The 56072-nt window shown below is 63.5% G+C and carries 52 protein-coding genes, 2 tRNA genes, 1 other RNA gene and 2 pseudogenes; 31 read left to right on the top strand and 26 right to left on the bottom strand.

All coding sequences use genetic code 11. From position 1 onward, the window contains the following. Positions 1 to 273 precede the first annotated feature (273 nt). Positions 274 to 1467, bottom strand: coding sequence for a helix-turn-helix transcriptional regulator (locus GWG65_RS29900; RefSeq protein ID WP_275199089.1), 1194 nt, complete (start codon positions 1465 to 1467; stop codon positions 274 to 276). 369 nt (positions 1468 to 1836) lie between these two features. Here GWG65_RS29900 and GWG65_RS29895 point away from each other — a divergent pair, with 369 nt between their 5' ends. From GWG65_RS29895 to GWG65_RS29865, 7 genes are all read left to right on the top strand, one after another. Beyond that, positions 1837 to 2271: a carboxymuconolactone decarboxylase family protein gene (locus GWG65_RS29895; protein ID WP_275199088.1), complete on the top strand. Its 435-nt coding sequence runs from the start codon at positions 1837 to 1839 to the stop codon at positions 2269 to 2271. A 355-nt stretch (positions 2272 to 2626) separates the two neighbouring features. Further along, positions 2627 to 7453 (top strand): NAD-glutamate dehydrogenase, encoded by a 4827-nt coding sequence (locus GWG65_RS29890; protein WP_275199087.1) that lies wholly within the window; start codon positions 2627 to 2629, stop codon positions 7451 to 7453. A 70-nt stretch (positions 7454 to 7523) separates the two neighbouring features. Further along, positions 7524 to 7847, top strand: coding sequence for a hypothetical protein (locus GWG65_RS29885; RefSeq protein ID WP_275199086.1), 324 nt, complete (start codon positions 7524 to 7526; stop codon positions 7845 to 7847). 756 nt (positions 7848 to 8603) lie between these two features. Further along, on the top strand, positions 8604 to 9467 hold the full coding sequence (locus tag GWG65_RS29880) for a DUF6662 family protein (RefSeq protein WP_275199085.1): 864 nt from the start codon (positions 8604 to 8606) through the stop codon (positions 9465 to 9467). Positions 9468 to 9492: 25 nt separating this feature from the next. Beyond that, positions 9493 to 9948: an FMN-binding protein gene (locus GWG65_RS29875; RefSeq protein WP_275199084.1), complete on the top strand. Its 456-nt coding sequence runs from the start codon at positions 9493 to 9495 to the stop codon at positions 9946 to 9948. 2 nt (positions 9949 to 9950) lie between these two features. Beyond that, on the top strand, positions 9951 to 10766 hold the full coding sequence (locus GWG65_RS29870; RefSeq protein ID WP_275199083.1) for an FAD:protein FMN transferase: 816 nt from the start codon (positions 9951 to 9953) through the stop codon (positions 10764 to 10766). Positions 10767 to 10769: 3 nt separating this feature from the next. Continuing rightward, entirely contained in the window at positions 10770 to 11255 is a 486-nt protein-coding gene (locus GWG65_RS29865; protein WP_275199082.1) for a hypothetical protein, read from the top strand. A gap of 363 nt (positions 11256 to 11618) precedes the next feature. Here the strand turns inward: GWG65_RS29865 and GWG65_RS29860 are convergent. Beyond that, positions 11619 to 11714, bottom strand: a tRNA-Ser gene (locus GWG65_RS29860). Between the two features lie 510 nt (positions 11715 to 12224). Continuing rightward, complete coding sequence (locus GWG65_RS29855) at positions 12225 to 12959, bottom strand: class I SAM-dependent methyltransferase (protein ID WP_275199081.1); 735 nt, start codon at positions 12957 to 12959, stop codon at positions 12225 to 12227. Between the two features lie 265 nt (positions 12960 to 13224). Between GWG65_RS29855 and GWG65_RS29850 the strand changes: the two genes are divergently transcribed. Continuing rightward, on the top strand, positions 13225 to 13548 hold the full coding sequence (locus GWG65_RS29850) for a helix-turn-helix transcriptional regulator (RefSeq protein WP_275199080.1): 324 nt from the start codon (positions 13225 to 13227) through the stop codon (positions 13546 to 13548). Between the two features lie 194 nt (positions 13549 to 13742). Here the strand turns inward: GWG65_RS29850 and GWG65_RS29845 are convergent, their stop codons facing one another. From GWG65_RS29845 to GWG65_RS29815, 7 genes are read right to left on the bottom strand one after another with little or no spacing between them, the layout of a single operon-like run. Beyond that, positions 13743 to 14276, bottom strand: coding sequence for an NADH-quinone oxidoreductase subunit B family protein (locus GWG65_RS29845; protein ID WP_275199079.1), 534 nt, complete (start codon positions 14274 to 14276; stop codon positions 13743 to 13745). Between the two features lie 9 nt (positions 14277 to 14285). Further along, positions 14286 to 15791, bottom strand: a complete 1506-nt coding sequence (locus tag GWG65_RS29840) for an NADH-quinone oxidoreductase subunit C (protein WP_275199078.1) — start codon at positions 15789 to 15791, stop codon at positions 14286 to 14288. An 18-nt stretch (positions 15792 to 15809) separates the two neighbouring features. Next, complete coding sequence (locus GWG65_RS29835) at positions 15810 to 17261, bottom strand: hydrogenase 4 subunit F (RefSeq protein ID WP_275199077.1); 1452 nt, start codon at positions 17259 to 17261, stop codon at positions 15810 to 15812. Continuing rightward, positions 17258 to 17920 (bottom strand): hydrogenase-4 component E, encoded by a 663-nt coding sequence (locus GWG65_RS29830; protein WP_275199130.1) that lies wholly within the window; start codon positions 17918 to 17920, stop codon positions 17258 to 17260. Before GWG65_RS29830 ends, GWG65_RS29835 begins: the two co-directional genes overlap by 4 nt. Positions 17921 to 17925: 5 nt before the next feature. Beyond that, positions 17926 to 18882 carry an NADH-quinone oxidoreductase subunit H gene (locus GWG65_RS29825; protein ID WP_275199076.1) on the bottom strand — a complete coding sequence of 319 codons (957 nt, stop codon included), beginning with the start codon at positions 18880 to 18882 and terminating at the stop codon, positions 17926 to 17928. Continuing rightward, positions 18873 to 20888, bottom strand: a complete 2016-nt coding sequence (hyfB, locus tag GWG65_RS29820) for a hydrogenase 4 subunit B (protein ID WP_275199075.1) — start codon at positions 20886 to 20888, stop codon at positions 18873 to 18875. The genes GWG65_RS29825 and hyfB overlap by 10 nt, the downstream gene beginning before the upstream one ends. Further along, positions 20888 to 21208, bottom strand: a complete 321-nt coding sequence (locus GWG65_RS29815) for a helix-turn-helix domain-containing protein (protein ID WP_275199074.1) — start codon at positions 21206 to 21208, stop codon at positions 20888 to 20890. Before GWG65_RS29815 ends, hyfB begins: the two co-directional genes overlap by 1 nt. Positions 21209 to 21612: 404 nt before the next feature. Between GWG65_RS29815 and GWG65_RS29810 the strand changes: the two genes are divergently transcribed. Next, positions 21613 to 21930, top strand: a complete 318-nt coding sequence (locus GWG65_RS29810) for a hypothetical protein (RefSeq protein ID WP_275199073.1) — start codon at positions 21613 to 21615, stop codon at positions 21928 to 21930. A gap of 216 nt (positions 21931 to 22146) precedes the next feature. Here GWG65_RS29810 and GWG65_RS29805 read toward each other — a convergent pair. Together GWG65_RS29805 and GWG65_RS29800 are read right to left on the bottom strand one after the other, a co-directional pair. After that, positions 22147 to 22223, bottom strand: a tRNA-Arg gene (locus GWG65_RS29805). Between the two features lie 283 nt (positions 22224 to 22506). Beyond that, a complete protein-coding gene (locus GWG65_RS29800; RefSeq protein ID WP_275199129.1) occupies positions 22507 to 23952 on the bottom strand; it encodes a HAMP domain-containing sensor histidine kinase in 1446 nt (481 codons plus the stop codon). A gap of 458 nt (positions 23953 to 24410) precedes the next feature. On the opposite strand from GWG65_RS29800, the gene rpmH reads away from it, so the two are divergent. From rpmH to dapE, 10 genes are all read left to right on the top strand, one after another. Beyond that, on the top strand, positions 24411 to 24545 hold the full coding sequence (gene rpmH, locus GWG65_RS29795) for a 50S ribosomal protein L34 (protein WP_006609582.1): 135 nt from the start codon (positions 24411 to 24413) through the stop codon (positions 24543 to 24545). Positions 24546 to 24569: 24 nt separating this feature from the next. Then, positions 24570 to 24950 (top strand): ribonuclease P protein component, encoded by a 381-nt coding sequence (rnpA, locus tag GWG65_RS29790; protein WP_275199072.1) that lies wholly within the window; start codon positions 24570 to 24572, stop codon positions 24948 to 24950. A gap of 13 nt (positions 24951 to 24963) precedes the next feature. Further along, positions 24964 to 26811 (top strand): membrane protein insertase YidC, encoded by a 1848-nt coding sequence (gene yidC / locus GWG65_RS29785; RefSeq protein WP_275199071.1) that lies wholly within the window; start codon positions 24964 to 24966, stop codon positions 26809 to 26811. Between the two features lie 173 nt (positions 26812 to 26984). Beyond that, entirely contained in the window at positions 26985 to 27638 is a 654-nt protein-coding gene (yihA, locus tag GWG65_RS29780; RefSeq protein ID WP_275199070.1) for a ribosome biogenesis GTP-binding protein YihA/YsxC, read from the top strand. Beyond that, on the top strand, positions 27638 to 28003 hold the full coding sequence (locus GWG65_RS29775; protein WP_275199069.1) for a DUF423 domain-containing protein: 366 nt from the start codon (positions 27638 to 27640) through the stop codon (positions 28001 to 28003). The genes yihA and GWG65_RS29775 overlap by 1 nt, the downstream gene beginning before the upstream one ends. Positions 28004 to 28212: 209 nt before the next feature. Continuing rightward, positions 28213 to 29100 carry an acetylglutamate kinase gene (argB, locus tag GWG65_RS29770; RefSeq protein WP_148743229.1) on the top strand — a complete coding sequence of 296 codons (888 nt, stop codon included), beginning with the start codon at positions 28213 to 28215 and terminating at the stop codon, positions 29098 to 29100. A 164-nt stretch (positions 29101 to 29264) separates the two neighbouring features. Beyond that, the gene (locus GWG65_RS29765) at positions 29265 to 30251 is read left to right on the top strand and encodes a DUF1036 domain-containing protein (RefSeq protein WP_275199128.1); all 987 of its coding nucleotides are present in this window, start codon (positions 29265 to 29267) and stop codon (positions 30249 to 30251) included. Positions 30252 to 30265: 14 nt separating this feature from the next. Further along, a complete protein-coding gene (locus GWG65_RS29760) occupies positions 30266 to 30955 on the top strand; it encodes a pyrimidine 5'-nucleotidase (protein ID WP_275199068.1) in 690 nt (229 codons plus the stop codon). 245 nt (positions 30956 to 31200) lie between these two features. Next, positions 31201 to 32046: a 2,3,4,5-tetrahydropyridine-2,6-dicarboxylate N-succinyltransferase gene (gene dapD, locus GWG65_RS29755; RefSeq protein WP_148742523.1), complete on the top strand. Its 846-nt coding sequence runs from the start codon at positions 31201 to 31203 to the stop codon at positions 32044 to 32046. A gap of 10 nt (positions 32047 to 32056) precedes the next feature. Further along, on the top strand, positions 32057 to 33223 hold the full coding sequence (dapE, locus tag GWG65_RS29750; RefSeq protein ID WP_275199067.1) for a succinyl-diaminopimelate desuccinylase: 1167 nt from the start codon (positions 32057 to 32059) through the stop codon (positions 33221 to 33223). A 181-nt stretch (positions 33224 to 33404) separates the two neighbouring features. Here dapE and truA read toward each other — a convergent pair whose 3' ends face one another. The 3 genes from truA to def all read right to left on the bottom strand — a co-directional run bounded on the left by truA (position 33405) and on the right by def (position 35937). Then, positions 33405 to 34142 carry a tRNA pseudouridine(38-40) synthase TruA gene (truA, locus tag GWG65_RS29745; protein ID WP_275199066.1) on the bottom strand — a complete coding sequence of 246 codons (738 nt, stop codon included), beginning with the start codon at positions 34140 to 34142 and terminating at the stop codon, positions 33405 to 33407. A 120-nt stretch (positions 34143 to 34262) separates the two neighbouring features. Beyond that, positions 34263 to 35198 carry a methionyl-tRNA formyltransferase gene (fmt, locus tag GWG65_RS29740; RefSeq protein ID WP_275199065.1) on the bottom strand — a complete coding sequence of 312 codons (936 nt, stop codon included), beginning with the start codon at positions 35196 to 35198 and terminating at the stop codon, positions 34263 to 34265. Positions 35199 to 35412: 214 nt separating this feature from the next. Continuing rightward, the gene (gene def, locus GWG65_RS29735) at positions 35413 to 35937 is read right to left on the bottom strand and encodes a peptide deformylase (RefSeq protein WP_275199064.1); all 525 of its coding nucleotides are present in this window, start codon (positions 35935 to 35937) and stop codon (positions 35413 to 35415) included. Between the two features lie 170 nt (positions 35938 to 36107). On the opposite strand from def, the gene rmuC reads away from it, so the two are divergent. From rmuC to GWG65_RS29720, 3 genes are all read left to right on the top strand, one after another. Further along, positions 36108 to 37307, top strand: coding sequence for a DNA recombination protein RmuC (rmuC, locus tag GWG65_RS29730; protein ID WP_275199063.1), 1200 nt, complete (start codon positions 36108 to 36110; stop codon positions 37305 to 37307). Between the two features lie 147 nt (positions 37308 to 37454). Continuing rightward, positions 37455 to 37757 (top strand): GIY-YIG nuclease family protein, encoded by a 303-nt coding sequence (locus GWG65_RS29725; RefSeq protein ID WP_275199062.1) that lies wholly within the window; start codon positions 37455 to 37457, stop codon positions 37755 to 37757. Between the two features lie 246 nt (positions 37758 to 38003). After that, on the top strand, positions 38004 to 39368 hold the full coding sequence (locus GWG65_RS29720) for an MFS transporter (protein WP_275199061.1): 1365 nt from the start codon (positions 38004 to 38006) through the stop codon (positions 39366 to 39368). Between the two features lie 120 nt (positions 39369 to 39488). Here GWG65_RS29720 and GWG65_RS29715 read toward each other — a convergent pair whose 3' ends face one another. From GWG65_RS29715 to ffs, 5 genes are all read right to left on the bottom strand, one after another. Further along, positions 39489 to 39929 (bottom strand): hypothetical protein, encoded by a 441-nt coding sequence (locus tag GWG65_RS29715; protein ID WP_275199060.1) that lies wholly within the window; start codon positions 39927 to 39929, stop codon positions 39489 to 39491. A gap of 29 nt (positions 39930 to 39958) precedes the next feature. Then, entirely contained in the window at positions 39959 to 40564 is a 606-nt protein-coding gene (recR, locus tag GWG65_RS29710; RefSeq protein ID WP_275199127.1) for a recombination mediator RecR, read from the bottom strand. Continuing rightward, a complete protein-coding gene (locus tag GWG65_RS29705; RefSeq protein ID WP_275199059.1) occupies positions 40564 to 40884 on the bottom strand; it encodes a YbaB/EbfC family nucleoid-associated protein in 321 nt (106 codons plus the stop codon). The genes recR and GWG65_RS29705 overlap by 1 nt, the downstream gene beginning before the upstream one ends. A 23-nt stretch (positions 40885 to 40907) precedes the next feature. Beyond that, positions 40908 to 42746 (bottom strand): DNA polymerase III subunit gamma/tau, encoded by a 1839-nt coding sequence (locus tag GWG65_RS29700; protein ID WP_275199058.1) that lies wholly within the window; start codon positions 42744 to 42746, stop codon positions 40908 to 40910. Positions 42747 to 42841: 95 nt separating this feature from the next. Beyond that, positions 42842 to 42938, bottom strand: an RNA gene (ffs, locus tag GWG65_RS29695) — signal recognition particle sRNA small type. Positions 42939 to 43130: 192 nt separating this feature from the next. On the opposite strand from ffs, the gene GWG65_RS29690 reads away from it, so the two are divergent. From GWG65_RS29690 to GWG65_RS29650, 9 genes and pseudogenes are all read left to right on the top strand, one after another. Beyond that, a complete protein-coding gene (locus GWG65_RS29690) occupies positions 43131 to 43985 on the top strand; it encodes a transporter substrate-binding domain-containing protein (protein ID WP_275199057.1) in 855 nt (284 codons plus the stop codon). 221 nt (positions 43986 to 44206) lie between these two features. Further along, positions 44207 to 44869, top strand: coding sequence for an amino acid ABC transporter permease (locus GWG65_RS29685; RefSeq protein ID WP_275199056.1), 663 nt, complete (start codon positions 44207 to 44209; stop codon positions 44867 to 44869). Beyond that, a complete protein-coding gene (locus GWG65_RS29680) occupies positions 44866 to 45684 on the top strand; it encodes an amino acid ABC transporter ATP-binding protein (RefSeq protein WP_275199055.1) in 819 nt (272 codons plus the stop codon). The genes GWG65_RS29685 and GWG65_RS29680 overlap by 4 nt, the downstream gene beginning before the upstream one ends. Further along, positions 45684 to 46439, top strand: coding sequence for an SDR family oxidoreductase (locus GWG65_RS29675; protein ID WP_275199054.1), 756 nt, complete (start codon positions 45684 to 45686; stop codon positions 46437 to 46439). Before GWG65_RS29680 ends, GWG65_RS29675 begins: the two co-directional genes overlap by 1 nt. Further along, the gene (locus GWG65_RS29670; RefSeq protein WP_275199053.1) at positions 46436 to 47563 is read left to right on the top strand and encodes a muconate cycloisomerase family protein; all 1128 of its coding nucleotides are present in this window, start codon (positions 46436 to 46438) and stop codon (positions 47561 to 47563) included. The genes GWG65_RS29675 and GWG65_RS29670 overlap by 4 nt, the downstream gene beginning before the upstream one ends. Before the next feature lie 262 nt (positions 47564 to 47825). After that, positions 47826 to 48245 carry an HIT family protein gene (locus tag GWG65_RS29665; RefSeq protein ID WP_275199052.1) on the top strand — a complete coding sequence of 140 codons (420 nt, stop codon included), beginning with the start codon at positions 47826 to 47828 and terminating at the stop codon, positions 48243 to 48245. Between the two features lie 11 nt (positions 48246 to 48256). After that, positions 48257 to 49201 (top strand): NAD(+) diphosphatase, encoded by a 945-nt coding sequence (nudC, locus tag GWG65_RS29660; RefSeq protein ID WP_275199051.1) that lies wholly within the window; start codon positions 48257 to 48259, stop codon positions 49199 to 49201. Positions 49202 to 49214: 13 nt separating this feature from the next. Further along, positions 49215 to 49400: pseudogene (locus tag GWG65_RS29655) on the top strand (sugar kinase); the annotation flags it as partial. Positions 49401 to 49634: 234 nt separating this feature from the next. Then, complete coding sequence (locus GWG65_RS29650) at positions 49635 to 50144, top strand: Lrp/AsnC family transcriptional regulator (protein WP_275199050.1); 510 nt, start codon at positions 49635 to 49637, stop codon at positions 50142 to 50144. Between the two features lie 154 nt (positions 50145 to 50298). Here the strand turns inward: GWG65_RS29650 and GWG65_RS29645 are convergent, their stop codons facing one another. From GWG65_RS29645 to GWG65_RS29620, 6 genes and pseudogenes are all read right to left on the bottom strand, one after another. Further along, positions 50299 to 51798 (bottom strand): phosphomannomutase/phosphoglucomutase, encoded by a 1500-nt coding sequence (locus GWG65_RS29645; RefSeq protein WP_275199049.1) that lies wholly within the window; start codon positions 51796 to 51798, stop codon positions 50299 to 50301. A gap of 158 nt (positions 51799 to 51956) precedes the next feature. Next, complete coding sequence (locus GWG65_RS29640) at positions 51957 to 52265, bottom strand: HepT-like ribonuclease domain-containing protein (RefSeq protein ID WP_342760679.1); 309 nt, start codon at positions 52263 to 52265, stop codon at positions 51957 to 51959. 28 nt (positions 52266 to 52293) lie between these two features. After that, positions 52294 to 52590: a nucleotidyltransferase family protein gene (locus tag GWG65_RS29635; protein WP_275199047.1), complete on the bottom strand. Its 297-nt coding sequence runs from the start codon at positions 52588 to 52590 to the stop codon at positions 52294 to 52296. A 63-nt stretch (positions 52591 to 52653) separates the two neighbouring features. Beyond that, positions 52654 to 53166 (bottom strand): TIGR02281 family clan AA aspartic protease, encoded by a 513-nt coding sequence (locus GWG65_RS29630; protein WP_275199046.1) that lies wholly within the window; start codon positions 53164 to 53166, stop codon positions 52654 to 52656. A 128-nt stretch (positions 53167 to 53294) separates the two neighbouring features. Beyond that, positions 53295 to 55772 carry an ATP-dependent helicase HrpB gene (gene hrpB / locus GWG65_RS29625; RefSeq protein ID WP_275199045.1) on the bottom strand — a complete coding sequence of 826 codons (2478 nt, stop codon included), beginning with the start codon at positions 55770 to 55772 and terminating at the stop codon, positions 53295 to 53297. A 152-nt stretch (positions 55773 to 55924) separates the two neighbouring features. Then, positions 55925 to 56072, bottom strand: a pseudogene (locus GWG65_RS29620) (UDP-glucose 6-dehydrogenase); the annotation flags it as partial.

Genomic DNA, 56072 nt, shown 5'->3' with positions numbered 1-56072 from the left:
TTCATATAGCTCGACGCGGATGAATTCATTTTCTGTACGATCTAGTGAGAGGTCCGCGCACGCGGAAAGCAACCGATGTAGCCTAGCGGCATCCAGACGGCCGTCCACCTTCCAGGGAAGTTGCGCACCTGATTGATCGGATTTGCCAAAGCCATCCACTTGCCGAGCACGAAGAACTGCTCAGCGTGACCAACAAACGAAATCGGGCTGAACGGATACCCCCATTTGGGGGTAGTGTCTGCAATTCATCCCCCGCCAACCAGTTCAGCGCGTCTACCGCAGCACCAGTTTTGAGAGCAGCGCCACAAGCTCGCTCTGCCGGGATATGCCCACCTTTCCGAATACGCGCTTGAGGACGCTGCGGGCTGTTTCTTCCGCAATACCCAGCCGCTCGGCTGCCTCCCTTGGTGGCAGTCCTGAACCAACCAAAGCCGCGATGCGCGCCTCGCCCAGCGTCAGCCCCAGCACGTCCCGAACGACGGCGGGATCGGCCGGTTCACCGGATTTTTGTTCGATGGCGAGCACGATCGCACGCGCATTGGTGAGAAAGTGCTCTCCAGGTGTGGTCGGGACCGATATCGGCAGCAGGTAGATAACCACCCGTCGGCCCGATGCGATGGAGTGGACAAGAACCGGCCTTGGCTCGGCTGTCACATCAACTGGATTCCCGCAGAGCGCTCGCGTTATCGCATCGTCGAACGCACTCCGAGCAGCGCTGACAAGGACACGCAAATGACCATCGACGACATCCAGAGGATCCCCCACGAGCCTTTGCGCCGCCGGGTTGGAAAACACCACACGACCCATCGAATCGAGGGCGAATACGCCGATGCCAATCCGGGTCAAGGCTTCTCCAAGACCGAGATTGGCAAGCTCTGCATTGAGCAGCCTGATCGACAACCGCAGCGATTTCTCGACATGCCGCCCGATCAAGGCAAGCATTTCAAGCTCAGCATCGGAATACTGCGGCTTGGTCCGGAAATCCCGCTGTATGCTCAACCCTACGTGGATATGCGGGTCCGGCGATACGGTGACGGCACCAAACCAGCCGAGACCGTGCTTCGCCAAAAATTGAGTTGAAAATGGGCTATTTTGAATTTCAACTTCAGATCCGATATGACGGTCCGAGAATGGTTCACCACTGAAGAGGCATCCGCTCTGTTCGGAGCGCACAGCTTTGATATCTCTTCGCGACCATCCTTGCTCTACATAGTCTCGTTGCGCCTCCAGGAGACTATCCGACGCAATCGCGCCGAATGAATCATCATCCCTTCGCCATTGTATGATCGCGCCGACATCGTCGAAGCAGCCAGCAATTTCAGCTAGAGCTCGCGGCCATTGCGTTGGATCGGGCGCCGCATCGTAGATCGCCTCGACGGTCTGAAGTAGCCGGCTGGAGAAAGGGGGCATGACCTTGCAAATTCCAAAATCTTGGTCCGGGACAAGTTCAAGGCTTGCATAACCCATTGATTCTATTGCAGCAACTTTTAGTTATTGCCTGCGCGCAAATAGCCCCACTCCAGAGAGGCTGCTGGTCCGGCTGAATCAGTAGCCGACCGCACACGAGCCTCCGCCACAGTGCAGCGAACCACCGGCCATGTCTTCATCGCGACAAGTCTCGGCGGCTATATCGCCGGGCCGGATGGCGACCTCGGCTGGCTCGCCCCTATGCATCGAGCGGGGAGGATACGGGTTACGAGGCTTTCATCGCCTCAGTCGCTACAGAATCGAGGTCGACGATGGCGTCGTCTGCATTGTTGCGGACAAGAGTACGCTGGAACAAGCTGTTGCCGGCCGCGTCATGGCCGCAGGCTGTGTTCGCAGATATGTACCGAAATGGCGCGCCCGGAACGATTCGACCAGGCGAAGGGGGTTAATCCCAAAACACGCGAGATGATCATCCTGCAGATGATCATCCTGCGTGCGGCGAAGGTGTTAAATGCGCCTTACGAGGCGCAAGCCAACGTGCAAGTGGCTAAGAACGCGGGCCTGTCTGCCGCGGAGATCGACGCTGCAGCCGCCGATGGTCCGGTATCTGGTATCAATCCGGAGTACGTTCTCGTCTGCAAAGCGACCGATGAGTTGTCAAAGAGCGGAACATTGCGCGATGAGACCTTACGCGAGCTTCTAGACAAGTACGGTGAGACGATCTCTCGCAAGATCGCGCTTATGATCGGCTGGTTCAATATGCTCAGCCTGTTTTTGAATGGGTGCCGGGTGCCGCTCGAGACCACCGACAAGATAGGAACGAGGACCTCGCCACTCGGATGAATGCCACCAAACGCAATCAGGACGGAGACTTGACGTCGCGCATCGGGAAATCGGCGAGATTTAGCGTCAATTGCGTATACCGAAGTGGCGCGCCTTTCAGAACAAACCCACGAACTCCTACACCATTGAAATTCCTTGTGATTTTGCGAGCCGCCCGACGGTCGGCACCGGATTTCGGCCTTAGGCACGCCTCACAACTCTGCGCGCCTTGGAGGCTCCAGGGTGCTAGTATCGTCGGGGCCGCAAGATCGAAGATCTTCGCGTACGCAATTGAACCGCGGTCAAGATGATGGCGCTCGAGGAGATGCACTCCAAAAACAATGCCTGACTGTATTTGCGGTTCGTCAGCCGGGACATGGAGGACGCTATGGCGTGGCGTGACGACAAAGCCCGGGCAGCTCTGATCCGCGACGCGGCGGGAAGCGTTCAACCTGGCAAGAGCCCCCGAACTTTCGCCGAGCTTTTGTTCGGCTACACCAATATCGAGGACCTCGCCAATCACGATGCCTCCTCGCTTGCCTTCCTGGCGGAGCAAGCGTGGAAGCATGTGCAGCAGCGCACGGCGGGCAGGGCCGATATCCGCGTCGTCAATCCGATGATGCCGGACGGGCGCGAGATTTCCGTGCTCGAAATTCTCAACGACAACATGCCCTTCCTGTTTGATTCCACCATGGCGGAGCTCGTCGAGCAGGGCATCGAAGTCACCCTCGTTGCGCATCCGGTCATCGCGGTGGAGCGCGATGACAAAGGCCAGCTCCTGCGCTTCCACGGCGAAGCATTGCCGGAAGGGACAAAGGGCGCGAGGGAGAGCCTGATTCATCTCCACATCGCCCGCCTGGACGCCGATGCCGATCGCAAGAAGCTGATTGACGGCCTTACCACGACGTTGAACGACGTGCGCGCCTGCGTCACCGACTGGCGAGCCATGCGCGACCGGGTCGAGAAAGCGATCAAGACCTTCGCTTCCGATCCGCCGCCGCTGCCGATCGAAGAGGTCGCCGAAGCCAACCTGTTCCTGCAGTGGCTGTGCGCGGACAATTTCACGTTTCTGGGCCTGCGCGAATATCGGTTCTCGCCCGACAGCGATGCATCGGACGACATCACGACCGGGGAAGGCCTTGGCATCCTCCGCGATCCTAATGCGAAGGTCCTGCGCCGCGGCAGCGAAATGGTGGTGATGACGTCGGAAATTCGCGAGTTTATGCGGGAGCCGACCCTCCTCATTGTCATCAAGGCCAATGTCAGCAGCCGCGTTCATCGCCGCATCCGGATGGACTATGTGGGTATCAAACTCTACACGCCCGACGGCCGACTCGAGGGCGAGTTGCGCCTTGTCGGCCTGTTCACCTCGGGCGCTTATACTCGCTCGGCACGGCAGATCCCTTATGTCCGCCACAAGGTGGCGCAGGTGCTGCAGCGCGCCGGCTTCGACCCGAATAGCCATTCCGGCAAAGCGCTGATGCATATTCTCGAAGAATATCCGCGCGACGAACTGTTCCAGGTCGACGTCGAGACCCTCTACAACTTCGTCATGGAGATCCTGATCCTCTATGAGCGCCCCCGCGTCCGCGCGCTGGCACGGGTGGACAAGTTCGATCGCTTCGTCTCCGTCCTCGCTTTCATTCCGCGCGAGAAATACGATACCGATGTGCGCACGCGCGTCGGTGCCCTTCTGTCGCAGGTCTACAAGGGGACCCTGTCCGCCTCCTACGTGTCATTCCCTGAAGGGGCGCTTGCGCGCGTCCACTACATCATCGGGCGCTATGAAGGCAAAACGCCCGTCGTCGAGCGTGCTACGTTGGAAGCCGGGATCAGTGCGATTGCCGCAACCTGGGCTGACAAGCTGAAAGCCGCGCTGACCGCGTCTACCGACGGCATGCGGGCGCGTATGCTCGCCAATCGCTATGCCCAGGCCTTTAGCGGCGGCTATACCGAGGTTTTCACGGCGGAACAGGCGATCGCCGATATCACCACCATCGAAAAGCTCACGCCAGCCCGTCCGGTCACGATTTCGGTTCACCGCGATGATGGCGAGAGCGATCCCAGGCGCTTCGGCCTGAAGGTCTTCTCGGACGCCGCACCGCTGTCGCTGTCTTACCGCGTGCCGGTGATCGAGAATCACGGCCTGCGCGTGGTCAACGAGCGGACTTATCAGATCGTGCCCCGCACCAGGCTGGCGCCGGTCTGGCTGCACGACATGACGATTGAGATCAGCGACGGCCAGCCGATCGAGATCAGCCCGGAGTTCAGCCATCGCCTGGAAGCCTCGATCATGGCGGTGGTCACTGATCGCGCCGAATCTGACGGATACAATGCCTTGATCCTGCGCACGGCCCTGGGCTGGCGGGAAGTCTCGACCATCCGGGCGCTATCTCGCTATTTGCACCAGATCCGCGCCCCGTTCAGCCAGGACTATATGTGGGAGACCTTGCGCAAGAACGCCGTGATCACCGCCAACCTCGTCGCGCTGTTCCAGGGTCGCCTCGATCCACGCCTCGCCGTTACTGATTCCGAGCGCTCGGCACGCGAGACGGCCCTCCTTGCCGAGATCGAGGAGCAGCTCAAATCCGTCGCCTCGCTCGATGAAGACCGCATCCTGCGCCGTTTCACCAATCTGGTGCAGTCGACCATCCGTACCAATTTGTGGCAGGTCGGCCAGGACGGACATCCGCGTCCGGTGATCTCCTTCAAGTTCGACGCACGCGGGATTGAGGACCTGCCGGCTCCCCGACCGCTGTACGAGATTTTCGTCTATTCGCCCCGTGTCGAAGGCATTCACCTGCGCTTCGGCAAGGTTGCGCGCGGTGGCTTGCGCTGGTCCGATCGGCCGCAGGATTTCCGCACCGAGATCCTCGGCCTGGTGAAAGCGCAGCAGGTCAAGAACGCCGTGATCGTGCCAGTCGGCGCCAAAGGCGGCTTCGTGCCCAAGCGCCTGCCGTCGCCGTCCAATCGCGAGCACTTTATGGCGGAAGGCACTGAAGCCTATCGCATCTTCGTTCGCTCGCTGCTCGAACTTACCGACAATCTCGACGGCGACGACATAGTGCCGCCCGACTCCACCGTGCGACATGACGGCGACGACCCCTATTTGGTCGTCGCCGCCGACAAGGGCACCGCCACCTTCTCCGACGTCGCCAACGCGATTTCGGCCGAGAAGAACCATTGGCTCGGCGATGCCTTCGCCTCCGGCGGCAGCCAGGGCTACGACCACAAGAAGATGGGGATTACGGCGCGCGGCGCCTGGGAGGCGGTCAAGCGCCACTTCCGCGAGCTCGGCACCGACATTCAGACCATGCCTTTCACCGTGGTCGGCGTCGGCGACATGTCCGGCGACGTCTTCGGCAACGGCATGCTGCTCTCGCCGGCGACGAAGCTCGTGGCGGCATTCGATCACCGCGACATCTTCATCGATCCCTCCCCCGATCCGGCGATCAGCTTCGCCGAACGCAAGCGTCTGTTCGACCTGCCGCGATCGAGCTGGCAGGACTACAACAAAGCACTGATCTCGCAGGGCGGCGGTGTGTTCTCACGCTCGCTCAAGGCGATTCCGCTCGCACCGGAAGTGCGCACCCTGCTCGATCTCGACAAGCCGGAGGCCACGCCGTTCGAGGTGATGAGGGCGATCCTCAAGGCGCGCGTGGACCTCTTGTGGTTCGGCGGCATCGGCACCTATGTCCGCGCGTCGGGGGAAAGCGACGATCAGGCCGGCGACCGCGCCAATGATCCGATCCGTATAGCGGGCGCAGACGTCCGCGCCAGGGCGATCGGCGAAGGTGCCAATCTCGGCGTCACCCAGCGCGGCCGCATCGAGGCGGCGCAGAAGGGTGTCAAGCTCAACACCGACGCGATCGACAATTCGGCTGGCGTGAACACCTCGGACGTCGAGGTCAACATCAAGATCGCGTTGGCGCGCCCCGAGCGCGAGGGACGCCTCGATCCGGCTGACCGCAACAGCCTCCTTGCCGCGATGACCAGCGAAGTTGGTGCGCTCGTACTGCGCAACAACTATCTGCAGACGCTGGCGCTCTCGCTCGCCGAACGCAAGGGCGTGGCCGAGACCGGCTTCCTCACCCGCCTGATGCAGTCGCTCGAGCAGCGCGGCCTGCTCAGCCGCACCGTCGAATTCCTGCCCGACGACGCCGCCATCACCGAGCGCACACGGCGCGGGCAGTCCCTGACACGGCCTGAACTTGCCGTGTTGCTCGCCTACGCCAAGCTGACACTCTACAACGACCTGCTCGCTACCGGCGTGCCTGATGATCCTTATCTCGCCCGCAGACTGTCCTTGTATTTTCCGCGCGAAGTTCCCGACAAATTCCCGACCGCGGTCGAGCTCCATCGCCTCCGACGCGAGATCATCGCAACCAGTCTCGTCAATGCCGTCATCAACCGTGGCGGCCCCGCCTGCATCGTGCGCCTGACCGACGAGACCGACGCCGATATCGCGACCATCGTCATGGCGCAGGTGGCGGTGTACGCGATCTACGAGCTCAGGCGACTCAATGACGCGATCGACGCGCTCGACACCCGCATCGACGGACAGCTGCAACTCGGCCTTTACGCGGCGATCCAGGATCTCCTGCTCTCCCGCATGGTCTGGTATGTGCGCAATGTCGATTTCAAGGATGGCCTGAACGCGGTGATTGCCCGGTTCGGCCCTGCCATCCGCGAGATCTCAACCTCTCTCGACAACGCCCTGCCACCGGACTTGCAGGCCGCGCGCAGCAAGCGCCGGCAGGACCTGACCGATGCCGGCGTCCCGACCGGACTCGCCGGCGAACTGGCCAACCTCGACGCCCTGGTCTCGGCGCCGGACATCGTGACGGTCGCCGAGCGCACCAGTCGCAGCATCGGCGATGCCGCCGCGACGTTCTTTGCCGCCGAAGCCAATTTCCGCCTCGACCGCATCACCGCCGCCGCGCGCAGCGTGCCGGCCAGCGATCATTTCGAACGCCTGGCCATCGACCGCGCCGTCGAGCTGATCGCGGCAGCAGAAAGACGCCTGGCCGCAGATATGCTGACCATCGGCCAATCCGGTCAGCAGGCTGCGGAGACCTGGCTTGCAGCTCATCCCGAGGCGACGCGCATTCGCCGTGCGGTCGAAGAGATTGCCGCTGGTGGCCTGACGCTCGCCAAGCTGATGGTGGCGGCGAACTTGCTGGGGGACCTGGTCAAAGCCTGAGAGCGTGTGAGGCAGCAATGCAAGACGTGCAATGCCAGCGCAGGTTGTTACCGGCAAACGGAGGAAGTCAATGATCCACGCCACTTGCCATACCGCCGACAATGTCCGCTGCATCGAGTTCGATGCCACACCTTGGTTCAGCGAGGCTAATGCTCCGAGCATTATCGATTTGGCCCAACGAGGATGGACCGGCACGGCGATTGCAGATTCCCTCGAGCACCGACGAGGATACGAACGCTTGCACGACCTCGTTGAGTATGCGGCGAAGCGGCTGCAATCGGAATCCCTGGAGGACCCAACCTGGGAGACTTTCGAGTGTGTCGTCGACGGGCCGGAAGCTCAGGCCTGGCTCGAGAAGAACCGGCCTGAGGTTGTGGCGAGGATGAAGCCTTGATCCGCAATCTGCAACACCGTCATGGCAAGAATTGTATTCCTGCTGCCGCAGCCTCGCCTTCGCAACTTTCGCGCGCGGGACCCGGAACGGTTGGCCAGGTCGAACTTTGCTGTTGCTGCGCAAGTGTCTCGTCACGCACGCACTCGCCGGCGTCCTGCGCCAGGGCGAGCGTTGACGCCTTGTCGTCAGCGGAAGCGTCCCTGCAAAGCGCTTCCACGTTGAAGACGGGCACACGGTCTGAAATCGGTATCGCGCTGGTGAAGGTCGACGGCCAATGGCCGGTCGCCCGGCGTCACGGCTCGCCCGTGTCGAAGTGAAGTTGCACGTGTTGCGCGGGGGGGCGCGCGCATGCCGGCCTTCGGCACTTCCGACGTGATCCAGCGCGGCACGGAGAGACTCAATCATTCGCAATCGTTCTCGGCCGCGAAAGATTTTTCGGTGAGGCAGCAAGAACGGCTCGGCGAGATGCCACCGCGACTTAGAATTGGTCAAAATTAGAATCCCTCAAAAAGAGAAATCGGGAAGAAGCGGCGCAATAAGCAAGCCATTCTTCTTGCTCACCTACTTATCTTTCCCGAAGCTTGGCGAAGTGACGTTGGGCGTTACGCGATTCAACGCGCCGCGTACGTTTAGATCGATTCCGAACTGTGACCTGTTGTCACATCATCGTGTCTCACTGTAGCGAGACCCACAGGCTTTTCTTTGATGGGGACAACAGTGAAGCGTTTAGTGGGACCAATATGCGCGGCGGCTGCGATGCTGTCCGCTTGCCAGGTACACGCAGGGGAATCACCGTTCGGCTGGATCTACACCGCCGATCTGCATCCCAAAGGCACCGGCGAATACGAGCACAAGTCGTTTCTGCAGTCCGGGCAATCCCAGGGGCAGTATTATTACCTGCAGAACAAGGAAGAGATTGAATACGGCGTGACGGACCGGCTGCAGCTTTCCGGCTATTTCAACTGGAGCTATGCCAACGCCTTTCGTAACGGCTTTGACGGGACCACAGGCGGCCCGGGCGTCACCCAATTCCTCGATGCCTCGTTCGATCCTTATGCCCGTTACGAGAAGGCGCGTTTCGATTCAGTCGCGCTGGAGGCGATCTACCAGGTCCTGAATCCCGTTACCGATCCGATTGGTCTGGCGCTCTATATCGAGCCCGAGATCGGACCGAAGGAAAAGGAGCTCGAATGGCGGGTCATCCTGCAAAAGAACTTCCTGGACGATCGCCTCATCGTCGCCCTCAATATCATGGGCAAGCATGAGCGCGAGGTCTACGCCGACGGCTCGATCGAAAGAGCCTCTCCGATCGACGTGACGGTCGGCGCGTCCTATCTCGTCGCGCCGAACTGGATGATCGGCCTGGAGACGCGCATCCACAACGAGTTCACCGGCTACTGGTTCAACAATCCCGAGCATTCTGCGTTCTTTGCCGGACCTGTCATCCACTACGGTCAGAAGGAGTTCTGGTGGACGCTGGCCTGGCGTCATCAGCTTCCCATGGTCATCACCTACAACGAGGACCAAGCGTCGGTGGTGAAGCATGGGCGCATCTATGGCGATGAACATGCGCGCGACGAGGTAATGTTCCGCCTCGGCGTGCCGTTCGGCGTGAAATGAACTCCGGCGTTTCGAGACAGCCAGCATGAAGTGGACACCACTCTTAGCGGCGCCGGCAGCGATCGTCCTGATCGCGCCGGCCAGCGCCAACGTCTATATGAGTGAACAGCAAGCGATGAAGTCGATTTTTCCTGGTGCGTCGTTTTCTCCCGGCGGCAGGGCGGGCGTCTTCCGTGCCTCCTCGGGCGGGATCGTCGTGATCGACCGCGTGCTCGGCAAGCACGAATATATCAAATACGCGGTCGGGATCACCGCCGGCGGCACCATCAAGCAGATCGAGATCCTCGAATATAACGAGTCCTATGGCTATGAGGTTCGCGAGGCCTCGTGGCGCTCGCAATTCGTCGGCAAGAGCGCTAGCTCGCCGCTGCAGCACAATGTCGATATCAAGAACATCAGCGGCGCGACCCTATCGTGCAAGCATATCACCGACGGCGTAAGACGCGTCGTCGAGCAGTTCCAGAGCTTGAAAGGGCAGTAGCCATGAGGCGTGCACGACCGTTGCTGGGCACGATCGTGGAGGTCGAGGTTGGCGGACCAACACAAGCTGCCGCCGAACGGGCGGTCGCTGGCGCATTCGAGGCGGTGTCGCTGGTTCAGCGTTTGATGAGCTTCCACGATGCCAACAGCGACATCGGGCGCATCAATCGCGAGGCGTTCCGGACGCCCGTGACAGTCCATCCTTGGACGGCGCGGGTTCTGCGTTACGCCCAGGTCTTTCATGCCGCGAGCAACGGCCTGTTCGACTGTGCGGTCGGTTTCGAACTGATGCGCCGCGACCTGCTGCCATCGGACGATCTCGACCATGTCTTCGCGGGCGACTTCAACGCGGTGCGCCTGTCGGCCGATCGATCCGTGCGCCTGACGGCGCCGGTGGCGATCGATCTTGGGGGAATAGCCAAGGGTTATGCGGTGGACCGTGCAATCGCCTCGCTTCGGGCGGCGGGCATCCGACATGCGACCGTCAATGCCGGCGGCGATCTGCGCGTGATGGGCGAGATTGACCAGCCGGTCTATGTGCACGTTCCAAACGGGGGCCTGCTCCCGGCAGGATATTTGCGCAACGGCGCCATTGCGACCTCCTCCTCCGTCGCCGCCGTCGACCGAGGCGGAGCGCCGCGATCGCCGCGCTCCGCAACGGACGGAAGAGCCTATTCGGTTGTCGCACCAAGCTGCATCATCGCTGACGCGCTGACCAAGATCCTGGTCCAGACCGGCCAGACTCAGCACCCCTGCTTCGACCGTTTCGGCGCGACCGCTTTCATCAGCGGCGGTGACCTGCGATCAATGGCGGCCTAGCCCATGCGCCTCGGCTCTGTTCAGAAGAGCGCTGTCTGGACCGCAACCAGCGTGGTCGCGCTGACCGGCCTGGCCTGGTTCGTCCTGCACGACCTCATCGAGACGGAGCCCGGTGAAACCGAACGGCTGCTGCTGATGCTCCACGGCATCTCGGCCTACGCAATGTTGATTGTGATCGGCTCGCTCCTGCCACTGCACGTGCGTTCGGGCTGGCATCGGCGGCGCAAGCGATGGACCGGTGGCACCACGCTGGCCACGCTCGCGTTGCTCGCCATGACAGGCCTCGTTCTCTACTACGGGGGTGAGCAGACGCGCGAGCCGGCCCGGTGGATCCATATCGGAATCGGGATTGCCTGCATCGCCCTGTTTCCCGTTCATGCGATGCTCGCTGCAACGATCAGGCGCAGTGCGGACAGCTCCACATCACCTCAGGATGCGGCGGCGGGGAGTCGGACTCGCCTTGCATCCGCATTATTGGGCCGACGCTAGCTCGCTTGTTCAATCGCTCGTAAGATTAGCGGATGTCTGCCTCGGGGTCATTTGCGACGGAATGACAACGTGGGTGGCAAGTTCGCCTTGCCTCCGATCGCTACGGGCCGCGGGTGCGCTTGATCGTATCGGGCCGAGCGTCACAACTCAGTCGCTGAAAGCCTTCGCCGGCCAGGCCCGTAGGCGCATGCGGAACGAGACCGGCGGCTACCGCCGCGACCACCTGCGAGCGCTGGCCCAGCGCGTGGAAGCCGACACGAAAGAGATTCGCATCATGGGGTCAAAAAGCGAACTGCTGCGCACGCTCGTCGCGCATCAAGCGCAAAAACGGCAGGGTTTGGAGTGCCCAGTTTTGTACCGAAATGGCGCGCCCGGAACGATTCGAACGTCCGACCCTCAGATTCGTAGTCTGGGTCGAAGCATCGTAATCGTTGAGGTCAGTTACCGTAAGAACGACGCAAATCCCATCAACGCGCGGATATCCAGACTTTTCATCCCCTGAGGTAGTTACCTTACTGAGGGGGTCAGCGAAACGCATATTGGGGAGGATTGCGACCCTTTTTGAACTCGCTCGTCAAGGACCAGCGCCGCAATGTGTCTAGCTCTAAAGAAGGAGAGAGAGAGAGAGAGAGAGAGAGAGAGAGAGAGAGAGAGAGAGATTCCCCACCCAGCAGCCGCCACGCATGGTTGGAGCGCATCCGGCAACGTTGCTGATTGCCGGTCTCCCTCTTGTCCTGGTGTGCTCCAATCGTGATCGAGCGCCGTGCCTGAGGTCGCGCCAGCGAAACGGGCAGGAGATGTCAAATCCCGCTGTTGTAATCGGCGTGGGGTCTCGACGCCGATCGAGAAGCCAAGCCATTGATTTCTTGAGCGGCGAAGGAGCAATCTTGGGAGGCTATTCACAGCCAGTTGGATCGTTGTCCACGACGCAGCTATTTGCGTCGCGTCGGTTTGCCCGATCCTACAACATCAGCACGATCCAACCGGCAGATCGCGGCTCCGCAATCTTCCTCGGCGGATAGCCCACCGTTCATGGCTCTGGCGCATGACGCGATCGAGCGCCGCCCGCGAACCCAGCGTTTTCTCGGGCATGCAGACGATGACGGCATTCCGGTCCTCGACGCCCTGCTCATCGACGATCCATGTCCGCAGTTCCTCACCGGCAAGCCGAGCGGCGATGCGGTCAGGTGTCGGATCAATGTCGTTGGACACCGTTACGTTCATCACGATCCGGCCGCCCGGTGCCAAGCGCGAGCGGATTGCGTCACAGGTCTCGGCATCGAACTCATGCATGAACCTAAATCCGGGGCCGCCGACGTCGATCGCAATGCCGTCGTAGTAGGTGCGATCGTCGAACACGAATTTTCGAAAGTCGGAGACGATGCAGGGCAACTCGTCCGGCAGCTCGAAATATCGTTGTGCGAGGATGAAACTGATCGGGTTGTTGTCGACGATCGTCAACCGTTTCCCAAGTCGCGACAGTCTCGTCGCAAGATTTCCACCGCCGCAGCCCAGGACGAGGATTTGTTCGCAGCGGGACAGGAGTTCGTCCATGAGCTTGACGTAGGTGAATACGCTTTCGCCGTCGGGCGTTGCCTGGCTCTGCCTTACACCTTCTTCGAAGTACACGCGTGTTCCATCCCAGGAACACTCTACGATTTCGATCTGCCCGTTCCGCCCTTGATAACGCCCCAGCAATTTCACGGCAGGTAAACCACATCAAGAGTTTAGCATCAGAACACATGTACCAGACATCTATTATCATGCGACGTGCGGTGTGCCAATTGTTTCGGGAATTGCACTTTCCGCATCCTTGCCGGAAATCGGCTGCATGGTCGGTGCCCGACACCTTGGTGCGTTGCAGACAATCAAATTTGCGTCTGATATATTCGGCATGTAAACTGATGCTTGAAACAATAATTTGGATGGTACAGATATATCGACGCATCTTACGGGAGGCGACCAATTCATGATCACGGCCAACCAACTCAGGGCTGCTCGTGCGCTCCTGAACATAGATCAACGGCAAACTGCCGACCTTGCGGATCTTTCAGTCCCTACCATCCAGCGCATGGAGGCGAGCGACGGTGTTATCCGCGGAAACGTCGATTCTCTGATGAAGCTGGTGTCCGCGCTGGAGAATGCGGGGATCGAATTGATCAATCCGGGGGTTACGAGCTCAGCCGGTGGTCGCGGCGTTCGCCTCAGGGAACATGTTACGAAGCCAAAGACCAAGAACATAAAGCAGTCCAAGTCCTCGCCGCTGCGGACGATGGAGCGGACTCGAGAATAGCGTGGTGCTCGAACAACGGATTTCCTGATCGAAGAAGATAAGAGCGCTAAGAGCAAACAGTCTGGCAAGCGGCCTCTGACAGCTCAAGACGCGCAGACAGCATCTCACACCAATGGCGTTTTTCATGAGGACTATTGCGGTTTGAACGCATCCCGATCAAGCCGGGTGGAATAGCCGAAGTCGTCTCCAGAGCCTCACGTGGAAGCGACATTTTTTGCGGTTCGATCGAGCAGGGAAAGAAGTCCCTGCAAGATCGTAACGGGCGGCGGCGGACAGCCCGGAATATGAAGGTCGACGGGAACGATTTGCGAAACCCCGCCGACCACCGCGTAGCTGCCGGCAAAACACCCGCCATCCCGTGCACAGTCTCCAAGGGCAATGACCCATTTCGGGTCGGGGGTCGCGCGATAGGTTCGCTCCAATGCATCGCTCATGTTTTTGGTCACTGGCCCCGTGACGAGGAGAACATCGGCGTGGCGTGGCGAGGCGACGAAGCGAATACCGAAACGCTCGACGTCGTAATAGGCGTTGCTCAGCGCATGGATCTCCAGCTCGCAGCCATTGCATGACCCTGCATCGATTTCGCGGATCGAGAGGCTTCTGCCGAGGCGCCGCCGCGCGGCGCGCTGCAAGGCGGTGGCGAGTTCTTCGACGGCGGCCTCGTCGAGTGCGGGAGCCCGCTCCGTGAGTGGACCCCGGAAGAAATTTTGAAAGAGAAGTTTGCGCATCGTCTTCTCCTACAGGTCCTGCCCGGAATAGGAACAGTTGAACGATTTATTGCAGAGCGGAAAATCGGCGACGATGTTGTTTTCGATGGCTGCTTCGAGCAACGGCCATTGGAACCAGGATGGATCGCGAAGATGGCAGCGATCGACCCGGCCACCGTCGAGCCGGAGCCAGACCAGGATGTCGCCCCTGAACCCTTCGACCAGCGCCATACCCTCGCGCGCCCCAGCCACGGCGGCGATCGGTACGTTTGACGGACCGCCGGGAAGCCGCTCCATGATCTGGCGCACCAGGGAAAGACTCTGTTCGACTTCCCGAATCCGGATCCAGACACGGGCATTGACATCACCGTCGTCGAGCACCGGCACCTCGAAACGCAGATCGCCATACGGCGGATAACCGGGAGCGCGACGGGCATCGAAGGTCCTTCCGGACGCGCGACCCACATAGCCTCCCGCACCGTATTGTTTTGCCAGCGCCGTCGTGACGATGCCGGTATCGACGGTACGATCCTGAAGTGAGGCGGTGTTGTCGTAGAGTTCGATCAAGGCGGGAAAGCGAACGTGGAGATTGTCGAGCACCGCGGCGATGCTTGCCTTGCCTTCTTCATCGAGATCGCGCACCAGCCCGCCGGGAACGATGACGTCTCGCATCAGACGGTGACCGAAGGCTGTGTTTGCGGCGCGGAGAATGTCCTCACGCAGCACGTTGCAGTGGGCCTGCATCAAGCCGAACGAGGCATCGTTGCAGATTGCGCCGATGTCGCCGAGGTGATTGGCAAGCCGCTCGAGTTCGGCCAGCAGCGCCCGCAGCCACACAGCGCGGTCCGGCACTTGCAGTTGCAGGGCAGCCTCGGCGGCCTTCGAAAACGCATAGGCATAGGCAACCGTGCTGTCACCCGATACACGCCCGGCCAGTTGCGCCGCGCGCTCGATGCCGGCGCCTCGCATCAGCCCTTCGATACCCTTGTGGGTATATCCGAGCCGCTGTTCCAGCCGGACCACGGTTTCTCCGCTGGCGGTGAAACGGAAATGTCCGGGTTCGATAATGCCGGCGTGCACCGGACCGACCGCAATCTGGTGCAGGCCATCGCCTTCCGTTGGCAGGAAGCGATAGGGCGACGTCGTCGCCGGTGCGTCGATCCGGTTTCCCAACGGGGAGCGCACGCCCCAGCGGTTGTGATCGAGCCAAGGGCGGGCATCGGGCAGGCCTTGCGCGGACAGTCCGAACAAATCGTTGATCGCGCGCTCCAGCCGAAGCGCCGGCGGGTGGTGCTTGGCGACGCAAGGGTAGACACGATCGGGGCAATCCAGGCTGACGACAGCGGTCGCATCCCCGTCCATGATCGCCATGTGGACGGTCGAGGGTTCGCCCCAGAGGCCAACGAGTGTCCAGCGTCCGTACGCCAGTTCGCTCGCTGCAAATTGCCAGATCTGCGCATCGACCACGACGCGCGGCCATGGATGGTGCTGCTGGATGTTGCGGCCTTCGAGCACCAGATCGATCAGTGATGGCATGTCGCGTCCATTCCTTCGCTATCCAAGGAGACGAGCCACGTTCTGGAACCAAATGACGAGCGGCGCGGGCAGATAGATTCCGGCGCCCAGAACCAGTGAAAGATGTGCAAACATCGGCACGTAGGAAGCTTCTGCCGACGCCTTGCTGCCGCGGGGCTCGCCGAAGGCGACGCTGGTCAGGCGCAGCATCAATGCGCCAAACGCCAGCAGAAGTCCGAACACCAGCGCGATCGCCAACAGCGGCTGCCGCGCGAACGTCGAACTCACGACGAGAAATTCGCTCATGAAGATGCCCAGCGGCGGTAATCCGGCGATCGCGACGACGCCCGCGACGAAGCCCCAGCCCAGCGCCGGATGGGTCACCGTCAAGCCCCGGATCCTGCTGATCCGCTGGGTGCCCTTGATCTGCGAGATGTGGCCGACGGCGTAAAAGATCGCCGACTTGGTCAGGCTGTGCATCACCATGTGCAGCAGCCCGGCAAAATTGGCAAGCGGACCGCCCATTCCGAACGCAAAGACGATGATGCCCATGTGTTCGATCGAGGAGTAGGCGAACAGCCGCTTGATGTCCCGCCTGCGGTAGAGCATGAAGGCCGCGAAGATCAGCGAGACGAGGCCCATCGTCACCATCAGGGGGCCCGGAGCGATCGCGTTGGGGTTGGCGGCGAGCAGGATCTTGAAACGCAATAGCGCATAGAGCGCAACGTTCAGGAGCAGGCCCGACAGCACGGCCGATATCGGGGTCGGACCTTCGGCGTGGGCGTCGGGCAGCCAAGCGTGCAGCGGCGCGAGGCCAACCTTGGTTCCGTAGCCAAGAAACAGGAATATGAAAGCGACGTTGAGGAGGGCGGGATCGAAGGCGGCGGCATGCTGCATCAACAGCGTCCAGACCATGCCGTCCTGACCCTCGCCGACGACCGGCCGCGCCGCCATATAGATGAGGATCGTGCCGAACAGGGCAAACGCAATCCCGACGCTGCCCAGGATGAAATATTTCCACGCCGCTTCCAGGGCTGCATGGGTGCGATAGATCCCGACCATCAGCACGGTGGTGAGCGTTGCGATTTCGACGGCGACCCACATCAGGCCGATATTGTTCGACACGAAGGCCAGATTCATGCCGAACATCATGGTCTGATACATTGCGTGATAGAAACGCAGGTACACCGGCGTCAACCTGCCGGTCTCGAGTTCATGGGCGATGTAGCTTGCGCTGAAGATGCTGGTCGTGAAGCCGACGAAAGTGTTGAGCACGATGAAGACGACGTTGAGATCGTCGACGAGAACGTACGGCCCCGGCTGCGGACGTTCGATGACGAACAACGAGAGCGCCGAGGCAAAGGTGAACAAGCTCGCGACGACATTCAGCCGGGCCGTCAGCCGGTAACCGGGCAAAACGGCGAGCAGCGCCGCCGACATGATCGGAATCAGCAGCACCGCCGTCACGGGATCGAAGGAAGCCATGCTCATCGCCGCTCGCCCCGGTAGTCATCCAGGGCGGAAACGTCGACGGAATCGAAGCGTTCGCGGATCCGGAACAGGAAGATGCCGATGACGATGAAGGCGATCAGGATCGAGAACGCCACGCTGATCTCGACGACGAGCGGCATGCCTTTGGCGCCAGTCGCTGCCAACACCAGTCCGTTCTCGAGCGACATGAACCCCACGACCTGACTGACGGCGTTGCGACGTGTCACCATGACCAGAAGTCCGAGCAGTACGACCGACAGGGCGAAGGCGAGATCTTCGCGCGCCAGCGGATCGGCCTCGGCGGTCACCCGCAGCATCAGGACCATGGAGAGCGCGACCAACGCCATCCCGGCCAGCATGGTCGGGCCAATACCCACGGCTGACTCAATGTCGCGATGAATGCCGAGCTGCTTGACGATGCGATGCAGTGCCACCGGAATGACGATCGCCTTGAACACGAGGGCTATGGCCGCCGTGATGTAGAGATGAGGCGCGTGCTGGACAAAGGCTTGCCAGGCGACGGAAAGCGCAAGCACGACGGCGTGGAGAGCAAAAACGTTGAGCAGCGAATAAAGGCGGTCTTGGTACAGCATCATGAAGCTGATCAGAACCAGGCCGCCGGCGAGCGTATGCGAGACGTCGAAGGCGAGACTGTGCATCTGCATTAGAAACTCCTCGATACGAACAGGAGGAGCGTCCCGAGCAAGCCCAGCATGAGGGCGGCCCCGAGGAATTGCGGAATGCGAAAAATTCTCATTTTCGCGGTGGCGGTCTCGAACAGTGCGAGGAAAAAGCCAGCAGCCGCAAGTTTGACGACGTAGGCGCCGGCGCCAACGGCGTAGGCAAGCGGCCCGGCGCCGAACACCGCGATCTTCCAGGGCAGGAACACACAGGCAATCAGCGAAATGTAGAGCAGCAGCTTGAGAAACGCGCCGAATTCGATCATCGCGAGATGGCGACCGGAATATTCGAGAACCATCGCCTCATGCACCATGGTGAGTTCCAGATGCGTGGCCGGGTTGTCGACCGGGATGCGCGCGTTCTCGGCCAGCGCCACCATGATCAGTGCGATGACCGCCATTCCCAGCGATACCCGTAGTCCGATGTGCGACGACGCCATGAAATCGGCCACCGTTGAAAGCTGGGTTGAGCCGGCAACAAGCGCCATGCAAAAGAAAATCAGCAGCATCGCAGGCTCCGCCAGTGCCGCGATCATGACTTCGCGGCTGGAGCCGATGCCGCCAAAACTGGTGCCGACGTCCATTCCGGCGAGCGCCAGAAAGAATCGGGCGCTTCCGAGCAGCGCAACGATGGCGATCAGATCTGCGCTCCAGTTGAACAGCAGGCCTGTCGCAAAGGTCGGCACCAGGGCGGCGGCAACCCAGATCGCGGCAAAAGTCACATAGGGTGTCACGCGGAATAGCCATGAGGCGTTGTCAGCCAGCACCACCTCCTTGCGCAGCAAGCGCAGGAGGTCGCGATACGGCTGAAAGACCGCCGGTCCCTGGCGCAGCACCAGCCGCGCCTTGATCTTGCGTACGAAGCCGGTCAGCAGCGGCGCGAGCAGGAGCACCAGAAGCATCTGCACGCCCTGTACCACGATGTCCGAGATCACGACCATATCGCGAGCACCAGGAGCAAGGTGACGAGGGTGGCAAAGACGAGACTGAGATATCGCCGGATCGTCAGGAACTGGAGCCGGTTGAGCCGATCGGCTGAAAAGCCGACCGCGCCCGCGATGGGCTGATACATTCCCTCCCAGACCAGATCATGCAATTCGATCCGCAACCGCGCCGGCCTGATATCTCCGGGTGCCGGCATCTCGACATGGTCACGGGCATGGAACACGAGCGTGCCGAAAACACGGCGAATCGGCTGTGCGAAGCTTCCGGCCGAATACTGGGCCGCAGGCGTCGGATCGGAGAAACCGCAGCCCCAGGCGGGTCCCCGCCGCAGCGCGTGCGAGGCGAAGCGATGGATAACGAAGACGGCCAGGGAAGCGGATATCGCGATGAACAGCATCACCAGTAGTCCGTTGTACGAACTGCGGCTTTCCGCAATCGGCACGATCGAAAGCCAGGGTACATTGGCCTGGATCGGCATGCGGCCACCGAGGATCTCGGTCGTGATCGGCGAAAGCGCATCGATCACCAGTCCCGGCAGGATTCCGGCCAGCAAGCACAGTCCGGCAAGGACGAACATGGCGGTGAGCGCGTAACGGTCGACCTCGCGGGCGGTTTCCGCGGCCGTGCTGCGCGGTCTCCCGAGGAACGTCACGCCGAACGCCTTGACGAAGCATGCCGCGGCCAATGCAGCCGCCAAGGCCAATAGCGCGCCGACCGCGGGCACCGTGATCTTCAGCGCCCATTGCGGCAACTCCGGACTTTGCAGCACGGCCTGGAACATGAGCCATTCTGAAACGAAGCCGTTGAAAGGCGGCAGTGCCGAGATCGCGACGCAGCCGACGAGAACGACGAAGCTCGTGAGCGGCATGCGATGGATGAGACCACCCAGCCTGTCCATGTCCCGCTCTCCCGTCGACATCAGCACCGCGCCGGCCCCGAAAAACAGCAGACTCTTGAAAAAGGAATGATTGAGAACGTGAAACAGCGCCGCCGTGAAGGCCAGCGCCGCCGCAAGCTTCAACCCGTTGGCCTGGAAGGCCAGGGCGAGGCCGAGGCTGGCGAAGATGACGCCAACGTTTTCGATCGTGCTGTACGCGAGCAGGCGCTTCAGATCCTTTTCCATCATGGCGTAGAGAATTCCCATGACGGCGGTGATGCCACCGAGGATCAGCACGACCACACTTGCCCACCAGATCGGTTGTCCCAGCAGGTCGAAGATGACGCGAATAAAGCCGTAGATCGCGACCTTGGTCATGACGCCGCTCATCAGCGCCGAAACATGGCTTGGCGCGGCCGGATGCGCGAGCGGCAGCCACACATGCAACGGCAAAAGGCCGGCCTTTGAACCGGCTCCGAGCAACATCAGAATCAACACCGATGTCGCGGCGTATGGTGTGTGCCCGGCGGCGCGGATGGCCGCGAATCCGTAATCTCCGGCCGGTCCCGCCAGCAGGCCGAACGCCAGCAGCAATGCGAGCGTGCCGAAGCTTGCCATCACCAGATAGACGTAACCCGCCTTCGCGTTGCCCCGCTCGCGATGGTGCGCCATGACCAGCGCCCAGGAAGCGAGCGACATGAATTCCCAGCAAAGCAGATAGGAAAAAGCGTCGTCCGAAAGGACCACCAGGTTCATCCCGGCAAGAAAGGCGGGGAAGAAGGGAAGCACGCGATGCGGCGCCGGATCGTGGTGACCGTAGCCGAGACCGTAAAGGCTGGCCGACGCTCCCCCCAGATTGACGACGACCAGGAAAAACGAAGCCAGCGCATCCAGGCGGAAATGCGCGCCAAGCCACGGGAGTCCGATCGGCAAGATCAGTTCGGAGCCGTTCGGGACGCCACCGAGCAGGCTGCGAACCGACCCGAACAAGGCGACCAGGGAAACGGCCATGGTGAGGCCGTAGATGATGGCGGTGGAGCTCTTTGCGCGGCTCAGAACGATCGCAAGCCCGGCGATCCCCAGCAATCCCGCGACACATGACATTTGCAAAACGACGGGAGACATCAAGCGCCGCTCCGCGTTCTGCGCGATGCTTTGTGTTCCGGCTGGCGGTCCAAATCGGCTTCAGCCGGCCTCCAATTCAACTTCAGTCGCACGCCGCGTCCCTGCGAATTGCTGACGGCTCCTTCATCGATCATCTCGATCCCGGCGGCATCGAATGCGGCAATCAACTTGATCAGCGAATCGACATTGCCCCGAACCATCGTTTCGCTGGCCTCCATTCGCTGGATTGTAGGCGCGGAAAGACCGGAGAGTGCGGCGAGCCGGCGCTGATCGATTCCGAGAAGCAGCCGGGCTGCCCGCAACTGAGCTGCCGTGATCATCGATATCTGCTTCACCGTCGAGGGAACCCCGGCCAATATCAAGCGCCATCTCGCATCCTAACTTGTCATGTAATATTGTCAATAAATGATATCTAGGATATCTATTTTAAGGGATGCACCTCAAGCGCTGGAATACGCGTTTGCGAAGTCCGGGCCTTCCGACACCGGATAGGTAGCATCGGCTTGATTGCAGCCCATCGGCGAGTTCGTAGCGCATGCTTCGTCACCCTCGATAAGGGCTTGAAAATCGCCGCTTGGGAACGCAAGTGAAATGCCGCCCGCTCACGCATCAAACGGATGTTCACGACAGACAAGGCACGCGCCAAAATGGGCCGCGCCTATCCCGTCACTTCCAAAGAGTCATAATCACTCTGCAGAGCCACTAGTCTCAAATAGGCTTAGTCGTGAGCCAGCTTGCCAAGGTTGCAGGAGAAGCAAGTCTGAGAGGCGGTTTCATCGGGGGCGGGATCAGGAAGAGCCAGGCCACCCTGGAGAGGTTTCTCGCCGATCGCATCGACGAACGCCCGATGCATATCGAGCCCGAAAGATTGAATCGAGTCGAGGGTCGCTCGTTCGGATCCAGGCATCTCGCCCGGACGGCGCTTCAATTGTACGAGCCGCTCGGAGAGGCCACCGAAAATCTGCCGCGCTATGCCGTGGTGAGGTGGCTCGAACGTAAGGGGCACAGCATGCGGAAAATCTTCGGAAACAATTGGGGATGAGAAACCGGACGAAGCCGATGCCGGAGCCGCGGAGCTACATGACGTGCTCGCTCAATACCCGGCCCACCAGCTGTTTCAAGTAAGGGTGATCAGACGCGAGGCCTTAATCGCGATCGCCGCCGCAATCGAGGGCGTGGAGAATTACGGTAACGCTTACGGTACCACTCGGTAACGGCGTCGATCTGCGGGGGAAAAAACAGCAAAAACAAGACGAAATGGCGCGCCCGGAACGATTCGAACGTCCGACCCTCAGATTCGTAGTCTGATGCTCTATCCAGCTGAGCTACGGGCGCGTGTTTCGCGAACGGCGTTGCGGGCGTTAGCCCGCACGCAGCCCCCGGCGGAGCCGGAGGGGATGCGAAAGAGCGCTCTGACTAACCGCTCTTGCCGGCGTTGGCAAGGTCTGCCTGGGCGGTATTTTGGGGCCAAAAGATCATATTCGACGTCATTCCGGGCTGGCCCGAAACCGGGGTCGCAACTTCGTTGCGCCCCGCAATGACGGGGGTGCGAGGCGGAGCCACGCGCCAGGACCTTACGATGTGGGCCTGCCGCCCCCGCAAGTCGGCCTCCGGACGACTACGCCCGCGCCCGCTCGTTGCGGATCGAGAGCAGCTCTACCGGGCGATCGGGAATGACGATCCGGAAGGTGGCGCCGAGGGTGCCTTCGACCAGATGGATGTCGCCGCCATGGGCGCGGACAAGCTCGGCGGCGATGGCGAGACCGAGGCCGCTGCCGCCGGGGCGGCCGGAGGTCTGGAACGCCTCGAACAGGTGCTCCCGGGTCTTCTGGGGCACGCCGGGACCGGTGTCGGAGACCTCGATGATGGTGACCGCGCCTTCGCGTTTTCCCGTGATCCGGATCTGCTGCGGACCGCCGTCGCCGGACGAATGGCTTTCCAGCGCCTGGGCGGCGTTGCGCACGAGGTTGAGCAGCACCCGGAACAGCTGGTCGGGATCAGCATCGACCGTGAGCCCGCGCTCGATTGCGGCGACCCAGGCGATCGAGGCCTCGCTGGCGAGGCCCGCGGTCTCGCGCACCTCCATGACGACAGGTTCGATCAGCATGATGCGGCGGTCGGGCGCGGCTTCCTGGGCGCGGCCGTAGGACAGCGTCGACTGGCAGAAGGCGATGGCGCGCTCGAGCGAGCGCACCAGCTTCGGTGCAAAACGTTGCACCCGCGGATCGGGCACGCTGGCAAGCTGGTCCGACAACAGCTGCGCCGAGGCCAGCAGGTTGCGCAGATCATGGTTGATCTTGGACACGGCAAGGCCGAGCGCCGCGAGCCGGCTCTTCTGATTCAGCATCGACATCAGGTCGCGCTGCATGTCGGACAATTCGCGCTCGGCGACCCCGATTTCGTCGCTGCGCTGGCTCGGCACGATGATCCGCGCCGAGCTTTCAGGGTTTTCGTGGAAGCCAATCAGGCTCGCGGTCAGCCGCCGCATCGGCCGCACGAAGAGATAATGCAGCGCAAGGTAGACGAGGCCCGCGGTCAGAGCCGCGATGATCAGCGCGACCACCACGACGTTGCGGGAGAAGCGATACATGGCCTGCCGCAGCGGCAGCTCGTCGGTGACGATTTCGATGAACTGGGCGTTGCCGACGCCGGGGCCGACGATGCGGATCGCCCGGTTGCCGGTCTCCAGCATCATCCGGAACGAGCCGGTGATCGCCTCCCACGCCGTCATGTCGCGCAGGTCGATGTCGTGCCCGATCGCGGACGGCAAATTGTCGCTGGCAAGCAGCCGGCGCTGCTGGCCCATCTTGATCGCGACCGCGCGGGCATTGATGCTTTTCAGGATCTGCCGCGACAGCGAATCGGGAACCATGCCGAGCGGGGCGGCATCGAGCACCAGCGCCGCCGTGTTGGCCGCCGCCACGCGGTCGTTCAGCCGGTTGACCCAGAAGTTGGCGATCGCAGGCACGTAGAGCAGGACGGCCGCGATCATCACCAGGGGAATGGTCAGCAGCAGCAGCTTGCCGGACAGGCCGAGCCCGCGCGGCCCGCGCAGCCGCGTCACCGGCTGGTCCGCCTGGTCTGGCTGATCCGAAACGCGATCCAGATCCTGGGTCCGCTGGAGGTCTGTCGCTACCACGAAGTTCGCCCCTGCTGGCCTTGGCTGACGAAGGATGCGACCCGCCCGGGGGCCCGGTCAAATTACGGATCGCTAATCTCCCGGGGTGTGATGTAAGCGTGATTATCGCGAGTCGCTACCTCAAGGGGTAAACCCCGGCGAAACAGTGATATTCAAGTGACATACACGTCGGATTCACGTCGTATTCTTCTTGGCCTGCGCGGTCCTGCAGCGTTGACGAGAAGGGGACGGTCCCTTATAAGCCGCGCAAATTGTCCGCGATGACCCGGCGTGATGCCGGGAGCGGCTCTCTTAGGGCCGGAAAAGGGCCCATTTTGGGCCGCATCTTCCGGACTTTATCATCAATTCTACAGGCAAATTGCCCGGTCAGCGGAGAGAAACCCGTGAAGCGGACTTATCAACCCAGCAAATTGGTGCGCAAGCGCCGTCACGGCTTCCGTGCCCGCCTCGCCACGACCGGCGGTCGCAAGGTTCTCGCCGCCCGCCGCGCCCGCGGCCGCAAGCGCTTGAGCGCCTGAGCCTGACCCTTTTGGGATTTCATCATGGATCGGCTGAGGCAGCGGGCGGATTTCCTCGCCGTTGCCAATGGCGCGCGGGTGAATAGCCCCGCGTTCGTCCTGCAAAGCCGTGGCCGCGACGACAGCGGCCCGATCCGGATCGGCTTCACCGTTACCAAAAAGAACGGCAACGCCCCCCAGCGCAATCGCATCCGGCGTCGGCTTCGCGAACTGGTGAAGCGGCTCGATCCGGTATCGATGCAGCCCCATCATGATTATGTGCTGGTTGGCCGAAGGGACGCGCTCTCGCGCGACTTCGCCACCATGCTCGACGATCTGCGCATAGCGTTTACACGGCCCGCGCGGCATACGGCCAAGGGGCGCGGCCAGGGGCCGGGCCCCGCGACAAGCCGCAAACCGGATTGATGACGAGAGAATGATGACCGACAACCGCAATACGATCCTCGCCGTCATCCTGTCGGGTCTGGTCCTGATCGCCTGGCAGTATTTCTACAACGTGCCGGCGATGGAGAAGCAGCGCGCCTTGCAGCAGACGCAGGCCGAGCTTCAGAAGACCACGCCGCAGCCGACGGCCTCCGCGACGCCGGGCGCCACGCCCCAGGCCGGCGGCACAGCCCAGCCGTCAACGCCGGCCGCAAACCAGCAGGCCCAGCCGGCCGTCAGCCGCGACGCCGCGATTGCCGCCGCCCCGCGCGTGAAGATCGACACGCCGCGGCTTGCCGGCAGCGTCTCGCTGAAGGGCGGCCGCATCGACGACCTTGCGCTGGTGCAGTACCGCGAAACGGTCGATCCGAGCTCGCCGCCGATCATCCTGTATTCGCCCTCGGGCACGGCGGAGCCCTATTACGCCGAGTTCGGCTGGGTGCGGGCGACGGGCGTGACCGCGAAGCTGCCGGACTCCCAGACGCTCTGGCAGCAGGACGGCAGCGGCAGCCTGACGCCGTCGACGCCGGCGGTGCTGAAGTGGGACAATGGCGAGGGGCTCACCTTCCGCCGCACCATCTCGGTCGACGATCACTATCTCTTCACCGTCAAGGACGAGGTGATCAATGTCGGCAACGCGCCGGTCACGCTCTATCCGTTCGCGCTGATCTCGCGCCACGGCGCGCCGCAGGTCTCCGGCTACTACATCCTGCATGAAGGCCTGATCGGCTATCTCGATGGCTTGCAGGAATACGCCTACAAGAAGATCGACGAAGCCAGGCAGGTGAACTTCAAGGCCACCAATGGCTGGCTCGGCATCACCGACAAATACTGGGCCTCGGCGCTGCTGCCGGATACCAGCGCTCCGCTTCAGGCGCGCTTCTCGTCTAACCCCAGCGGCAACGTCCATACCTACCAGACCGACTATCTGCTCGACCCCGTCACCGTCGCAATCGGCGGCACAGCAACCGCGAGCGCGCGGCTGTTCGCGGGCGCCAAGGAAGCCGGCGTCGTCGGCATCAACTTCCCGCTCGCGGGTCACGGCGGCTACAACAAGGAGCTCGGCCTCAACCATTTCGATCTCTTGATCGACTGGGGCTGGTTCTACTTCATCACCAAGCCGATGTTCCTCGGCCTCGACTTCTTCTATCGCTTCTTCGGCAATTTCGGCGTCTCGATCCTGCTCGTGACCGTGATCGTGAAGCTCTTGTTCTTCCCGCTGGCGAACAAGTCCTACGCCTCGATGGCGAAGATGAAGTCGGTCCAGCCGCAGCTTCAGGCGTTGAAGGAGCGCTATCCCGACGACAAGGTGAAGCAGCAGCAGGAGATGATGGAGATCTACCGCAAGGAGAAGATCAATCCGGTCGCCGGCTGTCTTCCCGTGGTGATCCAGATCCCGGTGTTCTTCTCGCTCTACAAGGTGCTGTTCGTCACCATCGAGATGCGGCACGCGCCGTTCTTCGGCTGGATCAAGGACCTCTCCGCGCCCGATCCGACCAACCTGTTCACCCTGTTCGGGCTGATCCCGTTCGATCCGACCACGATCCCGCTGTTCGGCCATTACCTCGCACTCGGCATCTGGCCGATCATCATGGGCATCACGATGTGGTTCCAGATGAAGCTGAACCCGACGCCGCCGGATCCGACCCAGCAGCTCATCTTCAACTGGATGCCGCTGATCTTCACCTTCATGCTGGCGGGCTTCCCGGCGGGTCTCGTGATCTACTGGGCCTGGAACAACACGCTCTCGGTGCTCCAGCAGAGCTTCATCATGCGCCGCAACGGCGTGAAGGTGGAGCTATTCGACAATCTCAAGGCGACGTTCGCGAAGAAGGCGACGTAGTATTCGAGCGTTGCCGGGCGCAACTGCCTCCACATCGTCATGCCCGGGCTTGTCCCGGGCATCCACGTTTCGGAGGGGACCGTGCGGACAGGCGTGGATGGCCGGGACATTTTGAACGGGAAAGACGCGCGTCGCGCTTTTGCCCGGCCATGACGAGAGGATAGACCCTTCGCATGACTGAGAAGTCAGACGACAACCTGATCGAAACCGGGCGGAAGCTGTTCGCCCGCGACTGGCAGTTCATTTGGGCCTCGCCCTCGATCGAAACGCTGCCGCCGATGGCGGGGCTGGAGATCGCCTTTGCCGGGCGCTCCAATGTCGGCAAGTCGAGCCTGATCAACGCGCTCACGGGGCGTAACGCGCTGGCGCGCACCTCGCATACGCCGGGCCGCACCCAGGAGCTGATCTTCTTCGAGGTGCCGGGCAAGACAGACCTGCGGCTGGTCGACATGCCCGGCTATGGCTACGCCAAGGCGCCCAAGTCCCAGGTCGCCTCCTGGACCGAGCTGATCCACAAATTCCTGCAGGGGCGCGCCTCGCTCGCGCGCGTCTACGTGCTGATCGACGCGCGGCACGGGCTGAAGGACGTCGACTTCGAAATCCTGGGGACGCTCGACCGCTCCGCCGTCAGCTACCAGATCGTGCTGACCAAGGCCGACCAGGTGAAGGCCTCCGAGCTGCAATCGCGCATCGCCGAGACCGGCGCCGCGCTCGCCAAGCATGCCGCCGCGTTTCCCGATGTGCTGACGACCTCGTCGCGCTCGGGAGCCGGAATGGCCGAGCTGCGCGCCGCGATGGCGCGGCTTTTGGAAGAGCGCAGCTCTTGATGGCTCCGTTCCGCCTGCTGATCGCCGTCGCCGGTTTGATGGGGGCCGCCGGCATCGCGCTGGCAGCCGCGTCCGCACACGGCGCCGATGCGAGCCGGCTTGCCTCTGCGAGCGCGATGCTGCTGTTTCATGCAACTGCCATACTTGCGACGGTTGCGCTGATCGAACGCGGCCTTCTGCATGGCGGAATTGGCCTCGTCGCCGCCTTCGGCCTCGCGATCGGCGCCGCGCTGTTCGCGGGCGACCTCACCTTGCGGCAATATGCGGGACATGGGCTGTTTCCGTACGCGGCGCCAACCGGCGGGACCACGGTGATTTTGAGCTGGCTGGTGGTGAGCGTGGCCGCGGTGGTGCGGCGGAAGTAAAATCCTTCCCTTCTCCCCTTGTGGGAGAAGGTGGCGCGAAGCGCCGGATGAGGGGTCTGCCTCTGCGGATAGAGACCCCTCACCCGTCTCGCCGCTATCGCGGCGATCCACCCTCTCCCACAAGGGGAGAGGGGAAGAACATCGCTTTGCGCCTCGCCCGGCAATCGGATAGAACGCGGCCCGACAGTCCCGCCAGCGAGATCCGCCTCATGACCGACATCTCTCCGCTCGACCAGGCCCGCATCCTGTCCGAAGCGCTGCCGCATATGCAGCAGTATGACGAAGAAACCATCGTCATCAAATATGGCGGCCATGCCATGGGCGACGAGGAGACCGCGAAGAACTTTGCCCGCGACATCGTGCTGCTCGAGCAGACCGCGATCAATCCTGTGGTGGTGCACGGCGGCGGGCCGCAGATCGCGACCATGCTCAAGCGGCTCGGCATCGTCTCGGAATTCGCGGCCGGCCTGCGCATCACCGATGCCGCCACCATCGAGATCGTCGAGATGGTGCTCGCCGGCTCCATCAACAAATCGCTGGTCGGCTACATCAACGAAGCCGGCGGCAAGGCGGTCGGCCTCTGCGGCAAGGACGGCAACATGGTCACCGCTACCAAGGCGACGCGCACCATGGTCGATCCGGACTCGCACATCGAGAAGGTGGTCGATCTCGGCTTCGTCGGCGAGCCCGAGAAGGTCGATCTTACCCTGCTCAACCAGCTGATCGGCTACGAGCTGATCCCGGTGCTGGCGCCGCTCGCGACGTCGAAGACCGGACAGACCTTCAACGTCAACGCCGACACGTTTGCCGGCGCCGTCGCCGGCGCGCTGAAAGCCAAGCGGCTCTTGCTGCTCACCGACGTGCCGGGCGTGCTCGACAAGTCGAAGAAGCTGATCCCGCAATTGTCCGTCAAGGATGCGCGAAAACTGATCGCTGACGGCACCATTTCCGGCGGCATGATCCCGAAGGTCGAGACCTGCATCTACGCGCTCGAACAGGGCGTGCAGGGCGTCGTCATCATCGACGGCAAGATGCAGCACGCGGTGCTGCTCGAGCTCTTCACCAACCAGGGCACGGGAACGCTGATCCACAAGTGATGGGCGAACGCGAGCAGCGGAAAACGGTCGTCATGCCCGGGCTTGACCCGGGCATCCACGTTCTTTCTTCGATGCCGAAACGAGGCGTGGATGGCCGGGTCAAGCCCGGCCATGACGAACGGAGAGTTCGGCGCCTTCAGCGCTCGCCTCTGACCCGCTTCCTGATGACGCTGCCCGCAGCAGTCGTCTCGCTGTTCTTCTCCTCCGCCCCTGCCTTTGCCGACCTGAAAATCTGCAACCGCATGTCCTATGTCGTGGAGGCCGCGATCGGCATCGACGACAAGGCGGCGACCGCGACGCGCGGCTGGTTCAGGATCGACCCCGCCACCTGCCGCGTGGTGGTGCAGGGCACGCTTTCGGCCGACCGCATCCTGCTCAATGCCCGCGCGCTCGGCGCCTACGGTGCTTCCCCGATCCCGCAGAACGGCAGCGACATGCTGTGCGTGGCGCAGGACAATTTCGTCATCGCCGCGGCGCGGCAGTGCCGCAGCGGCCAGACCCAGGCCGCCTTTACCCAGATCACGCCAAGCCGAGGCGACGACGGCAACTTTACCGCCTATCTCGCCGAGGATTCCGAATATGACGACGAGCAGGCCCGGCTCGCCGGCATCCAGCGGCTACTATTGATCGCCGGCTATGACGCAGCGCCGATCGACGGCGTCGACGGGCCGAAGACGCAGGCAGCCCTTGCCGCCTTCCTAAAGAGCCGCGGGCTGCCGGCCGACTCCGTGTCCTCGCCGAACTTGTTCAAGACCATGGTCGAGGCGGTGCAGACGCCGTCGCCGAGCGGCCTGACCTGGTGTAACGACACGCCGCACAAGGTGATGGCGGCGGTCGCCACCGACGACGGCAAGTCGGTGACGAGCCGCGGCTGGTATCGCATCGACCCCAAGACGTGCCTGCACCCCGACGTGACCGGCCAGCCCAGGCAGATCTTCAGCTTCGCGGAAGCCATCGACGCCGACAACCGCGCCGTCAAGCTGAAGGACCGGCCGCTGAACTGGGGCGGCGACAGGCAGCTCTGCACTCGCGAGACCAAGTTCGAGACCAACGAGCAGACCGATTGCCCCGCGCGCGGATTTGTGGCGACGGGATTTGTTGCGGTCGACATGAGCAGCGGCGGCAAGACGCTGCGCTTTGCGATGCCGTGATCGAGAAAGTTGCGATGAAAATCCCCCGCATCTTCACCCACATCGACACCTGGGTGTTCGACCTCGACAACACGCTCTATCCGCATCACGTCAATCTGTGGCAGCAGGTCGATGCGCGGATCGGGGAGTTCGTTTGCAACTGGCTGCACGTCACGCCGGAGGAAGCGCGAAAGATCCAGAAGGATTACTATTTGCGCTTCGGCACCACCATGCGCGGCATGATGACCCTGCACGGCGTGCGCGCCGACGACTACCTTGCCTATGTGCACAAGATCGACCACTCGCCGCTGGAGCCGAATCCCGCGCTCGGAGCGGCCATCGCAAAGCTGCCGGGGCGCAAGCTGATCCTGACCAACGGTTCGGCCAGCCATGTCGACGCGGTGCTGGCGCGGCTCGGTCTCGCCACGCATTTCGACGGCGTGTTCGACATCATCGCCGCGGAGTTCGAGCCCAAGCCGGCGCCGCAGACCTACCGGAAGTTTCTCGGCGACCATGCGGTCGACCCGACCCGCGCCGCGATGTTCGAGGACCTCGCCCGCAACCTCACCGTCCCGCACGAGCTCGGCATGACCACGGTGCTGGTGGTGCCCGACGGCACCAAGGAGGTCGTGCGCGAGGACTGGGAACTGGAAGGCCGCGATGCCGCCCATGTCGACCACGTCACGGATGACCTGACGGGATTTTTAGCGGGGCTGTCGCGTTGAGGCCGTAGCCCGGATGGAGCGCAAGCGAAATCCGGGATCGCGCCGCCGGAGAGACTTTCCCGGATTACGCTGCAGCGTAATCCGGGCTACGCGGCCGCTGTCTCGATTCATCACGACCGCCGCGGCGTACTAGATCACCCGCTTTCGCGGGTGATGACAGCGAACCAAGCTTGACTCCACCCCGCCAAATCCCGAAAAAGCGCTCCAATCCATCGCAAATTCTGCCCTCCCGAGAGGAAATCCCGATGTCGCTCCAAGCCCTCGAATCCACCATCAACGGCGCCTTCGACGCGCGCGACGGCATCTCGACCTCGACCAAGGGCGAGGTCCGCGAGGCCGTGGATCAGGCGCTGGAGAGTCTGGACAAGGGCGAGGCGCGCGTTGCCGAGCGCGGCGGCGACGGCAAGTGGAAGGTCAATCAATGGCTGAAGAAGGCGGTGCTGCTGTCGTTCCGCCTCAACGACATGGGCGCCATTCCCGGCGGCCCCGGCAAGGCGACCTGGTGGGACAAGGTGCCCTCGAAGTTCGACGGCTGGGGCGAGAACCGGTTTCGCGACGCCGGCTTTCGCGCGGTGCCCGGCGCCATCGTGCGCCGCTCGGCCTTCATCGCCCGCAACGTCGTGCTGATGCCCTCCTTCGTCAATCTCGGCGCCTATGTCGATGAGAGCACCATGATCGACACCTGGTCGACGGTCGGCTCCTGCGCGCAGATTGGCAAGCGCGTGCACATCTCCGGCGGCGTCGGCATCGGCGGCGTGCTCGAGCCGCTGCAGGCCGAGCCCGTGATCATCGAGGATGACTGCTTCATCGGCGCACGCTCCGAGGTCGCCGAAGGCGTGATCGTGCGCAAGGGCGCGGTGCTGTCGATGGGCGTGTTCCTGGGCGCCTCGACCAAGATCGTCGACCGCGAGACCGGCGAGATCTTCATCGGCGAAGTGCCGGAATATTCGGTTGTGGTGCCCGGCGCGCTGCCCGGCAAGCCGATGAAGAACGGCCAGATGGGCCCGAGCACCGCCTGCGCCGTCATCGTCAAGCGCGTCGACGAGCGCACGCGGTCGAAGACCAGCATCAACGAATTGCTGCGGGATTGATTGGGCGCGCATGACCGATGCTCTGTCCATTGCCCGCGATCTCATCCGCTGCCCCTCGGTAACCCCGGCCGATGCCGGTGCGCTGGGTGTGCTTGAAAAAGCCCTGAGCGAAGCTGGCTTCGTTTGCCATCGCGTGACGTTCTCGGAGCCCGGCACGGCCGACGTCGACAATCTCTATGCGCGGATCGGCACTGACGGGCCGCACATCACCTTTGCCGGGCATACCGACGTGGTGCCGCCCGGCGACGAGAGCGCCTGGAGCGTCGGCGCGTTCTCCGGTGAGGTCCGGGACGGTTTTCTGCACGGCCGTGGCGCGGTCGACATGAAGGGCGGCATCGCCTGCTCGGTCGCCGCGGTGCTGGAGCATCTCGCCGCCAACGGTGGCAAGCCGCGCAGCGACGGCAAGGGCTCGATTTCGTTCCTGATCACCGGCGACGAGGAAGACGTCTCCATCAACGGCACCATCAAACTGTTGAAGTGGGCCGCCGAGCGCGGCGAGAAATTCGACCATTGCGTGCTGGGCGAGCCCTCCAATGTCGAGTCGCTCGGCGACACCATCAAGGTCGGTCGCCGCGGCTCGCAATCCGGCACGCTCTATGTCGACGGCGTGCAGGGCCACGTCGCCTATCCGCACCGCGCGTCAAATCCAGTGCCGGATATTTCCCGGTTGATCGTGGCGATCAGTGACGAGCCGCTCGACCATGGCAGCGCGGCGTTCCAGGCCTCCAATCTCGAATTCACCTCGGTCGACGTCGGCAACAGCGCCTACAACGTCATCCCCGGCCAGGCCCGCGCGAAATTCAACATCCGCTACAATGATAACCACACCCAGGCGAGCCTGCGCGAGCTGGTCGAGACGCGGTTGACAAAGGCCTGCGGCAACCGCATCCGCGCCCGCATCGTCTGGGAGCCGTCGAACTCCAACGTGTTCGTCACCAAGCCCGGCCCGTTCACCGAGCTTGCGGTCGCCGCGATCGAGGAAGTGACGGGCCGCAAGCCGGAGCTGTCAACGAGCGGCGGCACGTCGGACGCGCGCTTCATTTCCAGCTACTGCCCCGTGATCGAGTTCGGCCTGGTCGGCCAGACCATGCACCAGATCGACGAGCGCGTGCCGGTGGCGGATTTGGAGAAGCTGACGCAGGTGTATCGGGGGATATTGCAGAGGTATTTTGGGTAGGCCCCTGGCCTTACGCTCCGTCGTCGCCTCCCACCCCGCTGTCATCGCCCGGCATTGACCGGGCGATCCAGTATTCCAGAGACGGCAATGATTGAGCCGAGAGGCCGCGGCGTACTGGATTCCCCGCCTTCGCGGGGAATGACAGTAGCAGGCGGGGCGAGAGCATCCGCCTCACGCGCTCCTAATAATCCACCTTCACCAGATACAGTCCGTCCGGCGGAGCGACGATGCCGCAGGCGGCGCGGTTGCGGGCTTGCAGGGCTGCGGTGAGATCGTCCGCCGTCCAGCGGCCTTCGCCGACCCAGACCAGCGAGCCGACCATCGAGCGGACCTGGCTGTGCAGGAAGGAGCGCGCCGAGGTGAGGATCGTCACCTCGCGGCCGTCGCGCAGCACGTCGAGCTGATCGAGCGTCTTCTCCGGCGACTTGGCCTGGCACTCGGTGTCGCGGAACGTGGTGAAATCGTGCCTGCCAAGCAGGCGCTTTGCCGCCGCATGCATCGCCTCGGCGTCGAGCCGGCGCGGCACGCGCCAGGCGTGGCCGATATCGAGGGCGAGATTGGCGCGGGTGTTGACGATGCGATAGCGGTAATGGCGCTTCACCGCCGAGAAGCGCGCCTCGAAGCCATCAGGCACGATCTCGGCCTCGAGCACCGCGATCGGAGCGGGGCGCAAATGCGCGTTCAATCCGTCGCGAAAACGGCCCTGCGGAAACTGCTTCTCGATGTCGACATGCGCGACCTGGCCGAGCGCGTGCACACCGGCGTCGGTGCGGCCGGCGCCATGCACACGCGCATCCGCGCCAGTCATCGCCTTCACCGCAGCTTCGAGCGCGCCCTGCACCGAAGGCAGCGTCTCCTGCACCTGCCAGCCGAAGAACGGCGCGCCGTCATATTCGATGGTGAGCTTGTAGCGGGGCATGGTTTCCAATTCTGCCGTCATCGCCCGGCTTGACCGGGCGATCCAGTACGCCGCGGCCGATCCGTTCGACCGAGAAGTCTCGGCGTACTGGATACCCCGCCATCGCGGGGTATGACAGCGTCAGGTGAATTTGGCACCCGCCTTCACCGGCACACCGCGCAGGAAGTTGGTGGCCTGCATGCGCGCCTTGCCTTCGCGCTGCAGCTCGAGAATGCGGATCGCGCCCTCGCCGCAGGCAATGGTGAGGTGATCGTCGAGCACTGCACCCGGCGTGCCGGATCCCCTCGCCAGCTCGCAGCGCAGGATTTTCACGCGCGCATTTTCGCTGACATCCGCGAGCTCGCTCCAGGCGCCGGGAAACGGCGACAGGCCGTGGATGTGGCGCAGCACGTCGCGCGCGGGCCTGGTCCAGTCGATCCGCGCCTCGGCCTTGTCGATCTTGGCGGCATAGGTGACGCCGGCCTCGCTCTGCTTTTTAAGCTGAAGGGCGCCGCGGTCGAGCGCCGCCATGGCGCGCACCATCAAATCGGCGCCGAGCCGGGACAGGCGGTCGTGCAGATCGATCGCGGTCATGCTGTCCGTGATCGCGATGCGCTCGGCCATCGCGATGTCGCCGGTATCGAGCCCGACATCCATCTTCATCACCATGACGCCGCTCTCGGCGTCGCCGGCCATGATGGCGCGGTTGATCGGCGCAGCACCGCGCCAGCGCGGCAACAGCGAGGCGTGCAGATTGTAGCAGCCGAGCTTCGGCGCATCGAGGATCGCCTGCGGCAGGATCATGCCGTAGGCGACGACAACCGCGGCATCGGCATCGAACGCGCGAAATTCGTCGAGGGCTTCCTGTGTCTTCAGCGTCTTCGGCGTCAGCACGGGCACGCCGAGTCTTCGCGCGGCCTCCTCGACCGGCGTTGGCTGCAATTGCAGCCCGCGCCGCCCGCCCGGCTTCGGCGCACGGGTGTAGACAGCCACGATCTCGTGGCCATGCGCGACCAGCTCGAGCAGCGTCGGCACGGAGAAATCGGGCGTGCCCATGAAGATGAGGCGAAGGGGCATGACATGAACTCGATACGTTCCCTCCCCCCTTGTGGGGGAGGGCTAGGGAGGGGGGTGCCACACGATGCGCTCTCTCGGCTTGAGCGCGAGCGATGCAGACGCCTTGTTGCTGGCGCTCGCGAAACGACGAGCACCTTTTGCTGGGCTACCCCCCTCCCCTGCCCTCCCCCACAAGGGGGGAGGGAGCAGAGCGGAGTGCTTGGCTACTAATCACTCACTCCCCGCGCCTGGCGGCTTTCTCGAACTTCTTCAGCACGCGGTCGCGCTTGAGCTTGGACAGATAGTCGACGAACAGCACGCCGTTGAGATGATCGATCTCGTGCTGGATGCAGGTGGCGTAGATGCCTTCGGCGTCCTCCTCGTGCACCCTGCCGTCGAGATCGGTGAAGCGCACGCGGACCTTGGCGGGACGTTCGACCTCCTCGTAATATTCGGGGATCGACAGGCAGCCTTCCTCATAGACCGAGAGCTCCTCGGACGAGGAGAGAATTTCCGGATTGATGAAGACGCGCGGCTCCGGCTTGGTCTCGCCGTTCTCGTCGCGCTTGGCGAGATCCATGGTGATGAGCCGCAGCGGCTGCGCGACCTGGATCGCCGCCAGCCCGATGCCGGGCGCATCGTACATGGTCTCGAGCATGTCGTCGGCAAGCTTGCGGATCTCCGGCGTGACCTTCTCGATCGGCTTGGAGACCAGACGCAGCTGCCTGTCGGGCAGGATGATGATTTCTCTGAGGGCCATGGCCGCGATTTAAGCCGCGCGCCCGATGCGGTCAATGCGGCGAGGAACTCCGTTAACGGTCTGCTAACCATAAAACTTAGGGCTTCGTTAACCATAAAAATTAGGGGGCTATTTACCATAAATGTTCGCTATTCGTTCGCGGATACCGCCGAATCGGCTAAAAGGCGGCCATGAACGAAATCATCTTCATGCTCGGCGACTGGCCGGTGCGCACCATCGACGCGCTGCTCGGCTTCGGAGCGCTCGTCCTCATCCTGCTCGCGGTCATCGCTGTCGTGATTGCCCGCTCCTCGCGGCGCGGCGCGGAACTCGCGATGGCCAACGCCATCCGCGCCGACGAGCTTGAGGAGCGCGTCAGCCAGATGCTGCACGCCCAGAGCGAAGCCTCGGGCCGGGTCGATGCCATGACCCAGGCGCTGGCCGGCCGCCAGGCCGACATGGCGCGCGCGGTCAACGAGCGGCTAGATTCGGTGACCCACCGGGTCGGCCAGTCCATGGAACATTCGACCCGCAACACCATGGAGAGCCTGCGCGCGCTGCACGAGCGGCTCGGCATCATCGACAGCGCGCACAAGAACCTCACCGACCTCACCACCCAGGTCACGACCTTGCGCGACGTGCTCGCCAACAAGCAGTCGCGCGGCGCCTTCGGCCAGGCGCGGATGGAGGCGATCGTCCAGGACGGCCTGCCGAAGGGCGCCTACGAATTCCAGTTCACGCTGTCGACGGGCAAGCGGCCGGACTGCGTCGTTTTCCTGCCCGACCAGCGGCCGCTCTGCATCGACGCAAAATTTCCGCTGGAAGCGATGACCGCGCTGCACGACGCCCGCACCGACGAGGAGCGGCGCATCGCCACGCAGCGGCTGCGCGGCGACGTGATGAAGCATGTCAGCGACATCGCCGAGAAATATCTCGTCGCCGGCGAGACCCAGGAGATGGCGCTGATGTTCGTGCCGTCGGAATCGGTCTACGCCGAGATCCACGACGGCTTCGACGACGTGATCCAGAAGGCCTATCGCGCCCGCGTGGTGCTGGTGTCGCCCTCGCTCTTGATGCTCGCGATCCAGGTGATGCAGCAGATCATGAAGGACGCGCGCATGCGCGACGCCGCCGACCAGATCCGCACCGAGGTGATCAAGCTCGGCGACGACCTCGGCCGCCTGCGCGACCGCGTGCTGAAATTGCAGAAGCATTTTGCCGACGCCAACGAGGACGTCCGCCAGGTCCTGATCTCCGCCGACAAGATCGAGAAGCGCGCCGGGCGAATCGAAGAACTCGATTTCAGCAAGACCGACGCGCCCGAAGCCCCGCATCTGGTGGCAACCAGCGCCGCCGAGCTGTTCCCGAGGAAACTCCAGGCGGGGGAGTGATTTCATGTGATGTCATGCCCCGCGAAGGCGGGGCATCCAGTACGCCGCGGCAGGTGTAACTGAACGAGACGCTGGTGAGTACTGGATCGTCCGCCCCAGTGCGCAATTGCGCACAAGGCGGACGATGACAGCGAGGGGATGCGGTAGATGGGCGCACGCTGCTACTACGTCTACATCCTAGCCAGCAAGATCGGCGGCACCCTCTATATCGGCGTGACCAATGATCTCATCCGCCGGGTTGCGGAACACAAATCGAAGCTGATTGAGAGCTTCACAGAAAAATACGACGTCGCTCGGCTTGTCTATTTCGAGAAGTTCGATGACCCCGAGAACGCGATCAAGCGGGAGAAGCGGTTGAAGAAGTGGAATCGCGCTTGGAAGGTGCGATTGATCGAACAGCAAAATCCCAATTGGGATGATCTCTATCACGAAATAGCCGGGCCGCCATGACGCTGTCATGCCCCGCGACCCGGCTACGCCAAGGCTTCGCCGGGGTTTAGGGCTAGGGACGCCGAAGCTTTAGCGTAGGCGGCAGGCGGGGCATCCAGTACGCCGCGGCGGTCATGATTAGACCGAAACGCTGGTGATTACTGGATCGTCCGCCTTCGCGGACGATGACACTGAGGGAGGGCACCGACTTCTGCCCCACGGACAGTGGCGAGAGTCTTTTACGCCAGAATCTGCTAACACCCGCCCATGACCGCACCCGACGCAACTTCCCCCGCCGGCACCGACACCCCAACCGCGTCCTGGCGTGACAGCCTTGCCGTCTACCTGCAGCCGCGGGTGCTGATCGTGCTGTTCCTCGGTTTCTCCTCCGGGCTGCCGCTGGCGCTGTCGGGATCGACGCTGCTGGTGTGGATGCGGGAATCCGGCGTCGATCTCGGCACTATCGGGCTGTTCGCGCTGGTCGGCACGCCGTACACGCTGAAATTTTTGTGGGCGCCGCTGGTGGACGCGCTGCATGTGCCGCTGTTCACCCGCGCGTTCGGCCGCCGACGCGGCTGGCTGCTGTTCTCGCAATTGCTGCTGATCGTCGCGATCCTGCTGCTGGCGCTGACCGATCCGGCGCGATCGCCGTTCTATGTCGCGCTCGGCGCGCTGCTGGTCGCGACGGCCTCGTCGACGCAGGACATCGTGGTCGACGCCTTCCGCGTCGAGAGCCTGCCCGAGAGCGAGCAGGCCGCCGGCATGGCGTCCTATGTCGCGGCCTATCGCATCGGCATGCTGGTCTCGACCGCGGGCGCGCTGTTCATCGTCTCCGGCTTCGAGGGCACCGGCATTGCGCGCACATCGGCCTGGATGTGGGGCTATGTGGTGATGGCGGCCATGGTGCTGATCGGGACGATCACGGCGCTGGCCGCAACCGAGCCCGAGCAATCGGCGCGGGCCGAGGCGGCGACGAAAGCCGAGACGGCGTTCGCACGCGTGCTGCACGCCGCGATCGGCGCCTTCTCGGAATTCCTGTCGCGCAAGGACGCGCTCGCGGCGCTGGCCTTCGTGGTGCTGTTCAAGTTCACCGACGCGTTCTCAGGCACCATGACCGCGCCGTTCGTGATCGATCTCGGCTTTTCGCGTAACGATTACGCGGCGATCGTGAAGGGCGTCGGCTTGGCCGCCACGCTGATCGGCGGCTTCGCCGGCGGTTTCGTTGCGCGGCGCTATTCGCTTTCGACCAGCCTTTGGATCGGCGGCGTGGTGCAGGCGCTCGCCAACCTCTCCTTCTCCTGGCTGGCTTTCGTCGGCACCAGCCAATGGGCGCTCGCCTTCGCCATCACCTGCGAGAACTTCACCAGCGCCATCGGCACTGTGATCTTCGTCGCCTATCTCTCCGCGCTGTGCCAGAACCCGCTGCATACGGCGACACAATACGCGCTGCTCACCGCGCTCGCGGCCGTGGGACGCACCTATCTGTCATCGGTGGCCGGCTATGTCGCCAAGGCGACCGGCTGGCCGCTGTTCTTCGTGATCTGCGTGCTGGTGGCGATCCCGAGCCTGATGCTGCTCAGTTGGCTGCAGAAGCGCGGGCATTTCGAGGCGCTGGGGCCGGTAAGGGTTTAGGCCGACGCTCTTACCACGTCATTGCGAGCGAAGCGAAGCAATCCAGAAATCTTTCCGTGGAAACAGTCTGGATTGCTTCGTCGCAAGAGCTCCTCGCAATGACGAGGAGAGTGTAGCCCCCTACTGCTTCTTGATGATGCTCCACTTCGTGATCACGGCTTCGCTCATCTGGCCGGGGTCGCTGGCGCAGGCGACTTCGTCGACCTTGACCGAGATCTCCTTGCCGGCGAACGTCTTCAACTGCGCGGCCTGCGTGTCGCCATTGGGAACGAGCTGGAAAGTCTCGGGGCCGGTCTCGAGATTGCACAGCCCGTTCGGCGGCGGCAGCCGGCGCGGCTCGGAGGTGATCTGGTAGGTCGCAACCTTCTTGCCGCCGTTCTTGACGTCGCGCACTTTCATCGCGTTCAGCTCGCCCGAGAGCACGTCGCCGGTGTTGATCGGCTTGCCGGGCTTTGGCGGCGGCGGAGCCGCGTCATCGCTCTGCTGCGCGGAGATGGCCGGGGTCACCAGCACCGTCATCGTCGCGACCAAAGCCAATCGAGTGGCGAATCGTTTCGTCATGTCGTCCGTTCCGTGAGTCTGTAGGAGGGCTAGAACAGGGTCCGCTGCCGCATCGCGGCCGACAGCGTACCTTCATCGAGATAATCAAGCTCGCCGCCGACCGGCACACCATGGGCGAGGCGCGTTACTTTTACGTTGGCGTCCTGAAGCAGGTCGGTGATGTAATGCGCCGTGGTCTGGCCGTCGACCGTCGCATTCAGCGCCAGGATGATTTCGTGCACCTGCGCATCATGCGCGCGGGCGACCAGCGCGTCGATGGTGAGATCCTGCGGGCCGACGCCGTCGAGCGGCGACAACGTCGCCCCCAGCACATGATAGCGGCCCTGCGTCGCGTTGGCCCGCTCCAGCGCCCAGAGATCGGCGACGTCGGCGACGACGACGATGATCGAGGGATCGCGCCGCGGATCGAGGCAGACCGTGCAGGGATTTTGGGTATCGATATTGCCGCAGGTCTTGCAGACCTGGACCTTCTCGAGCGCAACCTGCAAGGCACCCGACAGCGGCATCATCAGCGCCTCGCGCTTCTTGATCAGATGCAGGGCCGCGCGCCGCGCGGAGCGCGGACCGAGGCCCGGCAGCCTGGCGAGGAGCTGAACCAGCCGCTCAATCTCGGGACCTGCAACCGCGCCCATAATTATTGGCCGAACAGCCCCGGCGGCAGGCCGAGCCCGCCGGTGAGCGACTGCATCTTCTCCTGCATCGCGGCTTCGGCCTTGCGACGGGCGTCACCGAGCGCGGTGACCAGCAGATCCTCGAGCACTTCGCGCTCTTCCACCTTCATCAGCGAAGGATCGATCTTGACGCCCTTCACGTCCATTTTCGCGGTCATGCGCACGGCGACCAGACCGCCGCCGGAGATGCCCTCGACCTCGACATTGCCGAGCTCGTCCTGCATCGCCTGCATCTTGGATTGCAGCTGCGCCGCCTGCTTCATCATGCCGAGAAAATCAGCCATCGGTGCGTGTCCTTGGATGGGCTCTAGAGATCGTCGCCGTCGGAACCGTCGAGCGGATCGTCACTGCCATAGTCGGCATTTATATCGGTTTCCGGCACCTCCGGGGCAAGCCTGCGGACCTCGACGACCTTGGCTCCGGGGAAGCGCAATAGCACCTCCTGGACGCGCGGATCGGCCTCGGCGGTACGCGCATGCGCCTGCTTGGCAGCCTGGTTCACCGAGCGCAGCGTCGGCTGGCCCGGCTCGTTGGAGACGATCACGGTCCAGCGCCGGCCGGTCCAGAGCTCGAACTTGCGCGCCAGGTCCGAGATCATGGTCTTGGAGGCGTTGGGCTCGAGCGCGACTTCCAGCCGGCCCTCCTCGAAACGAACCAGCCGCATGTCAGATTCGAGCGCGCCCTTGGTCATCAGATCGCGCTTCTGCCCCGCCAGCGCGACGAGCTGGGTGAAGCTCGTTACATGCAGCACGGGTGCTGCGCCTTGGGGATCCGGCGCGGGCGCGGCCATCTGCGGCCGGGCACCGCCGCCGAACGATGGCGGCGAGGAGGTCGGCGCGCGCACCGGCGCTGCCGAGGCAACAGGTGCTGCCGCCGCGTTGCGCGCAGCACCGCCGCCATTCGCAACCAGCGAGCCGCCGCCGTTCTGCTCCAGCATCCGGATCGCTTCGTCCGGCGTCGGCAGGTCGGCGACATAGGCGATGCGCACCAGCACCATCTCGGCTGCCGCGGCGGGGCGCGTCGCGGCCTGCACCTCGGTGATGCCCTTGAGCAGCATCTGCCACATCCGCGACAGCACGCGCATCGAGATCTTCGACGCAAAGTCGCGCGCGCGCAGCCGTTCGGTCTCGCCATAGGCAACGTTGTCGGCGGTCGCCGGCACGATCTTGACGCGGGTGACGAAGTTGACGAATTCGGCGAGATCCGAGAGCACGACGATGGGATCGGCGCCGACGTCGTACTGGTCGCGGAACTCCTTGAAGGCGGCCGCAATGTCGCCGCGCGCCAGCGAATCGAACAGATCGATCACGCGGGTGCGGTCGGCTAGCCCCAGCATCTGCCGCACGGCATCGGCCTTTACGGTGCCCGCCGCGTGCGCGATCGCCTGGTCGAGCAGCGACAGCGAATCACGCACAGAACCTTCCGCGGCGCGCGCGATGATGCCGAGCGCTTCCGGCTCGATCTCGACGCTCTCTTTCGCGGCGATATTGGCGAGGTGCTTCATCAGCACGTCGGCCTCGACGCGGCGCAAGTCAAAACGCTGGCAGCGCGACAGCACCGTGACCGGAACCTTGCGGATCTCCGTCGTGGCGAACACGAACTTGGCGTGCTCCGGCGGTTCCTCCAGGGTCTTCAGGAAGGCGTTGAACGCCGCCGTCGACAGCATGTGGACTTCGTCGATGATATAGACCTTGTAGCGGGCGCTGGCCGGCGCATAGCGCACGCTGTCATTGATCTGGCGGACGTCGTCGACGCCGGTATGCGAGGCCGCGTCCATCTCCAGCACGTCCATGTGCCGGCTTTCCATGATCGCCTGGCAATGCACGCCGAGTGTCGGCATCTGGACTGTCGGGCCCTTCACCGAGCCATCCGGCATCTCGTAGTTGAGTGCACGGGCCAGGATGCGCGCGGTGGTGGTCTTGCCGACCCCGCGGACGCCGGTGAGGATCCAGGCCTGCGGGATGCGCCCGGTCTCGAACGCGTTGGAGACGGTGCGGACCACGGCCTCCTGGCCGATCAGATCGTCGAAGCTGGAGGGGCGATATTTGCGGGCCAGGACCCGGTACGGCGTGCCGGCTTGCGCGCCAAGCCCAAAGCCAGCTTGGCTTGCGCTATCGGAATTGGGAGGGGCGCCAGCGTCGGTCATCGGTCGATCCGCAATGGAATGTCTTTCGGCCGGCGTTTGCGGAAAGGAGCGCGCTGGCGGCTTTTGCCGCCGGCGCAATTCGCTCGAAAAAACAGGTAGGAGACTGACGAGCGACCCGATCCGGACCTCGTTAGGGCTGCTTCCTTCCGGACCTGACCCGGTTGGCGAGTGGCTCGTCCACCGCCAATCTCCCGGTCCCTATTTGGGGCCAAAAGGGCCGGAAAGCAAGCGGGGATCGGCTCGAACGGACAGCCTTGGCTTGGGCTTGCCCAGCATCCGGGCAATTTCCGGTTTGCCCAGCCGATAGGCTGTGCTTTCGCTGATAGGGCCACCTTGGTATGAACGCTGCCGGAACTCATCCAACCAGAAAAGCGATTGATCCCAATGGTTACACGTCGTGATGTTGCATCGATTGTCGGACTTGGCGCCATTGGCGCGGCGACTGCGGGCGCGCTGGCGTCCCCGGCCGTGGCCCAGGCGGCCGTTCCGAACGAATCGACCTTTGCCCGCATCCGCCGCACCAAGAAGATGCGGATCGGCGCAGTCGGCGGCGGCGCGCCCTATTACATGAAGGATCTCGCCAGCGGCCAGTGGAAGGGCTTTTACGTCGACATCTCCAAGGCGCTGGCCGACGACATGGAGGCCGAGCTCGACATCACCGAGACCACCTGGGGCAATTCGGTACTCGATCTGCAGTCCAACAAGATCGACATCTTCTTCGGCCTCAACCCGACCCCGAAGCGCGCGCTGGTGATCGACTTCTCGGTGCCGGTCTTCAACAACGCCTTCGGCATTCTCTGCAAGAAGGACTTCAAGCCGAAGAGCTGGGTCGAGCTGAACTCGCCCGACGTCAAGATCGCCGTCGACCAGGGCTCCTCCCACGACCAGGTGGTCAGCCGCCTGACGCCGAAGGCGCAGATCACCCGGCTGAAGAGCGCCGACGACGCCACCGCCGCACTCCAGACCGGCCGCGTCGACGCGCAGTGCCTGATCACCATGCTGTCGCTGACGGTGCTGAAGAAGAACCCCTCGCTCGGTCAGTTCGTGCTGCCCACCCCGATCTTCGCCACCACGTCGAACGCCGGCTTCCGCCGCGAAACCGACAAGACCTGGCGCGACTACGTCAACACCTGGATCGACTTCAACAAGGGCCTCGGCTTCATCCGCAACGCCATCATCACGAATATGGAGCTGGTGGGCGTGACCGAGGCGGACATTCCGCCGGGCGTGTCCTTGTAAGGTGTGATGAGTTTGGGTCGAGCTCGATCCCCAAGGCGCGGTGCGCTCCCTCTCCCGCTTGCGGGAGAGGGTTGGGGTGAGGGTGCCTCCGCCAGGGAGACTCCCCGAGTGGATAGAGCCCTCACCCGGCGCTTCGCGCCGACCTCTCCCGCAAGCGGGAGAGGTGCAGCGAGAACGCCGCGCGTCTGTTCCCAGCTTTCTGCCGACTGAGTTAAGCACGCATGTATCAGTGGGACTTCGGCATTCTCTGGAGCTATCGCTGGCTCTTTCTCAACGGGCTCGGCGTCACCGTCGGCTTCACTGTGGTCATCGTGGTGCTTGGACTGGTGTTCGGCCTGTTCGGCGCGTTCGGCACCTTGTCGCGCTTCCGAGCAGTACGTCTGGTCGCGCTCACCTTCATCGAGGCGTTCCGCTGCACGCCGATCCTGGTGCAGCTGATCTGGTTCTATTACGCGCTGCCGATCCTGGCCGGGGTCGAAATGACGCCGATCACGGCCTCGGCGCTGGCGCTCTCGCTCTATGGCGGCTCGTTTTATTCGGAGATCATCCGCGGCGGCATCGTCTCGATCGACAGCGGCCAGTCCGAAGCCGGCGCCGCGCTCGGCATGACCCCTATCCAGGCCATGCGGCGCATCGTGCTGCCGCAGGCGATCAAGCGCATGATCCCGGCGCTGACGAACCAGTCGATCATCCAGTTCAAGAACACCTCGCTGGTCTCGGTGCTGGCGGTGCCCGATCTGGTCTACCAGAGCCAGGTCGCCGCCCATGACAGCTACCGGCCGCTGGAAACCTACACGGCAGTGGCGGTCGCCTATGCGGCGATCCTGATTCCCCTGACCATCCTCGTCCGGCGCGGCGAGAAGCGACTGGCGGTCGGCGAATGAGCGAGACCTCCAGGAACGCCTCCAAGAACGCCTCGAAGATCGAGATCCGCGGCCTGCGCAAGAGTTTTGGCAGCAACGAGGTCTTGAAGACCATCAGTCTCGACGTCGCCAAGGGCGGCGTGGTGGCGCTGATCGGCCCGTCAGGCTCGGGCAAATCGACGCTGCTCCGCTGCATCAATCTGCTGGTGACGCCTGATGGCGGCAGCGTCCGCGTCGGTGACACGCGCTTCGCGTTCGGTGCGGGCACGAAGCTGCCGGACCTCAAGACGCTGGCGAAATTCCGCGCCACCACCGGCATGGTGTTTCAGCACTTCAACCTGTTCCCGCACATGACGGCGCTCCAGAACGTGATGGAGGGACCGGTCACGGTGCGGCGCATGGCCAAGACGGACGCCGAGACGCTCGCACGCGCGCAACTTGCGAAGGTGGGCCTTGCAGAGAAGGCCGACCAATATCCTGCGACATTGTCCGGCGGCCAGAAGCAGCGCGTTGCGATTGCACGGGCGCTTGCGATGGAGCCGGACGTGATGCTGTTTGATGAAGCGACCTCCGCGCTCGATCCCGAGCTCGTCGGCGAGGTCCTCGCCGTGATGCAGCGCCTCGCATCCGAAGGCATGACCATGGTGATCGTGACCCACGAAATCGCCTTCGCCCGCGAGGTCGCCGACCGCCTCATCTTCATGCGCGACGGCGTCGTCGTTGAGGAAGGTCCGGCGCGGCAGGTGATTGACAATCCGCAGAAAGCTGCGACGCGCGCCTTCCTCAGCCATTTCCACCGCACCGGCGCATTGCCGCCGGCCACAACGGCATCGTGATGTCCGATATCAATCGCGTTTATCTCGTCACCGGCGCCGCCAGCGGCATCGGCCGCGCCACCGCGAAGCTGCTCGCGGCGCCCGGCATCGGGCTCGTTCTGCACACGCGCTCCAACGCGGCCGGTCTCGAGACCACCGCGGCTGAGGCCGAAGCGCAAGGCGCCGTGGTGGCAAAATGCCTCGGCGATCTCGCCGAGGAGGCCGCGGCCAGCGATGCCGTCGCCGCCGCAGAGCGCGCCTTCGGCCGGCTCGATGGATTGATCCTGGTTGGCGGCCATGCCCGCCGCGGCAGCGCGATCGGCACGCCGGCGGACGAGTTCCGCCGCGCGATGGATGAATCGGCGCTGGCCTTCACACGGCTGGTCGACGCCGCGCTTCCGTTGCTGCGTGCCGGCCGCGACGCACGGATCGTGGCGGTGTCGTCATTCGTAGCGCACGCGATCCGGCCAGAGTTCGCACCGTTCGCGGCGACGGCCGCGAGCCGTTCCGCGCTGGAAGCGCTGGTGCGACTGACCGCGGTCGAGCTTGCCAAAGACGGCATCACCGTGAATGCGGTTTCGCCGGGCCTCATCGTCAAGGACAGACCGAGCGAGAGCCGGCTCTCGCCGGAGCAGATCGCGGCAACGGAGGCGCTGATCCCGATGCGCCGCCGCGGACGGCCGGACGAAGTGGCCGAGATCATCGCTTTCCTGGCGTCGCCAAAAGCGTCCTACGTCACCGGCCAGGTCTGGCACGTCAATGGAGGCCTGACATGACCGAAGCGACCGTCGAACGCATCAGGCTGTTCTTGATCGAGAGCCCGATCAAGATGGCGCGCCTCCAGGGCGTCGGCAACGTCAAGGGCACGGTCAAGCGCGTGCTGATCGAGCTCACCGCCAGCGACGGCATCGTCGGCTGGGGCGAGGCGGCGCCTTGGGAGGTGTTCACGGGAACGCCGGAAGCGGCGTTCTCCGCACTCGACATCTATCTGCGCGGAATCGTGCTCGGCAAGCCGGTGCGCCGCATCCGCGCACTGATGGCCGAGCTCGACTGCGCGCTGGTCGGACAGGCCGAGGCCAAGGTCGCGATCGAGATGGCACTGCTCGACATCGTCGGCAAGTCCTCGGGGCTTTCGGTCGCCGACCTCCTCGGCGGCCGCGTGCGCGACACGATCCCGCTGTCGTTCTCGATTGCCGATCCCGATTTCGCCGCCGATCTGGAGCGCATGCGAAAGATGGTTCCGGACGGCAACGTCATCTACAAGGTCAAGACCGGCGTGAAGCCGCATCGCGAGGATCTCGATCATCTCGAAGCGATCCGGAAGGAATTCGGCGACAAGGTCGATCTGCGCGTCGACTACAACCAGGCGCTGGCACCGTTCGGCGCCATCAAGATTTTGCGCGACGTCGAGCAGTTCGCGCCGACCTTCATCGAGCAGCCGGTGCCGCGCAAATATCTCGACGTCATGGCGCAGCTGACCGCTGCGCTGGAGACGCCGGTGCTCGCCGACGAAAGCTGCTTCGACCGCCGCGACATGATGGAGGTGGTGCGCCGCGAGGCCGCCGATGCGGTCTCGATCAAGCTGATGAAGGCCGGCGGCCTGTTCGAGGCCCAGGCGATCATGGCGATCGCCGACGTCGCCGGCCTGCCCGGCTATGGCGGCACGCTGTGGGAGGGCGGCGTTGGGCTGGCCGCCGGCACGCAGCTGATCGCAGCAACACCCGGCATCTCGCTCGGCTGCGAATTCTACATGCCGCACCATGTGCTGACAGAGGACGTGCTGGAAGAGCGCGTCGCCAACCGCGCCGGCCATGTCGTGGTGCCCGATGGTCCCGGCCTCGGCATCCGCGTCAGCGAAGCTTCGATCCGCGCCAATGCGCGGGTGCTGGCGGAGGCGTAAGGACACGCCACAAGTTCGCTGTCGTCCCGGCGAAGGCCGGGACCCATACCGCGTGATCTCTCGATAGGCGCAGGTGGTCGTACCGCGGGAAGACTCTTCACTACGAGCTTTCGCCAAACTTCTCCCTGGGACGACAACAGAGCATGCCGCCCCCGCGGAGCCTTATCCTTCCCCTATCGGACTCCGTATCGTATGGTCGGGGCAAATATTCAGGGGTTCCGCCCCGCCATGCCCGATCCCATCGGGCCATCCGGAAACCTTCATGTCCGATTCCGCCTGGTCGCTGCACTCCCGCCTGAAAGAGGACACCATCGACATCGGCGACCTGCCGTTGTCGAAGGTGCTGGTCATCAAGGACGCGAATTACCCTTGGCTGCTACTGGTGCCGCGGCGCGCCGACGCGGTGGAGATCATCGATCTCGACGAGGTGCAGCAGGCGCAGCTGATGACGGAGATCTCGCGCGTCTCGCGCGCGCTGAAGGAGATCACCAAATGCGACAAGCTCAATATCGCGGCGCTCGGCAACCTCGTGCCGCAGCTTCACGTCCACATCATCGCGCGCCGCACCGGTGACGCCGCCTGGCCGCGGCCGGTCTGGGGCGTGATGAAGCCATTGCCGCATGACGCCACAGAGGTGCAGAATTTCATCAGCGCGCTTCGCCGCAAGATCTGGTTGGGTTGAAAGAACAAGAAATGTCAGCATTCGACTCGTTTCCGCTGGGGCAGCCGGCCTTCGTCACCAACGTCCTCGATCGCGCCGCGCATCTGCGCCGCGATGACGAAAAGCTGTTCGCGCTGGAACAAAAGGCGTCATCGCGCGCCTATGTCGTCCACCGCGACTCGCTGCTGGTGAGGCGCGAGGGCGAGAAAGTGCGTGCGCTGCTGTCGATCGACGAAGCGCTGAAATGCGGCGCCAATCCCGGCACGATCTTCTTGGGTCTGCGCGACGGCGCCGCAATGTTCGGCATGGGCCTGTCGCAGGCCGCCGCCGAGAAGCTGGTCGGTCGCGAGGACTACACCCTCACCGAACTGCGCGGCATGGCAATGCAGGGCGCGGTCCGTCCCGACGAGCTCTCGGCGGTCGCGATGGCGAAGTCGATGGTGAGCTGGCACCAGCGCCACGGCTATTGCGCCAATTGCGGCACACGCAGCGCGATGAAGGAAGGCGGCTGGAAGCGCGAGTGCCCTGCTTGCAAGGCCGAGCACTTTCCGCGCACCGATCCGGTCGTGATCATGCTGGTGGCGTCCGGCGAAAAATGCCTGCTCGGCCGCCAGAAGCAGTTTCCACCTGGCATGTATTCCTGCCTCGCGGGCTTCGTCGAGGCCGCCGAGACGATCGAGGATGCGGTGCGCCGCGAGATTCTCGAAGAGTCCGGCATAAGCTGCACCGACGTGCAGTATTACATGACGCAGCCCTGGCCCTATCCGTCATCGCTGATGATCGGCTGCAGCGCGCGGGCGCTCAACGAGGACATCGTCGTCGATCACCTGGAGCTGGAGGATGCGCGCTGGTTCACGCGCGAGGAGGCGGCCCTGATGCTGACGCGGACGCATCCGGACGGTCTCGCCGGCCCGCATCCCTTTGCCATCGCCCATCATCTGCTCGGCCGCTGGGTGCACGACAAGAGCGGCGCTTGAGCCGAGGCCGCCGATGATGGCATCCGGGATCGCGCCGCGCATCCTCTGCATCGGCATCCCCGTACGCGACCTCACCTTTCGCGTCGAGGCCGTGCCCGAGCGCGGCAGCAAGGCAAATGCCAGCCATCTGGCCGAGATCTGCGGCGGCAACGCACTCAATGCCGCGATCGCTCAGCCTGGCGGCCGCGTCGCGTTCGCCTGGCCGAAGGCAATGATCTGCGCGAGGCGCTGCGATTCGCCGCGGCCGCCGCAGCGCTCAAATGCAGCCGCCACGGCGGTGGGCTGGCTGCCCCACAACGCATTGAAGTTGAAGAGTTTTTGCAGAAGCGGGTAGAGGTCGAGCGCGATCACCCGCCAAGAATATAGGCTTGCGATAGAAGAATTTTCTCTATATGACGGAAAGTAGCCATCATAATGGAACAAAGTTCTTCAAATGACTGACCTCGCTGTCCCGATCCCCGAGACCAGCCGCCGCCTCGACGCCATCGACCGCAAGATCTTGATGGTACTCCAGGAGGACGCCTCCCTGTCCGTTGCCGAAATCGGCGACCGGGTCGGGCTGTCCTCCACCCCCTGCTGGAAGCGCATCCAGCGCCTGGAGGCCGACGGCGTGATCCTGAGGCGGGTGGCATTGGTCGACCAGAACAAGATCGGGCTCGGCATCTCCGTGTTCGTCTCGGTCGAGAGCTCCGATCATTCCGACGCCTGGCTCAAGAAGTTCGCCGAGGCCGTCAGCGCCATGCCCGAGGTGATGGAGTTCTACCGCATGGCCGGCGACGTCGACTACATGCTGCGCGTCGTGGTCGCGGACATGCAGGCCTATGACGTGTTCTACAAGAAGCTGATCAGCGCGGTGCCGCTCAAGAACGTCACCTCGCGCTTCGCGATGGAGAAGATCAAGTCGGTCACTGCGCTGCCGATTCCGGCGGTGGTGGCGGCGTAGGTCTCGCGTCTCGCCACAGAGAAGGTGTCATCGCCCGGCTTGACCGGGCGATCCAGTACGCCGCGGCTCCTCCGCTCGATCACAACCGCCTCTGGAATACTGGATCACCCGCTTTCGCGGGTGATGACAGCGGTGGATGCAGGCGTCTCGCACCTCAGATCTTCTGATTGTACTCGCCGACTTCCGGATGCGTGCGCAGCACGCTGTTCACCATCTCGAACATGTCGTGCATGCGCTGCTCGGAAACCGGGCTCTCGACGACAACGACGAGCTCGGGCTTGTTGGAGGAGGCGCGCACCAGGCCCCAGCTTCCGTCCTCGACCGTGACGCGCACGCCGTTGACCGTGACGAGATCGCGGATCGATTGTCCGCCGATCTTGGAGCCCTTGGCCTGCAAGCCCTCGAAGTGCTTCACCACGGCGTCGATGACGCCGTACTTGACCTCGTCGGCGCAATGCGGCGACATGGTCGGCGACGACCAGGTTTTTGGCAGCGCGTCCTTCAGGTCGGCCATCGACTTGCCGGGGGCGCGGTCGAGCATGTCGCAGATTGCGATCGCCGAGACCAGGCCGTCGTCGTAGCCGCGGCCGAACGGCTTGTTGAAGAAGAAGTGGCCCGACTTCTCGAAACCCGCGAGCGCGCCCATCTCGTTGGTGCGGCGCTTCATGTAGGAATGACCCGTTTTCCAATAGGCGACCTTCGCGCCCTGCTTCTGCAGCACCGGATCAGTGACAAAAAGGCCGGTCGACTTCACGTCGACGACGAACTGCGCGTCCTTGTGGATCGCCGACATGTCGCGCGCCAGCATCACGCCGACCTTGTCGGCAAAGATCTCCTCGCCGGTGTTGTCGACGACACCGCAGCGATCGCCGTCGCCGTCGAAGCCGAGGCCCACATCGGCGTTGTGCTGCAGCACCGCGTCGCGGATCGCGTGCAGCATCTCCATATCTTCCGGATTCGGATTGTATTTCGGGAACGTGTGGTCGAGCTCGGTGTCGAGCGGGATCACTTCGCAGCCGATCGCCTCCAGCACCTGCGGTGCGAACGCGCCGGCGGTGCCGTTGCCGCAGGCCGCGACCACCTTGAGCTTGCGCTTCAGCTTCGGGCGGCTGGTGAGATCGGCGATATAGCGGGCCGGATAATTCTCGTGGAACTGGTAGGAGCCGCCGGCCTTGTTCTTGAACTCGGCGCCCAGCACGATCTGTTTCAGCCGCGTCATCTCGTCCGGGCCGAACGTCAGCGGTCGGCTCGCCCCCATCTTCACGCCGGTCCAGCCATTGTCGTTATGCGACGCCGTGACCATGGCACAGCAGGGCACGTCGAGATCGAACTGCGCGAAATAGGCCATCGGCGTCACCGCAAGCCCGATGTCGTGCACCTTGCACCCCGCAGCCATCAGGCCTGAAATCAGCGCGTATTTGATCGAGGCCGAATAGCCGCGGAAATCATGTCCCGTGACGATCTCCTGACCGACGCCAAGCTCGGCGATCAGCGCGCCCAGCCCCATGCCGAGCGCCTGCACCCCCATCAGGTTGATTTCTTTCTGGAACAGCCAGCGCGCGTCGTATTCGCGAAAGCCGGTCGCTTTCACCATCGGCTCGGATTCGAAGGCATAGGTGTTGGGCAGCAACACGGATTTCGGCTTGGGGAACATTGAGACGATCTCATGAAAAGAGCAGGATTTCATGCAGCCTTAGCGAATGCCGGGCCGCAGCGGAAGGCGGGAAGGGAGGCTTATGGATTATAATTGCGGCAGTTTGGTAACAGGGGAACGCCGCCGGGAGAGAGACCAACATGTCTGGCTAGGACCGGTTAAATCTCCAGGCCTGCAATCTCCTCCTCGATGACCACCCGTAGAGGTGGAAGGGCCCGTTGAACGGTCTCCCACACGAAATGGGCAGCGACATCTTCATAGTCGTGCCGGTAGACGTTGCCGGCCGCCGCCATCTGCTTCCACGTGATCGCTGGATGCCTCGCCTTCAATTCCTCAGGGAGGCGGCGCGATGCTTCCGAGATAATCTCCAGGCATCGCGTGACCGCATATACTGACCTCAAATCTGAAGTGAAAGCTTCGCGATCCAAACCTACGGCGAACTGAGTCGCCAAATCAATGTGATGCAAGATATCTCGAAGCGTTCCATCGGTACGATCAGAAGGCATAGACGGCTTGGGCGATCGCAGCAGGAGCAACGTATGATTTCAATGCATCGCGGTTGACGACATCCACCGGACTATCGAAAAGATTGGCAATATATTCCTTGAGTTCGACGTATTCGAAGACGGTGATCCGCACGTTCGGATCGATCTCGACCATGATATCGACATCGCTGCCGGAGTGATTTTCGCCCCGGGCCACTGAACCGAACAACGCGGCATGCAAGACACCCCGCTCGCGCAGAGCAGGTTCGGACTGTCGCAGGATCGCTATGACATCGGGACTATTCATGGACGGAATATAGCATGCCGTCCGCGCCGGCGGGAGGCCTGACCAGCCCCCTGTAGAGCTGCCTTACTGCTCCAGCACCATCTGGCCGTTGGCGTATTCGAAACGCTTCAGGCGGGACAGGAAGGAGAGGCCGAGCAGGTTCTCGGACAGCGCCTCGTCCGGCAGCACCATGGCATCGACATCGCGCACGACGAGGCCGCCGACATCGAGCATGGCGATGCGGGTGCGCGCGGCCTTGATGGTGCCGTTGGCGGTGGAGACCGTGGCGTTGTACTCGCGGCGCGACGGACGCAGGCCGAAACGCGCGGCCGAGGTCTCGTTCAGCGCCACCACGGAGGCGCCGGTGTCGATCATGAAGCCGATGCGCTGGCCCTCGATCCGGCCCTCGGCCTGGAAATGACCGCGGCCGTCGCGGGCAATATTGAGGCTTCGGCTGCCGGCCGGCGCCGTCGTTGCAACTGCGACCGTCGTGCGGGGCGCTGATGTTGCGGAGGCGGAGCTCATCTTGTCCGCCATCTGCGCCATGAAGGTGCCAAGCCCGATCATGATGGCCGCGAAGATCATTATGTTACGCATCACACCACTCGGAGCCCGAAAGCTCGATTTCAACACGCCACACGCCTGTCCGCGAGCGCAGCCGCGGCCAGGACGGTGCCATTTTGACGAAAAGGATGAGTGAACGGTTAATGTGCCTTCGTGACTTCTCACGTCCCGCGCGGCTTGACCCGCCGGGTCGGTAGCGCGCTTGCCGGATCTTCCGGCCAGGGATGGCGCGGATAGCGGCCGCGCAGGTCGGAGCGAACGGCGCTGTAACTGCCGCGCCAAAACCCGGGAAGATCGCGCGTCACCTGCACCGGGCGCTGCGCCGGCGACAGCAATTCCAGCACCAGCGGCACCTTCCCGGCCGCGATCGACGGATGGGTGTTGAGGCCGAACAATTCCTGGAGCCGCACCGCGATGGTCGGTCCCTGCTCGGCCTCGTAGTCGATCGCGAGCATGGTGCCGGTCGGCGCCTCGAAATGGGTCGGCGCCTCGCGCTCGAGCCGGGCACGCATCTCCCACGGCAATAGCGTCATCAGGGCATCGGAGAGATCGCCGGCGGAAAGATCCTTCAGCGCGATCTTGTCGTAGAGCGCCGGCACCAGCCAATCGTCGCGCCGCGCGATCAACCCGTCATCCGACAGGTCGGGCCAGCTATCGCCTTCCGCCCTGCGCAGGAACATCACCCGGTCGCGCCATTGCCTGGCCGCTTTCGACCAGGGCAACCGATCGAGGCCTGCCGCAATCAGTCCGTCGGCAAGGATGCGCGCGGTTTCCTCCGAGGGCGACAGCGCGAGCGTGGTTTCGGACAATGTGATGGCGTGCAGCGAGCGCTTTCGCCGCGCACGCAGCGCCATCGCACCGCGATCGAACGATATCTCATCGACGGTTTCGATGTGCTCGGCGAAATGCCGCTCGATATCCTCCTGCGCGATCGCCGCGGCGAGCAGAATGCGCCCGCTCGCGGCCGTCCCCGTCATTTCACCAACGGCGATGTAGGGCGCGCGCGAGAGCGACGAGGTCTGCTCGACTGCCGCGCCGCGGCCGTTGGCGAGCACGAAGCTGCCGTTGCCGCGGTTGCGGGCAACGCGGTCGGGAAAGGCGTAGGCGAGCATCAGGCCGGTGGAGAGTTCACCTTCCTCGGGCTTGATCTTCTCGGATGCAGCCACCTGCGAAGCCCAGCGCCGCGCCAGGTCGCGCGCGCTCGACGCGCGCGGCGAGCGGTCGCGGCGGAACTGGTCGCGCCTGTGCTCGAGATCGGCGCTGTCGCCGCCGAGTCCGCGCTCGGTGAGGATGGCAGCGATCTCGGCGGCGGCTTCGCCCGCGCCGGCGCGATGCGAATCCACGATCATGCGCGCCAGCCGCGGCGGCAGTGCCAGCGCGCGCAGGCTCTTGCCTTCCACGGTGATGCGGCCGTCGCCATCGAGCGCATTGAGCTCAGTGAGCAGGCTCTTGGCTTCTTTCCAGGCCGGCTGGGGCGGCGGATCGAGAAACGACAGCGCTGCCGGATCGCTCACACCCCATTGCGCGAGATCGAGCACGAGCGAGGACAGGTCGGCGCTGAGGATCTCCGGCTGGGTGTAGGGCGCAAGCGACGCCGTCTGCGGCTCGTCCCAGAGCCGGTAGCAGACGCCAGGCTCGGTACGGCCGGCGCGGCCCCGGCGCTGATCCACTGCGGCGCGCGAGGCACGCACGGTCTCGAGCCGCGTCAGGCCGATGTCGGGCTCGTAGCGCGGCACGCGGGCAAGGCCGCAATCGACCACGATGCGCACGCCCTCGATGGTGAGCGAGGTCTCCGCGATCGAGGTCGCCAGCACCACCTTGCGCGTGCCCTTGGGCGCGGGCGCGATGGCGCGATCCTGCACGGCGGCATCGAGCGCGCCGAACAGCGGTACGATCTCGATGGTCGCATCCTGCACGCGCTCGGCGAGAAAATTCTGTGTGCGGCGGATTTCGGCGGCGCCCGGCAAGAACGCCAGCACCGAGCCGCTATCTGCGCGCAGGGCCGAGGCGATCGCATCCGCCATCTGCCGTTCCACCTGCACGTCCGCCTTGCGGCCGAGATAGCGTGTCTCGACCGGAAACGCACGGCCCTCGCTTTCAACGACGGGCGCTTCGCCGAGCAGCCTGGCAACACGCGCGCCGTCCAGCGTTGCCGACATCACGAGAATGCGCAGATCCTCACGCAGGCCCAGTTGCGCGTCGCGCGCCAGCGCGAGGCCGAGATCGGCGTCGAGCGAACGTTCGTGGAATTCGTCGAACAGGACGGCGGCGACGCCGGAGAGCTCGGGATCGTCGAGGATCTGGCGGGTAAAAATGCCTTCGGTCACCACCTCGATGCGCGTCGCGCGCGATATTTTTGAGCCGAAGCGAACGCGGTAGCCGACGGTCTCCCCGGCGCGCTCGCCAAGCGATTTGGCCATGCGATCGGCACTGGCCCGCGCGGCGATGCGCCGCGGCTCCAGCACGATGATCTTCTTGTCCCTGGCCCAGGGCGCATCCAGCAGCGCCAGCGGTACCCGCGTGGTCTTGCCGGCGCCCGGAGGCGCCACCAGCACGGCGGCGTTATGCGCCTCCAGCGTGCGCGAGAGATCGTCGAGCACGGCATCGATCGGAAGGGGCGTGTCGAAGCTGCGGGGCAAGTATCTATCCGTTCGTCATGCCCGGGCAAAGGCGCGAAGCGCGTCTTCGCACAGGAGGCGCCGGGCATCCACGTCTTCCGCCTAGAGAACAGACGTGGATGGCCGGGACAAGCCCGGCCATGACAGTTTCGATCGACAATAATGTGCCGCTATCAGCCCTGCACCGGCGACCGCCCGATGCTCTCATAGACGAAGCCGGCGGCTTGCATGTCCTCGGGGCGGTAGATGTTGCGGAGATCGACGACGACCGGCTGCGTCATGGTCGCCTTCAGCCGGTCGAGATCGAGCGCACGGAACTGC

The organism is Bradyrhizobium sp. CSA207, assembly GCF_029051685.1.
Lineage (GTDB): Bacteria > Pseudomonadota > Alphaproteobacteria > Rhizobiales > Xanthobacteraceae > Bradyrhizobium.
Note: the sequence above shows the minus strand (reverse complement) of the source record. Positions and strands in the feature narration are given on the sequence as shown.

Excerpts from the sequence above, each read along its gene's own strand:
- GWG65_RS29900 (WP_275199089.1), bottom strand. The coding sequence starts at position 1,467 with ATGGGTTATGCAAGCCTTGAACTTGTCCCGGACCAAGATTTTGGAATT.
- GWG65_RS29895 (WP_275199088.1), top strand. The coding sequence starts at position 1,837 with ATGGCGCGCCCGGAACGATTCGACCAGGCGAAGGGGGTTAATCCCAAA.
- GWG65_RS29890 (WP_275199087.1), top strand. The coding sequence starts at position 2,627 with ATGGAGGACGCTATGGCGTGGCGTGACGACAAAGCCCGGGCAGCTCTG.
- GWG65_RS29885 (WP_275199086.1), top strand. The coding sequence starts at position 7,524 with ATGATCCACGCCACTTGCCATACCGCCGACAATGTCCGCTGCATCGAG.
- GWG65_RS29880 (WP_275199085.1), top strand. The coding sequence starts at position 8,604 with ATGCTGTCCGCTTGCCAGGTACACGCAGGGGAATCACCGTTCGGCTGG.
- GWG65_RS29875 (WP_275199084.1), top strand. The coding sequence starts at position 9,493 with ATGAAGTGGACACCACTCTTAGCGGCGCCGGCAGCGATCGTCCTGATC.
- GWG65_RS29870 (WP_275199083.1), top strand. The coding sequence starts at position 9,951 with ATGAGGCGTGCACGACCGTTGCTGGGCACGATCGTGGAGGTCGAGGTT.
- GWG65_RS29865 (WP_275199082.1), top strand. The coding sequence starts at position 10,770 with ATGCGCCTCGGCTCTGTTCAGAAGAGCGCTGTCTGGACCGCAACCAGC.
- GWG65_RS29850 (WP_275199080.1), top strand. The coding sequence starts at position 13,225 with ATGATCACGGCCAACCAACTCAGGGCTGCTCGTGCGCTCCTGAACATA.
- GWG65_RS29845 (WP_275199079.1), bottom strand. The coding sequence starts at position 14,276 with ATGCGCAAACTTCTCTTTCAAAATTTCTTCCGGGGTCCACTCACGGAG.
- GWG65_RS29840 (WP_275199078.1), bottom strand. The coding sequence starts at position 15,791 with ATGCCATCACTGATCGATCTGGTGCTCGAAGGCCGCAACATCCAGCAG.
- GWG65_RS29835 (WP_275199077.1), bottom strand. The coding sequence starts at position 17,261 with ATGAGCATGGCTTCCTTCGATCCCGTGACGGCGGTGCTGCTGATTCCG.
- GWG65_RS29830 (WP_275199130.1), bottom strand. The coding sequence starts at position 17,920 with ATGCACAGTCTCGCCTTCGACGTCTCGCATACGCTCGCCGGCGGCCTG.
- GWG65_RS29825 (WP_275199076.1), bottom strand. The coding sequence starts at position 18,882 with ATGGTCGTGATCTCGGACATCGTGGTACAGGGCGTGCAGATGCTTCTG.
- hyfB (WP_275199075.1), bottom strand. The coding sequence starts at position 20,888 with ATGTCTCCCGTCGTTTTGCAAATGTCATGTGTCGCGGGATTGCTGGGG.
- GWG65_RS29815 (WP_275199074.1), bottom strand. The coding sequence starts at position 21,208 with ATGATCACGGCAGCTCAGTTGCGGGCAGCCCGGCTGCTTCTCGGAATC.
- rnpA (WP_275199072.1), top strand. The coding sequence starts at position 24,570 with ATGGATCGGCTGAGGCAGCGGGCGGATTTCCTCGCCGTTGCCAATGGC.
- yidC (WP_275199071.1), top strand. The coding sequence starts at position 24,964 with ATGACCGACAACCGCAATACGATCCTCGCCGTCATCCTGTCGGGTCTG.
- yihA (WP_275199070.1), top strand. The coding sequence starts at position 26,985 with ATGACTGAGAAGTCAGACGACAACCTGATCGAAACCGGGCGGAAGCTG.
- GWG65_RS29775 (WP_275199069.1), top strand. The coding sequence starts at position 27,638 with ATGGCTCCGTTCCGCCTGCTGATCGCCGTCGCCGGTTTGATGGGGGCC.
- argB (WP_148743229.1), top strand. The coding sequence starts at position 28,213 with ATGACCGACATCTCTCCGCTCGACCAGGCCCGCATCCTGTCCGAAGCG.
- GWG65_RS29765 (WP_275199128.1), top strand. The coding sequence starts at position 29,265 with ATGACGCTGCCCGCAGCAGTCGTCTCGCTGTTCTTCTCCTCCGCCCCT.
- GWG65_RS29760 (WP_275199068.1), top strand. The coding sequence starts at position 30,266 with ATGAAAATCCCCCGCATCTTCACCCACATCGACACCTGGGTGTTCGAC.
- dapD (WP_148742523.1), top strand. The coding sequence starts at position 31,201 with ATGTCGCTCCAAGCCCTCGAATCCACCATCAACGGCGCCTTCGACGCG.
- dapE (WP_275199067.1), top strand. The coding sequence starts at position 32,057 with ATGACCGATGCTCTGTCCATTGCCCGCGATCTCATCCGCTGCCCCTCG.
- truA (WP_275199066.1), bottom strand. The coding sequence starts at position 34,142 with ATGCCCCGCTACAAGCTCACCATCGAATATGACGGCGCGCCGTTCTTC.
- fmt (WP_275199065.1), bottom strand. The coding sequence starts at position 35,198 with ATGCCCCTTCGCCTCATCTTCATGGGCACGCCCGATTTCTCCGTGCCG.
- def (WP_275199064.1), bottom strand. The coding sequence starts at position 35,937 with ATGGCCCTCAGAGAAATCATCATCCTGCCCGACAGGCAGCTGCGTCTG.
- rmuC (WP_275199063.1), top strand. The coding sequence starts at position 36,108 with ATGAACGAAATCATCTTCATGCTCGGCGACTGGCCGGTGCGCACCATC.
- GWG65_RS29725 (WP_275199062.1), top strand. The coding sequence starts at position 37,455 with ATGGGCGCACGCTGCTACTACGTCTACATCCTAGCCAGCAAGATCGGC.
- GWG65_RS29720 (WP_275199061.1), top strand. The coding sequence starts at position 38,004 with ATGACCGCACCCGACGCAACTTCCCCCGCCGGCACCGACACCCCAACC.
- GWG65_RS29715 (WP_275199060.1), bottom strand. The coding sequence starts at position 39,929 with ATGACGAAACGATTCGCCACTCGATTGGCTTTGGTCGCGACGATGACG.
- GWG65_RS29705 (WP_275199059.1), bottom strand. The coding sequence starts at position 40,884 with ATGGCTGATTTTCTCGGCATGATGAAGCAGGCGGCGCAGCTGCAATCC.
- GWG65_RS29700 (WP_275199058.1), bottom strand. The coding sequence starts at position 42,746 with ATGACCGACGCTGGCGCCCCTCCCAATTCCGATAGCGCAAGCCAAGCT.
- GWG65_RS29690 (WP_275199057.1), top strand. The coding sequence starts at position 43,131 with ATGGTTACACGTCGTGATGTTGCATCGATTGTCGGACTTGGCGCCATT.
- GWG65_RS29685 (WP_275199056.1), top strand. The coding sequence starts at position 44,207 with ATGTATCAGTGGGACTTCGGCATTCTCTGGAGCTATCGCTGGCTCTTT.
- GWG65_RS29680 (WP_275199055.1), top strand. The coding sequence starts at position 44,866 with ATGAGCGAGACCTCCAGGAACGCCTCCAAGAACGCCTCGAAGATCGAG.
- GWG65_RS29675 (WP_275199054.1), top strand. The coding sequence starts at position 45,684 with ATGTCCGATATCAATCGCGTTTATCTCGTCACCGGCGCCGCCAGCGGC.
- GWG65_RS29670 (WP_275199053.1), top strand. The coding sequence starts at position 46,436 with ATGACCGAAGCGACCGTCGAACGCATCAGGCTGTTCTTGATCGAGAGC.
- GWG65_RS29665 (WP_275199052.1), top strand. The coding sequence starts at position 47,826 with ATGTCCGATTCCGCCTGGTCGCTGCACTCCCGCCTGAAAGAGGACACC.
- nudC (WP_275199051.1), top strand. The coding sequence starts at position 48,257 with ATGTCAGCATTCGACTCGTTTCCGCTGGGGCAGCCGGCCTTCGTCACC.
- GWG65_RS29650 (WP_275199050.1), top strand. The coding sequence starts at position 49,635 with ATGACTGACCTCGCTGTCCCGATCCCCGAGACCAGCCGCCGCCTCGAC.
- GWG65_RS29645 (WP_275199049.1), bottom strand. The coding sequence starts at position 51,798 with ATGTTCCCCAAGCCGAAATCCGTGTTGCTGCCCAACACCTATGCCTTC.
- GWG65_RS29635 (WP_275199047.1), bottom strand. The coding sequence starts at position 52,590 with ATGAATAGTCCCGATGTCATAGCGATCCTGCGACAGTCCGAACCTGCT.
- GWG65_RS29630 (WP_275199046.1), bottom strand. The coding sequence starts at position 53,166 with ATGCGTAACATAATGATCTTCGCGGCCATCATGATCGGGCTTGGCACC.